47 protein-coding genes, 8 tRNA genes and 5 pseudogenes (1 of these 60 cut by a window edge) are annotated in these 56,161 nt (G+C 72.9%); 23 read left to right on the top strand and 37 right to left on the bottom strand.

Features of this window, described 5'->3' with window-relative positions:
- Together ABD946_RS00935 and ABD946_RS00930 are read right to left on the bottom strand one after the other, a co-directional pair.
- Window positions 1–314, bottom strand: the 5' portion of a protein-coding gene (locus ABD946_RS00935) for a DUF948 domain-containing protein (protein WP_345279035.1). The gene continues 166 nt to the left of window position 1, outside the view; 314 of the gene's 480 nt are visible here — the first part of the coding sequence; the start codon lies at window positions 312–314; its stop codon lies off the left edge, out of view.
- A 252-nt stretch (window positions 315–566) separates the two neighbouring features.
- The gene (locus tag ABD946_RS00930; RefSeq protein WP_345279033.1) at window positions 567–1,829 is read right to left on the bottom strand and encodes a hypothetical protein; all 1,263 of its coding nucleotides are present in this window, start codon (window positions 1,827–1,829) and stop codon (window positions 567–569) included.
- Between the two features lie 178 nt (window positions 1,830–2,007).
- Here ABD946_RS00930 and ABD946_RS00925 point away from each other — a divergent pair, with 178 nt between their 5' ends.
- A complete protein-coding gene (locus tag ABD946_RS00925; RefSeq protein ID WP_345279031.1) occupies window positions 2,008–2,715 on the top strand; it encodes a hypothetical protein in 708 nt (235 codons plus the stop codon).
- Here ABD946_RS00925 and rpsD read toward each other — a convergent pair.
- The 3 genes from rpsD to ppk2 form a co-directional block, all read right to left on the bottom strand.
- Window positions 2,703–3,317, bottom strand: coding sequence for a 30S ribosomal protein S4 (gene rpsD / locus ABD946_RS00920; RefSeq protein ID WP_345279029.1), 615 nt, complete (start codon window positions 3,315–3,317; stop codon window positions 2,703–2,705). The genes ABD946_RS00925 and rpsD overlap by 13 nt on opposite strands.
- Before the next feature lie 312 nt (window positions 3,318–3,629).
- On the bottom strand, window positions 3,630–4,979 hold the full coding sequence (locus ABD946_RS00915; protein ID WP_345279027.1) for a replication-associated recombination protein A: 1,350 nt from the start codon (window positions 4,977–4,979) through the stop codon (window positions 3,630–3,632).
- Between the two features lie 31 nt (window positions 4,980–5,010).
- A complete protein-coding gene (ppk2, locus tag ABD946_RS00910) occupies window positions 5,011–5,835 on the bottom strand; it encodes a polyphosphate kinase 2 (protein WP_345279025.1) in 825 nt (274 codons plus the stop codon).
- Window positions 5,836–6,067: 232 nt separating this feature from the next.
- Between ppk2 and ABD946_RS00905 the strand changes: the two genes are divergently transcribed.
- Genes ABD946_RS00905 through ABD946_RS00895 form a run of 3 tightly spaced genes read left to right on the top strand, consistent with a single transcriptional unit; the run spans window position 6,068 to window position 7,513 of the window.
- Entirely contained in the window at window positions 6,068–6,961 is an 894-nt protein-coding gene (locus ABD946_RS00905) for a LysR family transcriptional regulator (protein ID WP_345279023.1), read from the top strand.
- Between the two features lie 49 nt (window positions 6,962–7,010).
- On the top strand, window positions 7,011–7,265 hold the full coding sequence (locus ABD946_RS00900) for a type II toxin-antitoxin system Phd/YefM family antitoxin (RefSeq protein WP_345279022.1): 255 nt from the start codon (window positions 7,011–7,013) through the stop codon (window positions 7,263–7,265).
- Window positions 7,262–7,513, top strand: coding sequence for a type II toxin-antitoxin system RelE family toxin (locus ABD946_RS00895; protein ID WP_345279020.1), 252 nt, complete (start codon window positions 7,262–7,264; stop codon window positions 7,511–7,513). The genes ABD946_RS00900 and ABD946_RS00895 overlap by 4 nt, the downstream gene beginning before the upstream one ends.
- A 19-nt stretch (window positions 7,514–7,532) precedes the next feature.
- Here the strand turns inward: ABD946_RS00895 and ABD946_RS00890 are convergent, their stop codons facing one another.
- The gene (locus ABD946_RS00890; RefSeq protein WP_345279018.1) at window positions 7,533–10,589 is read right to left on the bottom strand and encodes an AfsR/SARP family transcriptional regulator; all 3,057 of its coding nucleotides are present in this window, start codon (window positions 10,587–10,589) and stop codon (window positions 7,533–7,535) included.
- A 118-nt stretch (window positions 10,590–10,707) separates the two neighbouring features.
- On the opposite strand from ABD946_RS00890, the gene ABD946_RS00885 reads away from it, so the two are divergent.
- The 3 genes and pseudogenes from ABD946_RS00885 to ABD946_RS00875 all read left to right on the top strand — a co-directional run.
- On the top strand, window positions 10,708–11,820 hold the full coding sequence (locus ABD946_RS00885; protein WP_345279016.1) for an alkene reductase: 1,113 nt from the start codon (window positions 10,708–10,710) through the stop codon (window positions 11,818–11,820).
- A 64-nt stretch (window positions 11,821–11,884) separates the two neighbouring features.
- On the top strand, window positions 11,885–12,859 hold the full coding sequence (locus tag ABD946_RS00880) for a hypothetical protein (protein WP_345279014.1): 975 nt from the start codon (window positions 11,885–11,887) through the stop codon (window positions 12,857–12,859).
- A gap of 198 nt (window positions 12,860–13,057) precedes the next feature.
- A pseudogene (locus tag ABD946_RS00875) lies at window positions 13,058–13,915 on the top strand (MFS transporter); the annotation flags it as partial.
- A gap of 184 nt (window positions 13,916–14,099) precedes the next feature.
- Here ABD946_RS00875 and ABD946_RS00870 read toward each other — a convergent pair.
- The 4 genes from ABD946_RS00870 to ABD946_RS00855 all read right to left on the bottom strand — a co-directional run bounded on the left by ABD946_RS00870 (window position 14,100) and on the right by ABD946_RS00855 (window position 18,480).
- A complete protein-coding gene (locus ABD946_RS00870) occupies window positions 14,100–14,609 on the bottom strand; it encodes a GNAT family N-acetyltransferase (protein WP_345279012.1) in 510 nt (169 codons plus the stop codon).
- Between the two features lie 93 nt (window positions 14,610–14,702).
- Window positions 14,703–16,499 carry an aspartate--tRNA ligase gene (aspS, locus tag ABD946_RS00865; protein ID WP_345279010.1) on the bottom strand — a complete coding sequence of 599 codons (1,797 nt, stop codon included), beginning with the start codon at window positions 16,497–16,499 and terminating at the stop codon, window positions 14,703–14,705.
- Window positions 16,496–17,761 carry a histidine--tRNA ligase gene (gene hisS / locus ABD946_RS00860; protein ID WP_345279008.1) on the bottom strand — a complete coding sequence of 422 codons (1,266 nt, stop codon included), beginning with the start codon at window positions 17,759–17,761 and terminating at the stop codon, window positions 16,496–16,498. Before hisS ends, aspS begins: the two co-directional genes overlap by 4 nt.
- Before the next feature lie 11 nt (window positions 17,762–17,772).
- Window positions 17,773–18,480, bottom strand: coding sequence for an MBL fold metallo-hydrolase (locus tag ABD946_RS00855; RefSeq protein WP_345279006.1), 708 nt, complete (start codon window positions 18,478–18,480; stop codon window positions 17,773–17,775).
- Window positions 18,481–18,702: 222 nt separating this feature from the next.
- Between ABD946_RS00855 and ABD946_RS00850 the strand changes: the two genes are divergently transcribed.
- Both ABD946_RS00850 and ABD946_RS00845 read left to right on the top strand, forming a co-directional pair.
- Window positions 18,703–19,503: a peptidylprolyl isomerase gene (locus tag ABD946_RS00850; RefSeq protein WP_345279004.1), complete on the top strand. Its 801-nt coding sequence runs from the start codon at window positions 18,703–18,705 to the stop codon at window positions 19,501–19,503.
- A 247-nt stretch (window positions 19,504–19,750) separates the two neighbouring features.
- Entirely contained in the window at window positions 19,751–20,980 is a 1,230-nt protein-coding gene (locus ABD946_RS00845) for a DUF349 domain-containing protein (RefSeq protein ID WP_345279002.1), read from the top strand.
- Window positions 20,981–21,049: 69 nt separating this feature from the next.
- On the opposite strand, the pseudogene ABD946_RS00840 reads toward ABD946_RS00845, so the two are convergent.
- The 16 genes and pseudogenes from ABD946_RS00840 to pgsA all read right to left on the bottom strand — a co-directional run bounded on the left by ABD946_RS00840 (window position 21,050) and on the right by pgsA (window position 36,425).
- Window positions 21,050–23,341: pseudogene (locus ABD946_RS00840) on the bottom strand (RelA/SpoT family protein).
- A 224-nt stretch (window positions 23,342–23,565) separates the two neighbouring features.
- The gene (locus tag ABD946_RS00835) at window positions 23,566–24,117 is read right to left on the bottom strand and encodes an adenine phosphoribosyltransferase (RefSeq protein ID WP_345279000.1); all 552 of its coding nucleotides are present in this window, start codon (window positions 24,115–24,117) and stop codon (window positions 23,566–23,568) included.
- 14 nt (window positions 24,118–24,131) lie between these two features.
- Window positions 24,132–25,250 carry a protein translocase subunit SecF gene (gene secF / locus ABD946_RS00830; RefSeq protein ID WP_345278998.1) on the bottom strand — a complete coding sequence of 373 codons (1,119 nt, stop codon included), beginning with the start codon at window positions 25,248–25,250 and terminating at the stop codon, window positions 24,132–24,134.
- Between the two features lie 4 nt (window positions 25,251–25,254).
- Entirely contained in the window at window positions 25,255–27,030 is a 1,776-nt protein-coding gene (secD, locus tag ABD946_RS00825; protein WP_380150340.1) for a protein translocase subunit SecD, read from the bottom strand.
- A 141-nt stretch (window positions 27,031–27,171) separates the two neighbouring features.
- Window positions 27,172–27,567: a preprotein translocase subunit YajC gene (gene yajC / locus ABD946_RS00820; RefSeq protein WP_345278996.1), complete on the bottom strand. Its 396-nt coding sequence runs from the start codon at window positions 27,565–27,567 to the stop codon at window positions 27,172–27,174.
- Window positions 27,568–27,775: 208 nt separating this feature from the next.
- Entirely contained in the window at window positions 27,776–28,876 is a 1,101-nt protein-coding gene (ruvB, locus tag ABD946_RS00815; RefSeq protein WP_345278994.1) for a Holliday junction branch migration DNA helicase RuvB, read from the bottom strand.
- Window positions 28,877–28,904: 28 nt separating this feature from the next.
- Window positions 28,905–29,516, bottom strand: coding sequence for a Holliday junction branch migration protein RuvA (gene ruvA / locus ABD946_RS00810; protein ID WP_345279073.1), 612 nt, complete (start codon window positions 29,514–29,516; stop codon window positions 28,905–28,907).
- Window positions 29,517–29,537: 21 nt separating this feature from the next.
- Window positions 29,538–30,068: pseudogene (ruvC, locus tag ABD946_RS00805) on the bottom strand (crossover junction endodeoxyribonuclease RuvC); the annotation flags it as partial.
- 120 nt (window positions 30,069–30,188) lie between these two features.
- Window positions 30,189–30,947 carry a YebC/PmpR family DNA-binding transcriptional regulator gene (locus ABD946_RS00800; protein WP_345278992.1) on the bottom strand — a complete coding sequence of 253 codons (759 nt, stop codon included), beginning with the start codon at window positions 30,945–30,947 and terminating at the stop codon, window positions 30,189–30,191.
- A 65-nt stretch (window positions 30,948–31,012) separates the two neighbouring features.
- On the bottom strand, window positions 31,013–31,621 hold the full coding sequence (pdxT, locus tag ABD946_RS00795) for a pyridoxal 5'-phosphate synthase glutaminase subunit PdxT (protein ID WP_345278990.1): 609 nt from the start codon (window positions 31,619–31,621) through the stop codon (window positions 31,013–31,015).
- 84 nt (window positions 31,622–31,705) lie between these two features.
- Entirely contained in the window at window positions 31,706–32,617 is a 912-nt protein-coding gene (pdxS, locus tag ABD946_RS00790; protein WP_345278988.1) for a pyridoxal 5'-phosphate synthase lyase subunit PdxS, read from the bottom strand.
- Between the two features lie 153 nt (window positions 32,618–32,770).
- Window positions 32,771–33,316, bottom strand: coding sequence for a hypothetical protein (locus tag ABD946_RS00785; RefSeq protein WP_345278987.1), 546 nt, complete (start codon window positions 33,314–33,316; stop codon window positions 32,771–32,773).
- Between the two features lie 11 nt (window positions 33,317–33,327).
- A complete protein-coding gene (locus ABD946_RS00780; RefSeq protein ID WP_345278985.1) occupies window positions 33,328–33,678 on the bottom strand; it encodes a 5-carboxymethyl-2-hydroxymuconate Delta-isomerase in 351 nt (116 codons plus the stop codon).
- A 25-nt stretch (window positions 33,679–33,703) separates the two neighbouring features.
- Window positions 33,704–34,876, bottom strand: coding sequence for a glycosyltransferase family 4 protein (locus ABD946_RS00775; RefSeq protein ID WP_345278983.1), 1,173 nt, complete (start codon window positions 34,874–34,876; stop codon window positions 33,704–33,706).
- Window positions 34,873–35,772: a phosphatidylinositol mannoside acyltransferase gene (locus tag ABD946_RS00770; protein WP_345279071.1), complete on the bottom strand. Its 900-nt coding sequence runs from the start codon at window positions 35,770–35,772 to the stop codon at window positions 34,873–34,875. The genes ABD946_RS00775 and ABD946_RS00770 overlap by 4 nt, the downstream gene beginning before the upstream one ends.
- A gap of 2 nt (window positions 35,773–35,774) precedes the next feature.
- A complete protein-coding gene (gene pgsA / locus ABD946_RS00765; RefSeq protein ID WP_345279070.1) occupies window positions 35,775–36,425 on the bottom strand; it encodes a phosphatidylinositol phosphate synthase in 651 nt (216 codons plus the stop codon).
- Window positions 36,426–36,628: 203 nt separating this feature from the next.
- Between pgsA and ABD946_RS00760 the strand changes: the two genes are divergently transcribed.
- Window positions 36,629–38,608, top strand: a complete 1,980-nt coding sequence (locus ABD946_RS00760; protein WP_345278981.1) for an elongation factor G — start codon at window positions 36,629–36,631, stop codon at window positions 38,606–38,608.
- A 157-nt stretch (window positions 38,609–38,765) separates the two neighbouring features.
- On the opposite strand, the gene ABD946_RS00755 is transcribed toward ABD946_RS00760, so the two are convergent.
- Window positions 38,766–39,191, bottom strand: coding sequence for a thiol-disulfide oxidoreductase DCC family protein (locus ABD946_RS00755; RefSeq protein ID WP_345278979.1), 426 nt, complete (start codon window positions 39,189–39,191; stop codon window positions 38,766–38,768).
- 174 nt (window positions 39,192–39,365) lie between these two features.
- Between ABD946_RS00755 and ABD946_RS00750 the strand changes: the two genes are divergently transcribed.
- Window positions 39,366–41,009, top strand: coding sequence for a hypothetical protein (locus ABD946_RS00750; RefSeq protein WP_345278978.1), 1,644 nt, complete (start codon window positions 39,366–39,368; stop codon window positions 41,007–41,009).
- A 61-nt stretch (window positions 41,010–41,070) separates the two neighbouring features.
- On the opposite strand, the gene ABD946_RS00745 is transcribed toward ABD946_RS00750, so the two are convergent.
- Both ABD946_RS00745 and thrS read right to left on the bottom strand, forming a co-directional pair.
- Window positions 41,071–41,631, bottom strand: a complete 561-nt coding sequence (locus ABD946_RS00745) for an HIT family protein (protein ID WP_345278976.1) — start codon at window positions 41,629–41,631, stop codon at window positions 41,071–41,073.
- Between the two features lie 76 nt (window positions 41,632–41,707).
- On the bottom strand, window positions 41,708–43,687 hold the full coding sequence (gene thrS, locus ABD946_RS00740; RefSeq protein WP_345278974.1) for a threonine--tRNA ligase: 1,980 nt from the start codon (window positions 43,685–43,687) through the stop codon (window positions 41,708–41,710).
- Window positions 43,688–43,919: 232 nt separating this feature from the next.
- Here thrS and ABD946_RS00735 point away from each other — a divergent pair, with 232 nt between their 5' ends.
- Window positions 43,920–44,693: an exonuclease domain-containing protein gene (locus ABD946_RS00735; protein WP_345278972.1), complete on the top strand. Its 774-nt coding sequence runs from the start codon at window positions 43,920–43,922 to the stop codon at window positions 44,691–44,693.
- Window positions 44,694–44,768: 75 nt separating this feature from the next.
- Here the strand turns inward: ABD946_RS00735 and ABD946_RS00730 are convergent.
- From ABD946_RS00730 to ABD946_RS00720, 3 genes are all read right to left on the bottom strand, one after another.
- Window positions 44,769–44,840, bottom strand: a tRNA-Val gene (locus tag ABD946_RS00730).
- Between the two features lie 192 nt (window positions 44,841–45,032).
- Window positions 45,033–45,104: transfer RNA gene (locus tag ABD946_RS00725), tRNA-Val, on the bottom strand.
- Between the two features lie 96 nt (window positions 45,105–45,200).
- On the bottom strand, window positions 45,201–45,632 hold the full coding sequence (locus ABD946_RS00720) for a TIGR02611 family protein (protein ID WP_345278970.1): 432 nt from the start codon (window positions 45,630–45,632) through the stop codon (window positions 45,201–45,203).
- A 195-nt stretch (window positions 45,633–45,827) separates the two neighbouring features.
- On the opposite strand from ABD946_RS00720, the gene ABD946_RS00715 reads away from it, so the two are divergent.
- The 3 genes from ABD946_RS00715 to ABD946_RS00705 all read left to right on the top strand — a co-directional run bounded on the left by ABD946_RS00715 (window position 45,828) and on the right by ABD946_RS00705 (window position 47,677).
- Window positions 45,828–46,241, top strand: coding sequence for an SsgA family sporulation/cell division regulator (locus ABD946_RS00715; protein WP_030056266.1), 414 nt, complete (start codon window positions 45,828–45,830; stop codon window positions 46,239–46,241).
- A 258-nt stretch (window positions 46,242–46,499) separates the two neighbouring features.
- Window positions 46,500–47,069, top strand: a complete 570-nt coding sequence (locus ABD946_RS00710; protein ID WP_345278968.1) for a CGNR zinc finger domain-containing protein — start codon at window positions 46,500–46,502, stop codon at window positions 47,067–47,069.
- 101 nt (window positions 47,070–47,170) lie between these two features.
- Window positions 47,171–47,677 carry a DsbA family protein gene (locus ABD946_RS00705; protein WP_345278966.1) on the top strand — a complete coding sequence of 169 codons (507 nt, stop codon included), beginning with the start codon at window positions 47,171–47,173 and terminating at the stop codon, window positions 47,675–47,677.
- 7 nt (window positions 47,678–47,684) lie between these two features.
- Here ABD946_RS00705 and ABD946_RS00700 read toward each other — a convergent pair whose 3' ends face one another.
- The 3 genes from ABD946_RS00700 to ABD946_RS00690 are packed head-to-tail and all read right to left on the bottom strand — an operon-like array spanning window position 47,685 to window position 50,431.
- Window positions 47,685–48,527, bottom strand: coding sequence for a GNAT family N-acetyltransferase (locus ABD946_RS00700; RefSeq protein WP_345278964.1), 843 nt, complete (start codon window positions 48,525–48,527; stop codon window positions 47,685–47,687).
- A gap of 46 nt (window positions 48,528–48,573) precedes the next feature.
- Complete coding sequence (locus ABD946_RS00695) at window positions 48,574–49,389, bottom strand: aminotransferase class IV (protein WP_345278962.1); 816 nt, start codon at window positions 49,387–49,389, stop codon at window positions 48,574–48,576.
- 28 nt (window positions 49,390–49,417) lie between these two features.
- Entirely contained in the window at window positions 49,418–50,431 is a 1,014-nt protein-coding gene (locus ABD946_RS00690; RefSeq protein ID WP_345278960.1) for a chorismate-binding protein, read from the bottom strand.
- A gap of 292 nt (window positions 50,432–50,723) precedes the next feature.
- Between ABD946_RS00690 and ABD946_RS00685 the strand changes: the two genes are divergently transcribed.
- From ABD946_RS00685 to ABD946_RS00660, 6 genes are all read left to right on the top strand, one after another.
- Window positions 50,724–50,796: transfer RNA gene (locus ABD946_RS00685), tRNA-Gly, on the top strand.
- A 39-nt stretch (window positions 50,797–50,835) separates the two neighbouring features.
- A tRNA-Cys gene (locus ABD946_RS00680) sits at window positions 50,836–50,909 on the top strand.
- A gap of 33 nt (window positions 50,910–50,942) precedes the next feature.
- Window positions 50,943–51,014, top strand: a tRNA-Val gene (locus tag ABD946_RS00675).
- Window positions 51,015–51,055: 41 nt separating this feature from the next.
- A tRNA-Val gene (locus ABD946_RS00670) sits at window positions 51,056–51,127 on the top strand.
- A 21-nt stretch (window positions 51,128–51,148) separates the two neighbouring features.
- Window positions 51,149–51,220: transfer RNA gene (locus ABD946_RS00665), tRNA-Val, on the top strand.
- Between the two features lie 21 nt (window positions 51,221–51,241).
- Window positions 51,242–51,316, top strand: a tRNA-Val gene (locus ABD946_RS00660).
- A 266-nt stretch (window positions 51,317–51,582) separates the two neighbouring features.
- On the opposite strand, the gene ABD946_RS00655 is transcribed toward ABD946_RS00660, so the two are convergent.
- Window positions 51,583–51,786: a hypothetical protein gene (locus ABD946_RS00655; protein ID WP_345278959.1), complete on the bottom strand. Its 204-nt coding sequence runs from the start codon at window positions 51,784–51,786 to the stop codon at window positions 51,583–51,585.
- Window positions 51,787–52,196: 410 nt separating this feature from the next.
- Between ABD946_RS00655 and ABD946_RS00650 the strand changes: the two are divergent.
- A pseudogene (locus ABD946_RS00650) lies at window positions 52,197–53,471 on the top strand (serine/threonine-protein kinase); the annotation flags it as partial.
- Between the two features lie 900 nt (window positions 53,472–54,371).
- Window positions 54,372–55,199: pseudogene (locus ABD946_RS00645) on the top strand (PP2C family protein-serine/threonine phosphatase); the annotation flags it as partial.
- Window positions 55,200–55,421: 222 nt separating this feature from the next.
- Here the strand turns inward: ABD946_RS00645 and ABD946_RS00640 are convergent.
- On the bottom strand, window positions 55,422–56,102 hold the full coding sequence (locus ABD946_RS00640) for an ATP-binding cassette domain-containing protein (protein ID WP_345279069.1): 681 nt from the start codon (window positions 56,100–56,102) through the stop codon (window positions 55,422–55,424).
- Between the last annotated feature and the right edge of the window lie 59 nt (window positions 56,103–56,161).

The following is a 56,161-nucleotide window of genomic DNA, read 5'->3' as shown; positions in this document are numbered from 1 at the left end:
TAGGAGAAGGCGGCCATCTTGACCAGCGGGCCGCCGAGGGTGGCGGCCACGGTGGAGGAGAGGGCGTTGGCGTTGGCGGCGGCGTCCTGCACGTTGGCGGTGATCTCGTCCACCCGCTCCAGCTGCTCGTTGGCGCTGCGCACGGCGGTGCCCGCGTCGGTCAGCAGCGGCACGGCCTGCTCGGTGACGGCGGCGACCAGCACGGTCGCCTCCCGGAGCACCTTGGAGAGCCGTACCAGGACGACCGCCAGCAGGGTGACCAGGACCGCCCAGAACACGGCCACCAACAGGCCGGCCAGCTCTCCCACGGACACCTTGTGCGCTCCCTCGCCGTCATCCCCACACTTCAGGGTTGAACCCTACCGCGATTCGGCAAGGAGATTACGTGCGGCACCCGGCTCGACCTGGGGGCCGCGGCGGCGCTGCCTCCCCCGGCGGGGCAGGACGGCCGGCCCGGCCCCGGCCGAGGCGGCCCTCGTAACCCCCCGCCCCGCCACCTCGTTGACGGGGTGGTCCGCAGGGTGCGGGCCCTTGCAGGCCACGGGGGCGGCTCAGTGTGCAGTGACTCACCCGGCCACCGGCTGCCCGCCGAGCTGACCAGCTTCGTCGGCCGGGAGGCCGAACTGGCGGATCTGGACGAGCTGTTGACGGCTGGTCGGCTGGTGACGGTGACCGGCCCCGGCGGGGTCGGCAAGACCAGGCTGGCCCTGCGCGCCGCGGCCGGGGCGGCCCGGCGGTACGCCGACGGGGTGCGGCTGGTGGAGCTGGCCGGGGTGCGCGGCCCGCACCTGCTGGGCCACGCGGTGCTGGAGGCGCTGCGACTGCCCGACTCCACCACCCGGCAGCCGGAGGAGGTGCTGGTCGAGCAACTGGCCGACCGGGAGCTGCTGCTGGTGCTGGACGGCTGCGAACACCTGGTGGAGTCCTGCGCCGCACTGGCCGCCGCGCTGCTGCGGGCCGCCCCCGGGCTGCGGGTGCTGACCACCGGCCGGGAGGTGCTCGGGATCGCGGGCGAACACCTCCACCCCCTGGCGCCGCTGCCGGTGTCGGCGGAGCCGGGCCGGGTCCCGGCGGCGGTGCGGCTGTTCGCCGACCGGGCCGCCGCCGTGCTGCCGGGCTTCGAGCTGACCGAGCGCAACCTGGCCGAGGCCACCCGGCTCTGCCGCCGGCTGGACGGCATCCCGCTCGCGGTGGAGCTGGCCGCCGGGCGGCTGCGGGCGCTCTCGGTGGAGCAGATCACCGACCGGCTGGACGACCGCTTCCGGCTGCTGGTCGGCGGTTCGCGCAGCGGCCCGGAGCGGCACCGCACGCTGCGCACCACGATCGGCTGGAGTCATGAGCTCTGCACGCCGCAGGAACGTTTGCTCTGGGCCCGGCTCTCGGTCTTCACCGGCGGCTTCGACCTGGAGGCGGTCGAGTACGTGTGCGCGGGCGAGGGCCTGGCCGCCGAGGAACTCCTCGACCTGGTGGGCGAGTTGATCACCAAGTCGGTGCTGCTGCGGGAGCAGGGCCCGCTCGGCGCCCGCTACCGGCTGCTGGACACCCTGCGCGAGTACGGCGCCGGCTGGCTGCGGGCGAGCGGCGAGGAGCAGCGCCTGCGCCGGCGCCACCGGGACTGGTACCTCGGGGTGGCCACCTGGGGCGAGGTCGAGTGGTTCGGCCCGCGGCAGCCGGAGACCGCCGAGCGGACCAGACTGGCCCACTCCAACCTGCGCGCCGCGCTGGAGTTCAGCCTGGCCGAGCCGGGCGAGGAGCAGCTGGCCCTGCTGCTGGCCGGCACCCTCTGGTACTACTGGGTCGGCTCCGGCCACCTGGGCGAGGGCCGGCACTGGCTGGACCGCGCGCTGGCGCTGGCCCCCGAGCCGACCGAGGCCCGGGCCAAGGCCCTCTGGGTGACGGGCTACCTGGCCACCCTCCAGGGCGACCTGCACCGGGCCCGCCCCGCCCTGGCCGAGTGCCACCGGCAGGCCGTGGAGACCGGGGGACGACCGGGCGCTCGCCTACGCGGTGCACCGGCAGGGCTGCGCGGCCCTGATCGGCGACGAACTCGCGCGCGCCACCGAGCTGTTCGAAGAGGCGCTCTGGCACTACGAGGCGATCGGCGAGCTGAACAGCAACGTGCTGATGGCGATGTTCGAGCTCGGCGTGGCGCACCTCTTCCAGGGCGAGACCGAGCGCGGCACCATCTGGCTGGAGAAGGTCCGGGAGGTCTGCGAGGAGCACGGCGAGCAGTGGGCCTACGCCTACGGCCGCTACGCGATGGCGTACGCGGCCTGGCTCTCCGGCGAGCTGCGCCCGGCCCGCGCGCACGCCCGCGAGTGCGTGCGGCTGAACCACCTCTTCCAGGACCTGCTCGGCGTGGTGCTGGCGCTGGACGTGCTGGCGGTGCTGGAGACCGAGGGCCCGGACCCGGACCTGTACGAGGCGGCGGTGCTGCTCGGCGCGGCGCACCGGACCTGGCGGGCGGTCGGCAAGCCGTTCTGCGGCTCGACCACCTTCAACACCCCGCACCGCACCGGCCTGGAGCGGGCCAGGAGCGGTCTGACGGAGCAGGAGTTCGCCGAGGCCTTCGAGCTGGGCGTGGCCCTGGACCTGGACCGGGCGGCGGCCCGGGTGGCCTCAGGCCGTGCCGTGCGGGTGCCCCGGAACGGGCCGAGCCCCGCAGCCGGAAGGCTGCGGGGCTCGGCTCTGCCTGCGGCAGGTCAGCGCGAGTAGTACTCGACGACCAGCTGCTCGTCGCAGATCACGGGGACCTCACGACGCTGCGGGGCGCGGTCCAGGCGGAAGGCCAGGGCGCGGAGGTTGACCTCGAGGTACTTCGGGGTCTGGCCCTCGCCCGCGTTGCCACCCTCACGGGCGACGACGAACGGGGTCTTCTCCTTGCTACGGTCACGCACGGTGACGACGTAGCCCGGCTTCAGCTGGAACGACGGCTTGTTGACCTTGCCACCGTTGACCTCGATGTGGCCGTGGACGACCATCTGACGGGCCTGGTAGATCGTGCGGGCGATGCCCGAACGCAGGACCAGCGAGTCCAGACGGGTCTCCAGCAGGGCGACGAGCGCCTCACCGGTCTTGCCCTCGACCTTCTTCGCGTTCTCGAACGCGCGGGCCATCTGCTTCTCGCTCAGGTCGTACTGGGCGCGCAGACGCTGCTTCTCGGTCAGACGGACCTTGTAGTCAGAGTTCTGCTTGCGGCCACGGCCGTGCTGGCCGGGCGGGTACGGGCGGGCCTCGAAGTACTTGACGGACTTCGGGGTCAGCGGGATACCCAGCGCACGGGCAATCTTGACCTTGGGACGCTTCTGGTTCGCCATGGAACCATTACCTCTTTCAGTTGCGAATACGGCTTCACCAGGTGTTGACGGAGGTTGCTCCTCGCGACCCGGAGAAAAACCGCCCGCATGACGGACGATCAGCCGCTCTCCGCAGCCGGGCACTACTGTGCTTGCACACGTTCGGCCCACCGCCGTGAGGTGGTGGGCTGCACGCGACACCGAAATCGGTGCGCAACGCTCCAGGAAGTCCGTGGAGGACTTCACGGCCATCGCCCCGCTGGTGCGGCCGGTCGGTCAGCCGAAGCTCACCGCCGGGCCCGGGACAAGGCACTCCGGGCAACTATACAGGCGTCACGACTCTCCCCTGAGCCGGCCCCTGGTCCACTCCACGGTGTCCGCGTACCGGGCCTCGCCGCCGCGCCTGGTCGGCTTGTAGTACTCCTTGCCGTGGACCGCGTCCGGCGCGTACTGCTGGCGGGCGATGCCCTCGGGCCGGTCGTGCGGGTACTGGTAGCCCTGGGCGTGGCCCAGCTTGGCCGCCCCCTTGTAGTGGCCGTCGCGCAGATGCGGCGGCACCGCCCCGGTCAGGCCGGCCCGGACGTCGGCGAGGGCGGCGTCGATCGCCAGGTAAGCCGCGTTGGACTTGGGGGCCAGGGCCAGCGCGATGGCCGCCTGGCTGAGGATGATCCGGGCCTCCGGGAAGCCGATCAGGGCCACCGCCTGGGCCGCCGCCACCGCCGTCTGCAGGGCGGTGGGATCGGCCAGGCCGACGTCCTCGCTGGCCGAGATCATCAGCCGCCGGGCGATGAACCGCGGGTCCTCGCCGGCCTCGATCATCCGGGCCAGGTAGTGCAGGGTGGCGTCCACGTCGCTGCCCCGGATCGACTTGATCAGGGCGCTGGCCACGTCGTAGTGCTGGTCGCCGTCCTTGTCGTAGCGGACGGCCGCCTGGTTCACCGCCGTCTCGGTGGTGGCCAGGGTGATCTCCGCCTCGCCCTTCTCCAGCGCCGCCCCGGCCGCCGCCTCCAGGGTGGTGAGCGCCCGCCGGGCGTCCCCGCCGGCGAGGCGCACCAGGTGGTCCTCGGCCTCCTGACCGAGCGTCACCTCACCGCCCAGGCCGCGCTCGTCCTCCACCGCGCGGCGCAGCAGGGCCCGGACGTCCTCGTCGGTCAGCGACTCCAGGGTGAGCAGCAGCGAGCGGGAGAGCAGCGGGGAGATCACCGAGAAGTACGGGTTCTCGGTGGTGGCGGCGATCAGGGTGACCCAGCGGTTCTCCACCGCCGGGAGCAGCGAGTCCTGCTGGGCCTTGGAGAAGCGGTGGATCTCGTCCAGGAAGAGCACCGTCTCCCGGCCGGACATGCCGACGGCGCGACGGGCGCCGTCGATCACCGCGCGGACCTCCTTGACCCCGGCGGTGATCGCCGAGAGCTCCACGAAGCGGCCCTCCACCGCCTGGCTGATCACGTGCGCCAGGGTGGTCTTGCCGGTGCCGGGCGGACCCCAGAGGATCACCGAGCTGGTCGCCGCCGGGCCGCGCGAGTTGGCCACCAGCCGGCGCAGCGGGGAGCCGTCCTTGAGCAGCTGCCGCTGCCCGGCCACCTCGTCGATGGTGCGCGGGCGCATCCGCACGGCGAGCGGGGCCCGCCCGGGCTCCTGGGCCTGGCGTTCCTCGGCGGCTGCGGTGAAGAGGTCCGGTTCCACGCTGTGAAGCGTATGCCAGAGCGCCGACGCTTCAGTCGGCCAGCTTCGCGGCGTGGTCGGGCACGTACTTCTGCAGGTCGCGCGGGGGCCGCTGGTAGCCGTGGCCCGGCGGACGGGCCGGCAGGTGCACGGAGGGCGGGCTGACCTCGTGGTACGGGACGGTGGACAGCAGGTGGGCGATCATGTTGATCCGGGCCCGGCGCTTGTCGTCGCTCTCCACCACGTGCCAGGGGGACTCGGGGATGTCGGTGTAGACGAACATCTCGTCCTTGGCCCGGGAGTACTCCTCCCACCGGGAGATCGACTCGGTGTCCATCGGCGACAGCTTCCAGCGCCGCATCGGGTCCTCCAGCCGGTCCCGGAAGCGCTTCTCCTGCTCGGTGTCGCTGACCGAGAACCAGTACTTGCGCAGCATGATCCCGGCCTCGATCAGCATCCGCTCGAAGGTCGGGCACTGGTGCAGGAACTGCCAGTACTCCTCCGGCGTGCAGAAGCCCATCACCTTCTCCACCCCGGCCCGGTTGTACCAGCTCCGGTCGAACAGCACGATCTCCCCGGCGGCCGGCAGCTGCTCCACGTACCGCTGGAAGTACCACTGGCTGCGCTGGCGCTCGGTCGGCGCCGGGAGTGCGGCGATCCGCGCCACCCGGGGGTTGAGGTACTCGGTGACCCGCTTGATCGCGCCGCCCTTGCCGGCCGCGTCCCGGCCCTCGAAGACCACCACCAGCCGGACGCCCTCGGCCCGCACCCACTCCTGGAGCTTGACCAGCTCGCCCTGGAGCCGGAGCAGCTCGCGCTCGTACGGCTTCTTCGGGAGCCTCGTCGTGCTGCTCGGCTTGGGGGACTTCGACGCCATCCGGCCCTCCGCTCACGGGTGCTGATGGGCACTCACGTTACGGCGGATCAGGCCCGGTCGCAGGTCGGCCGCGCACTGCGTGCGAACTCCGGGCGAACTGCGTGGGAACGGCGCGGGGCGCCCGGGACCGACCGTCCCCTGTGCTGCCGGTACCGGACCCCCCGCGACGGGTGGCCCACTCTGCCCCAGCCCCGGCGGGCCGGTCCAATTCCCGGTTCCATAACCTGACGGCATGGACATCGACACCCGGCTGCTCCGCTCCTTCGCGGCGGTCCACGAGGAGCGCCAGCTCACGGCCGCCGCCGCCCGGCTGCTGGTGTCCCAGCCCGCCCTCACCAAGCAGGTCCGCCAGCTGGAGACCCTGCTCGGCGTCCAGCTCTTCGAACGCACCCGGACCGGCGTGACCCCCACTCCGGCCGCCGACGAACTGGCCCGCCGGGTCCCCGCCCTGCTGGCCGGCTGGGACGGCGCCGTCCGCGCCGTCCGCCAGGCGGCCACCGAGGCCGAGGGAGTGCTCCGGGTCGGCTTCGAGGGGGCCACCGTCAACCTGATGAGCCTGGCCACCATGGCCGACTTCGAACGGCGGATGCCCGGCTGGCAGGCCCGGATGCGACAGAACAACTGGTTCGACGTCACCTCCGGCCTGGCGAGCGGCGAGATCGACCTCGCCCTCTGGCACGCCCCCGCCGACCTCTCCCCCGAGTTCGCCGGCGAACGCCTCGCCACCTCCCCCCGGCTCGCGGTCCTCCCCGTCTCCCACCCCCTGGCCGGCCGCACGACCATCGACGCCACCGAGCTCTTCGACGACCCCTTCGTCGCCATCCCCGCCGAGGCCGGCTTCTGGCGCGACTACTGGCTCGGCTGCCCCGAACGCGGCGGCCGCCCGGCCCGGATCGGCGCCGTCGTCCACAACGCCGACGAATGGCTCGCCGCCGTCGCCTGCGGCCAGGGCATCGGCTTCGCCCCCTCGGCCATGAGCCGCCTCGCCTCCCGCCCCGATGTGGTCTACCGCGAGGTCACCGGCCTCTCCCCCAGCCACGTCGGCCTCTACTGGCTCCGCGACCGCCCGCTCACCGCGGCGATGGCCGCCTTCATCGAGAGCTGCCGCAGCACCTTCGAGCTGTAGGAACCGGCTTTCAGGCGCCATGAAGGCGCGTGAAGTGTACAGTTCTGTCATGAGCGATACGCTGCCGATCACCGAAGCGCGGGCCAAGTTCGGCTCGCTGGTACGCCGGGCCTCGCACAGCCGCGAGCGGATCATCATCACCGACCACGGCCAGCCCGCCGCCGTCCTCATCAACCCCCAGGAACTCGCCGACCTCGAGGACGCCCTCGCGCTGGCCCAGTACCGCGCCCGCCAAGCCGCCGGCACCGTCGTGACCGTCGCCCACGACGACGTCCGCGCCCAGCTCGGCCTGGAGCGCGGGTGACCCACCGCATCACCTGGGACGAGCACGCGATCAACGCCGCGGCCCGCTTCCTCAAGGACGACCCGGACGGCCTGCGCCAGGTCATGGACGCCGTCGACCTCCTGGCCGACGATCCCCGGCCGACCGGCTCCACCGCATACGGCTCACCCGACCTGCGCCGCATGCACGTCGGCCGCTACCGGGTCATGTACGAGATCGCCGACAGCACCGTGACGATCGTGATCGTCAACCTCGGCCGCGTGGCCTGACCTCCCTACCGCGGCCTGCTCACGAGGTGACGGCGGCGGTGATCCGGTCGACGTCGCCGCGTTCCGCGGGCGGGAGCGGGCCGCCGTTCGCCCGGCGGAGGGCGTCCGCCTCGGCCAGCAGGCGGGCGGCCTCGGCCGGGTCGGCGGCGAGGACGGCGGCTCCGGCCAGGCCCTCCAGGGAGAGTGCAACGGCTCGCTGATCGCCCAACTCCCTCGCGTACGACAGGCCTTGGCGGTGCAAGTCCGCTGCCTCGGCCGCCTGGCCGCGCAGCTCGGCGATGAAGCCGAGCTCGACGTGGAGGAGGTGCTTCCCGGCGAGGGACGACGGGTAGTCGTCGAGCATCGTGCGCAGGTGGCGCTCGGCCTCGTCCAGCTCGCCCGCTCGCCGAGCCCCCAGCGCCAGCCCCATCAGGGCGAACACCTCGCCGTACAGGTAGCCCTGGGCCACCGCCGCCTGGCGGGCGCGCTCGTGCAGCTCGCGGGCCCGGTCCCAGTCACCGGCCAGCAGGGCCAGCCGGCCCAGGCCGCCGAGCCGGGCGGAGACCTCGGCGGCCAGGCCGAGCCCCTCGGCGAAGGCCAGGCCCTCGGTCTGGAGCGTGGCCGCGGCGGTGTGGTCCCCGGCGATCTCGGCCAGTGCGGCGAGCACCGGGACGGTCTGCAACTCGCCCCAGCCGTCGCCCAGCTGACGGAAGGCCAGGGCGGCCGCCCGGCCGTCCCGCCCGGCTGCCTCCAGGTCGCCTGCCACCAGGGCGGTGACGGCCAGCAGGGCGCGGGCGGCGGCCGTGCCCCAGGCGTCGTCCGCCGCCTCGCAGAGCTCCAGGGCCCGGCCGGCGACCTCCCGTGCGGTCACCGGGTCGCCGGCGTGGTGCAGGCCGTAGCCGTGCAGCCAGAGCGCCCGCCCGTGCCGTCCCGGGTCGGGCGTCACCCCAACCGGCCCCTCCCCGCCGGGTTTCTGGTGACCCGTCAGCATCGCGAACGCGCCGTACTGGAGCCGGAGTTCGACCTCCCCCGGGGCCCCGGGCGGCAGCCGGTCGAGGACGGTGGCGAGGGTGGTGCGGGCCTCGTGCAGGCGGCCGCGCAGCAGCCACCACGGGGCGAGCGCGGCGGCCTGCCGGGCGGCGCCGGACGGGTCCGCACGGTGGAGTGCGGCGTGCAGGTTGGCGGCGTCGGCGTCCAGCCGGGCCAGCCACTCGCGCTGGTGCGGGCCGCGCAGTGCGGGTTCGGCCCGGACCGCCAGGTCGGCGTAGTGACGGGCGTGGCGGTCAGCCGTGGGGCCCAACTCCCCCGCCTCGTGCAGGCGTTCGCGCGCGTAGGCGGCCACCGATTCGAGCAGGTGGTAGCGCGGGCCGTCGGCTCCGTGCACCGCGTCGACCAGCGAGCGGTCCACCAGCCGGCCGACCAGGTCGAGGACCTCCCACTCGGGTGTGCCGTCCGCCGCGCAGACCGCCTCGGCGGCCGCCAAGGTGCACCCCGCCACGGGGACGGAGAGCCGTCTCAGCACGGCGCGTTCGGACTCGGTGAGCAGGTCCCAGCTCCAGTCGATCACCGCGCGCAGGGTCTGCTGCCGAGCCGGCAGCCCGCGCTGCCCGGAGGCCAGCAGCCGGAACCGGTCGCCCAGCCGGTCCGCCAACTCCCGTACGCCCATGGACCGGACCCGGGTCGCGGCCAGCTCCAGGGCGAGCGGCAGGCCGTCCAGGCGGCCGCAGATCAGCTCCACGGCCTCCCTGGTCCGGGTGTCCTGCGGGCTCGCTCCGAAGCCCGGGGCGGCAGCGGCGGCGCGCTCCGTGAACAGCCTTGCGGCGTCGGCGGGTTCGAGCGGGGTGACGGGGTGGAGGGTCTCCTCCGGGAGGCGCAGCGACTCCCGGCTGGTGGCCAGTACCCGCAGGCCGGGCGCCACCGCCAACAGCTCGGCGACCAGCGCGGCGGCCGCGTCGATCACGTGCTCGCAGTTGTCCAGGACCAGCAGCGTCCGCCGCCCCCGCAGCGCGGCGGCCAGCGAGGCGGCGGCCGAGTCGGGCGCCAGCGGCATCGCGGCCTGCTGGACGCCGAGGGCGGCGGCCACCGGCTGGGCCAGGTCGGCCGTGCCGACGGGCAGCGGGCCGAGCTCCACCAGCCGGACGTCCTCCCGCGGATCCTCCGACAGCCGGTGGGCGAGGGCCAGCGCGAGCCGGGTCTTGCCCACCCCGCCGGGGCCGGTGAGCGTCACCAGCCGCTCACCGCGCACCAGTCGGAGGAGCCGCTCCAGCGCCGGGCCACGCCCGACCAGCCCCGTCCGCGGCACCGGCAGCACCGCCGCACCGACACCCGTCGGCACGGCCGCCCCACCACCGAGCTCCGCCGGTGCTGGCAGCAGCGCCGGGTCCTGCCGCAGGATCGCCGCGTGCAGGGCCGTCAGCTCCGGTCCCGGATCGATGCCCAACTCCTCGGCCAGCAGCGCCCGCAGCTCCCCGTACGCGGCGAGCGCCTCCCCCTGCCGCCCCGCCCGGTACAGCGCCCGCAGCTGCACCGCGCGCAGCCGCTCCCGCAGCGGGTGACGGTCCACCAGTTCGGCGAGCCCGCCCACCAGCAGCGGATCGCCCGCCGCCAGCCGGGCCTCGGCCCGCTCCTCCTCCGCCGACAGCCGCTCCTCCGCGAGCCGCTGCACCGCCGCCCGGGCGAACTCCTCGTCGCCGAAGTCGGCGTACGGCTCGCCGCGCCACAGCTCCAGCGCCGCACCCAGGGCCGCTGACCGCTCCCCGGGGTCCACCATCAGCCGCGCCCCGGCCGTCCGGGTGCGGAAGGCGCCCGCATCGAGCTCGCCCTCCGCCAACTCCAGCCGGTACCCGGCCGGTTGGTGGGTGACCCGATCACGCCCGATCGCCCGGCGCAGCTGGGAGACCTTGGCCTGGAGGGCGTTGGCGGGGTTGCCCGGCAGGGCGTCGCCCCAGAGGGCGTCCACCAGCCGGTCGGTCGGCACGGCCCGTCCCCCGTGGACCAGCAGCACCGCCAGCAGCGTCCGCACCTTGGCCTCGGGGACCGGCACCACCGCACCGTCCGCGTCCCACACCGCCAGCGGACCGAGCACCCCGTACCTCATGCGGCCCACCCTACACAGCCAAGATCATCAGCCCGCCGTCAGCGGACCGTCAGTGCTCCCGAAGCGAGTTGAGCGATCGTCAGGCCAACGGAACGAGAGACCTCCCGAGGAGCCAGCCATGACCAGCACCGACCTCTTCCAGCCCGCCCGTCTCGGCGCGCTCCGCCTCGCCAACCGCCTGGTGATGGCCCCGATGACCCGCAACCGGGCCGACTCGCAGGGCGTCCCGACCGAGCTGATGGCCACCTACTACGCCCAGCGCGCCACCGCCGGCCTGATCATCGCCGAGGCCGCCACCCCCAACCCGGTCGGCGCCACCTACCCCGACATCCCGGCCATCCACGACGAGACCCACGTCGCCGGCTGGCGGCGCGTCACCGAGGCCGTCCGGGCCGAGGGCGGGCAGATGTACCTGCAGCTCCAGCACGGCGGCCGGGTCGGCCACCCGGAGACCACCGGGCTGCACCCGCTCGCGCCCTCCCCCGTCCCGCTGCCCGGCACGATCTTCACCCCGTCCGGGCACCAGGAGACCGTGGTGCCGCGGGAGATGACGGAGCAGGACGTCCGCGACACCGTCGCCGACTTCGCCGCAGCCGCGCGCCGCGCCGTGGAGGCGGGCTTCGCCGGGGTCGAGGTGCACTCCGCCAACGGCTACCTGCTGCACCAGTTCCTCTCCTCGCACACCAACCGCCGCACCGACGGCTACGGCGGCTCCGTCGCGAACCGGATCCGCTTCACCGTCGAGGTGGTGCGCGCGGTCGCCGAGGCCATCGGCCCGGAGCGGGTCGGCGTCCGGATCGCCCCCGGCGTGACCGCCAACGGCATGGCGGAGGACGACGTCGAGGAGGTCTACCCGGCCCTGGTCGAGGCGCTGGCCGGGCTCGGCGGCCTCTCCTACCTGCACGTGGTCTTCGCCGATCCGGAGCAGCCGCTCTTCCACGCCCTGCGCCGCGCCTGGCCGGGCACCCTGATCGCCAACCCGGTGCTCCCCTGGCCCGGCCCGCTCCCGGTGGACGGCGGCCGCGCCGCCGGCGAGCGGCTGCTCGCCGCGGGCGCCGACCTGATCGCGCTCGGCCGCGCCTTCCTGGCCAACCCCGACCTGGTCGCCCGGCTGCGCACCGGCGCACCGCTGAACCCGATCCGGGACGCCCACCTGATGTACGTCGGCGGGGCGACGGGCTACACCGACTACCCCGCGCTGGAGCCGGCCGGGACCGGGGCGGGACGCTGAACCCTCACGGCCGGGACGGCGGGACGGCCAGGGTGGGTGCATCCGACCCTGACGGAGGATCACCATGGCCACCGCCCCGCCCACCCGGAACGACCACGGCCAGGACGTGGACCCGCACGACCTGGACCTGGTCGCCTTCCGCTCCGACCCCACCCGGCGGGCCCGCGACTCGCTGTTGGCCGTCAACGCCGGGATGCGCAGCGCCTACGCGACCCTGAAGGCCGACCTCACCCCGCACCTCGGCCCGGTGATCGTGGTGGAGAACGACTCCCGGGGCGGCCGCTACACCCTGATCCACCGGGGCGAGCGGGAGAGCCTGCACCCGGTGGCCGAGGAGTTCGAACTCGCCAAGTCCATCGCGCACGTCCCGCTCGGCGTCTTCTCCGTCCTCGCCCCGTACCTGAGCGGACCGACCGGGGCGGCCGGCTGGGCCGGGCCGCTGCGGGAGTTCGCCGGGACGCTCGGCACGGCCCGCCGCCTCCTCGAAGCGGCGCGGCTGCCGCAGGAGTTGGAGGCCTCCTCGCGGCGGATCCTGGACGCGGCCGTGGAGTTCGCGGAGACCTCCACGGCCCGGGGCGGCTTCACCGTCGAGTCCTTCACCGAGTTCACCGGCTCCGTGTACGCCGACATCCGCACCAACATGGCGCACGCCGCCCGGGCCCAGATCGCCGGGGTCGGCCGCCTGATGCGGCGCTGGCGGCAGCGGGTCGGCGAGCGGGAGTGGCCGGACCTCTACGTGGTGGTGCTCTCGATCTGGACCACCGCCGTGCTCAACCAGAACAGCATCGTCATCCGGCGCTTCCTCGACCCGGCCCGGGCCGACGACCACCTGCTCGACATCACCACCGCCCAGCTCCCGGCCGACCCGGTGGCCACCGCGCTGGACAACCTGGCCCGGATCGTCCAGGACAACGTCGCCGCCGAACTGGTCTTCCCGGTCGACCAGGAGGTGGCCGACGCCCTCAAGGGCCAGGAGGACCTGCTCTCGGAGACCATCCTGGAGCAGCTCTCCTGCCCCTACCGGGGCCGGGCCGCGTGAGTCGGCGGGCGGCCGTCGGGCTGGTCCTGCTGGCCGCCGACCTGCGGGCCGCCTTCACCGCACTCCCCCCGCTTCTGCCGGCCCTCGGCCTCGGCGGGGCCGCCGCGAGCGCCCTCACCACCCTGCCCGTGCTCTGCCTGGCCCTGGTCGCCCCCGTTCGCCGCGCCGCTCGCCCGCCGCCTCGGCAGCTCCGCGACGGTGGCCGCCGCCCTGGCGCTGCTGACGGCGGGTCAACTCCTCCGGGGCCTCCCCGCCACCGCCGCCCTGTTCGCCGGCACCGCCCTGGCGGGCGCGGGCATCGCGGTCGGCAACGTCCTGCTCCCCGCCGTGGTCAAGCAGCGGTTCCCCGGCCGGACCGGCCCCGCCACCGGCCTGGCCATGGCCGCGATGTCCGGCACCGCCGCCCTCGCCGCCGCGCTGGCCGTCCCCCTGGCCCGCACCACCGGCCCGCACGCGGCCCTCGCCCTCTGGGCCGTGCCGTCCCTCGCGGCCGCCCTGCTCTGGAGGCGGGGGCACGAGGCAGCCGGGCCGCCTCGGGGGCGCGGGGAACCGCGCGCTGCGGAGGGCTCGGACCTGTCTGCCGGGTACGGGCGCTCACCTGCACGTGAATCTCCGTACCCGGCACGCGGGTCGTGTTCTTCCGCAGCGCGCGGTTCCTCGCGCCCCCGGGGCGCTGCCCTGCTGCGCGAGCCGCTCGCCCTGGCCGTCGCCGGCTTCCTCGGGCTGGTCTCGCTGATGTTCTACGTCCTGACCGCCTGGCTCCCCACCCTGATGCGGGATCAGGGGCACGGCGCCGCCGAGGCCGGGGCGATGCTCTCGGTCTTCCTGCTGGTCGGCATCCCGCTGGGGTTCGCCGCTCCGGTGCTCGCCGCCCGGCTGCCGGACCAACGCCCGCTGGCCGCTGCCGTCTCCGCCGCCACCGCCCTCGGACTGGCCGGGCTGCTGCTGGCACCGCAGGCGGCCTGGCTCTGGGTGGTGCTGCTCGGGGTGGCCAACGGCATCGGGTTCCCGCTATCCGTCACCCTGCTGGGCCTGCGCACCCCGGACCCGGCCACCGCCGCCCGGCTCTCCGGACTGGCCCAGACGGCGGGCTACGGGCTGGCCGCCCTCGGCCCGCTGACGGTGGGTCTGCTGCACACCGCCACCGGCGGCTGGACGGCACCGCTGCTCCTGCTGCTGGCGCTCGTCCTGCCGGAAGCGGCCCTCGGTCTGGCCGCCTCCCGTCGAGGCCTACTCACGCTCAGAACGAGCCGAACGGCTCCGGGTAGCGGCAGTGCCCGCTCGGCGTGGAGCCGTTGGCCCCCGGCAGGCGGAGCGCCTGGAAGTACTCGGCGGGCACCTCGAAGGGCCCGGTCACCGCGTGCTCGGCGGCCGGCGTGAAGCCGAACTGCCCGTAGTAGGACGGATCCCCGAGCACCACGACCAGCTGCTCGCCCGCCGCCGCCGCGGCCTCCAGCACGGCCCGCACCAGCAGCTGCCCGACCCCCTGCCGCTGCCACTCGGGCGCGACCGCCACCGGGGCGAGCGCCAGTGCCTCACCGCCGCCGACCTCCAGCCGGGTCAGCAGGGCGTGGCCGACCACCAGGTCCCGCTCGTCCACCGCGACCACCGAGAGCTCCGGCAGCCAGGCGTGGTCGCGGCGCAGCGCGTCGACCAGGTCGGCCTCGTCCGGGCCGGGGAACGCGGCCATGTGCACCCGTCTGGTCGCGGGCGCGTCCTCGGGGAGCTCGACTCTGGTGCTGACGGTCATCGGTGTTCCTTCCACGCCATTGTGGACGACGGAGCGGCCCCGGCAGTTGCGACGAGTCGCATCCACCGGGGCCACGATGTTACTGAAGCCTCGTCAGGACTCCTTCGGGGCCTCCGACTTGGCGGCCGCGGCCGTCTCCGACTTCGGCTTGGCGTCGACACCGGCCTCCCGGCGCTGGGCCGGGGTGATCGGGGTCGGGGCGCCGGTCAGCGGGTCGCCGCCGGTCGAGGTCTTCGGGAACGCGATGACGTCACGGATGGTGTCGTACCCGCCGAGGAGGGTGACGATGCGGTCCAGGCCGAAGGCGACGCCACCGTGCGGCGGCGGGCCGTAGTTGAAGGCGTCCAGCAGGAAGCCGAACTGCGACTGGGCCTCCTCCTCGCTGAGGCCGATCGCGTCGAACGCCCGCTTCTGCACGTCCCGCTGGTGGATACGGATCGAACCGCCGCCCAGCTCCGAGCCGTTGAGCACCAGGTCGTAGGCGTTGGAGAGCGCCGAGCCCGGGTCGGTGTCGAAGGTGGCCAGCGACTCGGCGGTCGGGGCGGTGAAGGGGTGGTGCACCGCGTGCCAGCCCTGGAACTCGCCCTTGTCGTCCTCGATCGGCTCGAACATCGGGAAGTCGACCACCCAGAGGAAGGCCCACTGCGACTCGTCGATGAGCTCGCAGCGGCGGCCGATCTCCAGACGGGCGGCGCCGAGCAGCTCCTGCGAGGCGGTCTTCTTGCCGGCCGCGAAGAACACCGCGTCGCCCGGCTTGGCGCCGGCCGCGGCGGCCAGGCCGGCCAGGTGCTCCTCGGAGAGGTTCTTGGCCACCGGGCCGCGCAGCTCGCCGGTCTCGGCGTCCACCAGCACGTAGGCCAGGCCGCGGGCGCCGCGCGCCTTGGCCCAGTCCTGCCAGGCGTCCAGCTGCTTGCGCGGCTGTGAGGCGCCACCGGGCATCACCACGGCGCCGACGTACGGGGCCTGGAAGACCCGGAACTCGGTGCCCGCGAAGTACTCGGTGAGGTCGGTGAGCTCCTGGCCGAAGCGCACGTCCGGCTTGTCCGAGCCGTAGCGGTTCATCGCGTCGGCGTAGGTCATCCGGGGCAGCGGGCTGGGCAGCTCGTAGCCGTGGACCTCGGACCAGATCCGGGAGACGACCTTCTCGCCGAGGGCCAGGATGTCCTCCTGGTCGACGAACGAGGCCTCGATGTCCAGCTGGGTGAACTCCGGCTGCCGGTCGGCGCGGAAGTCCTCGTCGCGGAAGCAGCGGGCGATCTGGTAGTACCGCTCCATGCCGGCCACCATCAGCAGCTGCTTGAACAGCTGCGGCGACTGCGGCAGGGCGTACCAGTGGCCCGGCTGCAGGCGGACGGGCACCAGGAAGTCGCGGGCGCCCTCGGGGGTGGAGCGGGTGAGGTACGGGGTCTCGATGTCGAGGAAGTCGTTCTCCTCCATCACCGTGCGGATGATGTGGTTGACCTTCGAGCGCAGCCGCAGCGCGCGGGCCGGGCCCTCGCGGCGCAGGTCCAGGTAGCGGTACCGGAGGCGGACCTCCTCGTTGACCGTGCCCGGCTCGTACTCGGCGACCTGGAAGGGCAGCGCGGCGGCCTCGGAGAGGACCTCCAGCGCGCCCACCACGACCTCGATCTTGCCGGTCGGGATCTCCGGGTTCTCGTTGCCCTCGGGGCGGACCCGGACCTCGCCGACGACCTTGACGCAGTACTCGGAGCGCAGGTCGCCGATGGCCTCCAGGTCACGGGCGACGATCTGCACGGTGCCGGAGGCGTCCCGGAGGTCGATGAAGGCGACGCCGCCGTGGTCGCGGCGGCGGGCGACCCAGCCGGCCAGGGTGACGGTGGTGCCGGCGTGCTCCGCGCGGAGCGTGCCCGCGTCGTGCGTGCGGATCACAGCTGCTTCTCCTTCAGGGTGGTGACGAGTGCTTCGAGGGCGACGGGGCTCTGCTCGCCGGAGGTCATGTCCTTCAACTGGACGACGCCCTCGGCGAGATCGCGGTCCCCGGCGACCAGGGCGAAGCGGGCGCCGCTACGGTCGGCGGACTTCATGGCGTTCTTGATGCTCTTGACGCCGAAGGCGAGGTCGGTGGCGATGCCGGCCCGGCGCAGCTCGGTGACCTTGCCGAACAGCACGGCCTTGGCCTCCTCGCCGAGCGCCACGGCGTACACCTCGGTGGTGACCGGCAGGTCGAGGGTCACGCCCTCCGCCTCCAGCGCCAGGTAGGTGCGGTCCACGCCCAGGCCCCAGCCGACCGAGGGCAGGGCCGGACCGCCGAGCATCTCCGACAGGCCGTCATAACGCCCGCCGCCGCCGATCGCGGACTGCGCCCCGAGGCCGAAGTGCACGAACTCGAAGGTGGTGCGGGTGTAGTAGTCCAGGCCGCGGACCAGCTTGGGGTCCTGCTCGTACGCCACCCCGGCGGCGGTCAGCAGCGCGCGGACCTGCTCGTCGTAGGACTTGCAGTCCTCGCAGAGGTAGTCGCGGAGCATCGGCGCGTCGGTGAGCTGGGCCTGCACCGACTCGCGCTTGTCGTCGAGCACCCGGAGCGGGTTGATCTCGGCGCGGCGGCGGGTCTCCTCGTCCAGGTCGAGCCCGGAGAGGAAGTCGACCAGCGCGGCGCGGTAGACCGGGCGGCACTGCCTGTCGCCCAGCGAGTTGACCAGCAGCTTGTAGTTCCGCAGGCCGAGCGCCTTGAAGGCGTCGTCCGCCAGGATCATCAACTCGGCGTCCAGCGCCGGGTCCTCGGCCCCGATCGCCTCGGCGCCGATCTGCGAGAACTGGCGGTAGCGGCCCTTCTGGGCCCGCTCGTAGCGGTAGAAGTTGCCCGAGTACCAGAGCTTCACCGGCAGGTTGCCCTGCTTGTGCAGGTTGGCCTGGAGGGCCGCGCGGACCACGGAGGCGGTGCCCTCGGGGCGCAGACCGAGCTCGTCGCCGCCCTTGGTGGTGAGGGTGTACATCTCCTTGGTGACGATGTCGGTGGACTCGCCGACGCCGCGGGAGAAGAGCTTGATGTCCTCGAAGACCGGGGTCTCGATGTAGCCGTACCCGGCCCGGCGCAGCGGGGCGCTCAGCTGGTCGCGGACGGCCAGGAACTCGGCGGAGTTGGTGCCCGGCAGCAGGTCGTAGGTGCCCTTGGGGGCGGTGAAGGTGCTCAACTTCTCTTCCGTCACATTCCTCGTCGCGGGAAGGCCGGAGCGCCGTGCGCTCCCGCCGCCTGCCTGAGGTAGGGGTTGGTCGCGCGCTCGCGGCCGATGGTGGTCTGGCCGCCGTGGCCGGAGAGGACCACGGTGGAGTCGTCGAGGGGCAGGCACACCCGGGCCAGCGAGCGCAGGATCGCCTCGCCGTCTCCCCCCGGGAGGTCGGTACGCCCTACCGAGCCGGCGAACAGCAGGTCACCCGAGAAGAGCACCGGTGGGATGTCTTCGCTCGAGGGCGTCCGGAAGGTCACCGACCCCTTGGTATGGCCGGGGGCGTGATCCACCGTCAGCTGGAGGCCGGCCAGGTCCAGGACCGCGCCGTCGGTCAACTCCCGCACGTCGTCCGGCTCGCCGACCGTGATCGAGCCCATGATCTGCTGCCCGAGCGCACGGCCGAGGCCGCGTGCCGGGTCGGTCATCATGTAGCGGTCCTCGGGGTGGATCCAGGCGGGCACGTTCCGCGCGCCGCAGACCGGCACCACCGAGGCGATGTGGTCGATGTGTCCGTGGGTGAGCAGCACGGCGACGGGCTTCAGCCGGTGCTCCCGGATCAGGTCCTCGACGCCCTGGGCGGCCTCGTGCCCGGGGTCGACGATCACGCACTCCTCACCGGCTGCCGGTGCGACCAGGTAGCAATTGGTGCCCCAGGCTCCGGCGGGAAATCCGGCGACGAACAACGTGTTTCCTCTCCATCGGGTAACGGACCATTACGAGTCATCCCGCAGCCTACCGGCGCCACCGCACGGGTTCCTAACCGGTTGTCGACGCAATCGTGACCTGTCGGCCCGCACGGCTGATCTCGTACTTACACACGAGGTCCCTACACTTGGCCGCCGACGGGTGCGATGATCCGTCCCTAGATACCGACCAAGACGTCCATTCCTCAGGAGACACGCCCGGTGGTCACCAGCGAACAGCGGCGGCGGCAGCTCGCCCGCGAGAAGTACGAGCGCCAGGCGGAGCGCCGGGCCGAGGCCCAGAAGAAGGCCCGTCAGCGCAACGCGATCGTCGGCGGCTCGCTGGCCGTCGTGCTGATCGCCGCCGGCGGCGCCTGGGCCGGCGGCCTCTTCGACTCGGACCCGAAGAAGGAGCCCTCGGCGCAGGCCGCGCCGACCGCTCCCGCGCCCACCCCGGTGGACGTCAAGGGCTGCACCGCCCCGGCCGAGGGCAAGCCCAACGGCAAGCAGTGGAAGACCGAGCCGGCCATGTCGCTGGACGCCAAGGCCGCCTACACCGCCGTGCTGAAGACCAGCTGCGGCGACGTGACGGTCTCCCTGGACGCCGCCAAGGCCCCCAAGACGGTCAACTCCTTCGCCTTCCTGGCGGGCGAGCAGTACTTCGACCACGTGAAGTGCCACCGCCTCACCACCGAGGGCATCTACGTGCTCCAGTGCGGTGACCCGACCGGCACCGGCTCCGGCGGCCCGGGCTACCAGTTCCCGGACGAGAACCTCACCGGCGCCACCTACCCGGCCGGCACCCTGGCGATGGCCAACGCGGGCCCGGGCACCAACGGCAGCCAGTTCTTCCTGGTCTACAAGGACACCCAACTGCCCCCGAACTACACGCCGTTCGGCAAGATCACCGGCGGTCTGGACGTGCTCACCAACATCGCCGCCGGCGGTGTGAAGGGCGGTGGGGGCGACGGCGCCCCCAATGCCAACGTGGTGCTCAACGCGGTGACCACCACCAAGTCCTGAGCCCCGACGGCGCCGCGCCCGGCCACCGGGCGCGGCGCCGTGACGATCCGCCCGGCCCGGATTACGGACAACGCCGGTGCTGGTCGCCTATCTTGCTTCTTGTATAGGGTGCCCTGACCGTCGGCCGTCACCCTCGGCACCGAACCCCGACGGCCCGGACGGCGGACTCCATCGGTCCGCCGCACATCAACTGTGGACGACGTACCGCCCCCGGAAGGGGTGCGGCGTCATGTGGAGGAGGCGCGCTGTGAGCAGCGACCCGTGGGGCCGTGTCGACGAGCAGGGGACCGTCTACGTCAGGACCGCCGATGGCGAGCGCGTCGTCGGCTCCTGGCAGGCGGGCTCCCCCGAGGAGGCCCTCGCCTACTTCGAGCGCAAGTACCAGGGCCTGTCGGCCGAGATCGGGCTGCTGGAGCACCGGGTCCGCAAGACCGACCTGGCCGCCAAGGACGCCCAGACCGCCCTCGACCACCTGCGCGAGCAGGTCACCGAGGCGCACGCGGTCGGCGACCTGGCCGCGCTCGCCCAGCGCCTGGAGACCCTGGCCGGTGAGGTCGAGACCCGCCAGACCGAGCGCAAGGCGGCCCGGGCCAAGGCCCAGGAGGAGACCCGCGCGGCCAAGGAGAAGCTGGTCGCCGAGGCCGAGCAGCTGGCCGAGTCCACCCAGTGGCGCGAGGCCGGGGACCGGCTGCGCGCGCTGGTGGACAACTGGAAGGCGCTGCCCCGGCTGGACCGCAAGAGCGACGACGAGCTGTGGCACCGCTTCTCGCACGCCCGCTCGGTCTTCTCCAAGCACCGCAAGGCGCACTTCGCCACCCTGGACGCCGAGCGCGACCAGGCCAAGGCGGTCAAGGAGCGCCTGGTGGCCGAGGCCGAGGCGCTCTCCAGCTCGACCGAGTGGGGCGACACCGCCGCCGCCTACCGGGACCTGATGGCCCGTTGGAAGGCCGCCGGCCGCGCCCAGCGGGACGCGGAGGAGGAGCTGTGGGCACGCTTCCGGGGCGCCCAGGACGTGTTCTTCCAGGCGCGCTCCTCGGTCTTCAGCGAGCGTGACGCCGAGCAGGGCGAGAACCAGAAGCTCAAGGAGGCCCTGCTGGTCGAGGCCGAGGCGATCCTGCCGGTCACCGACCTCAAGGCCGCCAAGGCCGCGCTGCGCGAGGTCTCCGAGCGCTGGGAGGCCATCGGCCACGTCCCGCGCGACGCCAAGCCCCGCCTGGACGCCCGGCTGAACACGGTCGAGCGGGCGGTCCGCGAGGCCGAGGACGCCGAGTGGCAGCGCTCCAACCCGGAGGCCAAGGCCCGTGCCACCGGCATGACCGCCCTGCTCCAGGCCGCCGTGGACAAGCTGCAGGCCGACCTGGACAAGGCCCGCGCCGCCGGGAACGCGTCCAAGGTCGCCAAGCTGGAGAACGAGCTGGCGGGCCGTCAGGCCCTGCTCGACCAGGCCCAGAAGAGCCTGGAGGAGTTCAGCGGCTGATCCTCCGCCGACCGCACGTCAGAAGGGCCCCACCGCCTCGGCGGTGGGGCCCTTCCGTCGTTCCGGTGCCTACCGGCGGGCCGAGGTGACCCGGTAGACGTCGTACACGCCCTCGACCCCGCGGACCGCCTTGAGCACGTGCCCGAGGTGCTTCGGGTCGCCCATCTCGAAGGTGAAGCGGCTCATCGCCACCCGGTCCCGGGAGGTCTGCACCGCCGCCGACAGGATGTTGACGTGCTGGTCGGAGAGCACCCGGGTGACGTCCGAGAGCAGGCGGGAGCGGTCCAGCGCCTCCACCTGGATGGCCACCAGGAAGACCGAGGACTGGGTCGCGGCCCACTCGACCTCGATCATCCGCTCCGGCTGCTGGGAGAGCGCCTCGACGTTGACGCAGTCCGCCCGGTGCACCGAGACGCCGTTGCCCCGGGTGACGAAGCCGACGATCGGGTCGCCCGGCACCGGCGTGCAGCAGCGGGACAGCTTGACCCAGACGTCGTCCACGCCCTTGACGATGACCCCGGGGTCACCCTTGGCCCGGCGCCGGGTGGCCCGGTTCTGATGGGCCGTCGGGGTGGCGGTCTCGGCCAGGTCGTCGGTCGCGCCCTCCTCGCCGCCGAGCGCCTGAACCAGCTTCTGGACGATGTTCTGCGCCGCGACGTGGCCCTCGCCGATCGCCGCGTAGAACGAGGAGATGTCCGGGTAGCGCATCTCGTGCGCCAGGGTGACCAGCGAGTCGCCGGTCAGGATCCGCTGGATCGGCAGGCCCTGCTTGCGCATCGCCCGGACGATCGCCTCCTGCCCTGCTCGATCGCCTCCTCACGGCGTTCCTTGGAGAACCAGGCCTTGATCTTGTTCCGGGCGCGCGGCGACTTGACGAAGCCCAGCCAGTCCCGGGACGGGCCCGCGTTCTCCGCCTTGGAGGTGAAGACCTCCACGGTGTCGCCGTTCTCCAGCGTCGACTCCAGCGGCACCAGCCGGCCGTTGACCCGTGCTCCTATGCAGCGGTAGCCGACCTCGGTGTGCACCGCGAAGGCGAAGTCCACCGGGGTGGCCCCGGCGGGCAGCGCTATCACGTCACCCTTGGGGGTGAAGACGAAGGTCTCGTTGTTGGAGAGGTCGAAGCGCAGCGACTCCAGGAACTCGCTCGGGTCCTCGGTCTCCTTCTGCCAGTCCAGCAGCTGCCGCAGCCAGGCCATCTCGTTGACGGCCCCGGCCTTGTCGTCCTTGCGGACCTGGGTCGGCGTGTCGGTGGCGCACCTTGGAGGCGCCGGCCACCGCGCGCTGCTTGTACTTCCAGTGCGCGGCGATGCCGTACTCCGCGCGGCGGTGCATGTCGAAGGTGCGGATCTGCAGCTCGACCGGCTTGCCGCCCGGACCGATCACCGTGGTGTGCAGCGACTGGTACATGTTGAACTTCGGCATCGCGATGTAGTCCTTGAACCGGCCGGGGACCGGGTTCCACCGCGCGTGGATGGTGCCGAGCGCCGCGTAGCAGTCGCGGACGGTGTCCACCAGGACCCGGATGCCGACCAGGTCGTAGATCTCGGCGAAGTCGCGGCCGCGCACGATCATCTTCTGGTAGACCGAGTAGTAGTGCTTCGGACGGCCCGTCACCTGCGCGGTGATCCGGGCGCTCCGCAGGTCGCCCTGGACCTGGTCGATCACGGTGGCCAGGTACTCGTCCCGCTTGGGGGCGCGCTCGGCCACCAGACGCACGATCTCGTCGTACATCTTGGGGTAGAGGATCGCGAAGGCGAGGTCCTCCAGCTCCCACTTGATGGTGTTCATGCCCAGCCGGTGCGCCAGCGGGGCGTAGATCTCCAGCGTCTCGCGGGCCTTCTTCTCCTGCTTCTCCCGCTTGAGGTACCGCATGGTCCGCATGTTGTGCAGCCGGTCGGCCAGCTTGATCACCAGGACCCGGGGGTCCTTGGCCATCGCGACCACCATCTTGCGGACGGTCTCGGCCTGCGCGGCCTCGCCGAACTTCACGCGGTCCAGCTTGGTGACGCCGTCCACCAGCAGGGCCACCGAGTCGCCGAAGTCCCGGCGCAGGGTCTCGAGGCCGTAGTCGGTGTCCTCGACGGTGTCGTGCAGCAGACCCGCCATCAGGGTGGGCGCGTCCATCCCGAGTTCGGCCAGGATGGTGGCCACGGCCAGCGGGTGGGTGATGTACGGGTCGCCGCTCTTGCGCTTCTGACCGCGGTGCCACTTCTCCGCCACCGCGTAGGCGCGCTCGATGTCGCGCAGCAGGGCCGGGTCGGCCTTCGGGTCCTGGGCCCGGATGGTCCGGAACAGCGGCTCCAGCACCGGGTTGAGCACGGTGGAGCGCTGACCGCCGAGGCGGGCGAGGCGGGCCCGCATGCCGCCGGTGGCCGAGGGCTTGGGCGTGGCGGGCGCCGGGGGCACAACCTCGTCGGGCAAGGACGACTCCTCGTGGTGCGGTTGGGGTTTCATGGTACCGAGTGGTTAAACCTTTGGGGGCGCGGGGAACTGCGCTGCCAACCATGCACCTCCGTAGAGGGCTGGTCGCGCCCCGCGGCGGAGCCGCAGATGTCAGTTCCCCGCGCCCCCGGTATGACCAGTTCTCAGACCGTGACGAGCGTCTCGAGCGGAGCCCCGTTCAGGTGCGGCGCCAGCCGCTCGCGGCCCGGCAGGAAGCTCAGCTCCATCAGGACCACCACGCCGGCCAGCTCGGCCCCGGCCTGCTGGACCAGGTCGAGCGAGGCCGCGATGGTCCCGCCGGTGGCCAGCACGTCGTCGACGACCAGCACCTTCTCGCCCGGCGCGAAGGCGTCGCACTGCACCTCGAGGGTGGCCGACCCGTACTCCAGGTCGTACGACTTGGCGAACACCTCGCCGGGCAGCTTGCCCTTCTTGCGGATCGGCACGAAGCCGAGCCCGGCCGCGTACGCCGCCGGGGCGGCGAGCACGAACCCCCGTGCCTCCAGACCGACCACCTTCGTCGCCCCGAGCTCCGCCGCCCGGGCGGCCAGCGCCCGGGTGAGGGCGCCGAACGCCTCGGCGTCGGCCAGCAGCGGCGCGATGTCCTTGAACAGCACGCCCGGCTTGGGGTAGTCGGGGACGTCCTTGATCCGGCTGTTGAGCAGCTCGGCCAGGGCGGGGTCGGGAGAGGTCACGGGGGTCCTTGTCGTCAGTGCTTGCCGGACGGACGTCCCCGGGTGCGGGACTTGCTGACCGGCTGGTTGCGCTGTCCGACCATACCCGCTGAGTCGTCGTCACCCTCGTTGGCCGACAGCTCCTCGCCGGCCTCCTCGACGGTGGGGTTCTCCGCGGTGGCCTTGGCGTCGGCCGCCCGGCGGGCGGCGACCTTCTTGGCCAGCGCGCGCATCTCGGGGGTGGCCTCCTTGAGCTGCGCGTAGAGCGGGGTCGCGACGCAGATCGAGGAGTAGGCACCGGCCGCGAGGCCGATGAACAGGGCCAGCGAGATGTCGTTCAGGGTGCCGGCGCCCAGGATGCCGCCGCCGATGAAGAGCAGCGCGGCGACCGGGAGGAGCGCCACCACGGTGGTGTTGATCGAGCGGACCAGGGTCTGGTTCAGACCGGCGTTGGCCGCCTCGCTGAAGGTGACCTTGTTCTGCCGGGTGATGCCCTTGGCGTTCTCCTTCACGGTGTCGAAGACGACGACCGTGTCGTAGAGCGAGTAGCCGAGGATGGTGAGGAAGCCGATCACGGTGCCCGGGGTGACCTCGAAGCCGACCAGGGCGTAGACGCCGATGGTGATCAGGAGGTCGTGGATCAGGGCGACCAGGGCGGCGATGGCCATCCGCCACTCGAAGGCGATGGCCAGGTACACGGTGACCAGCACCATGAAGATGACCAGGCCGAGCAGCGCCTTCTTGGAGATCTCCTCGCCCCAGCTGGGGCCGATCACCTGGGCGTTGATCTCGTTGGCCGGGACGGCCAGGTCCTTGGAGAGCTCGGCGATGAAGGTCTCCGCCGGGATCTGCTCCTCGGCCGAGATCTGGATCTTGACCGCGCCCTTGTCGGTGGACTGCACCAGGGCCTTGGTGTCGTGCAGGATCGAGTCGGCCGCGGACTGGGCCTGGGAGACCGTCAGACCCGGCTTGGTGACCGTGTAGACCGAGCCGCCCTCGAACTCGATGCCGAGCTTGAGGCCCATGGCCAGGCCGATGCCGGCCACCAGGACGATGACGGCGGAGATGCTGTACCAGAGCTTGCGCCGGCCGACGAAGTCGAAGCTGACCTCGCCCTGGTAGAGACGGTGACCGAGGTTGCTGAAGCGTGACATCGCGTCAGACCTCCTTGGCGGCAGTGGCGGAGGTGCGGCGACGACCGCGCACCGGAGGACGGGCGCCCAGGCGCTTCGGGTCCAGGCCGGACCAGGGGTGACCCTCGGCGAAGAACTTGGTGCGGGCGAGCAGGGTGATCAGCGGCTTGGTGAAGAAGAAGATCACCACGACGTCCAGGGCGGTGGTCAGACCGAGGGTGAAGGCGAAGCCCTGCACCTTGCCGACCGAGACGAAGTAGAGCACCGCGGCACAGAGGAAGGAGACGAAGTCCGAGACCAGGATGGTGCGCCGGGCCCGCGGCCAGGCGCGCTGGACGGCCGGGCGCAGCGGGGCGCCCTCGCGGACCTCGTCGCGGATGCGCTCGAAGTACACGATGAAGGAGTCCGCCGTGATGCCGATCGCGACGATGGCGCCGCAGACGGCCGGCAGGTTGAGCGCGAAGCCGATGCCCGCGCCGAGCAGCGACATGATCGCGTAGGTCAGCGCGGCCGAGACCAGCAGACCGGCGATCGAGACCAGGCCGAGGCCGCGGTAGTAGACCAGCGAGTAGAGCACCACGAGGACCATGCCGATGGCGCCGGCGATCAGACCGGCCGTCAGCTGGTCGCCGCCGAGCTGCGGGGAGACCGTGGTGACGTCGCTCATCTGGAAGGTCAGCGGCAGCGCGCCGAAGGAGAGCACGTCGGCCAGGGCCTTGGCCTCCTGCTGGGTGAAGCTGCCGGAGATCACGGCCGAGCCGCCGGGGATGGCCTGCTGGACGTACGGGTGGGAGACCACCTTGCCGTCGAGGACCACGGCGAACTGGTTGGCCGGCGGGGCCTGGGTGGCCAGCTGACCGGTGATCGCGGCGAAGGCGTCCGAGCCGGCGCTGTTGAACTGGAGCTGGACCTGCCAGCCGGCACCCTGCTGGGTGTCGTACACGGCGGTGGCCTTGGAGATGCTGTCACCGTTCACGGCCACCGGGCCGAGCGCGAACTTGTACCAGATGCCCTGCTCGGCGTCGTAGGAGCAGGCGACCGCGTTCTTGGTCGGCTCGCTCTGGTAGTCCAGGCGCTTGGACGGGTCGGAGCAGTCCAGCGCGGCGAACTGCTGCTGCAGCTCGGCCGGGACGGTGCCCTGGGTGAGGGCGGCCGAGAGGTCGGCGGCGCTCGGGGCGCTCGGCGCGCTCGGCGCGGCGCTCGGGGTGCCGGACGCGTTCGGCGTGGCCGAGGCGGAGGCGGTCGGGTCGGCCTTCAGCGCGTCGGTGACGGCGCGGCCGGCCTTGCTCCCGGACGGGCTCGGCGTGGCCGAGGGCGCGCCGGCGGAGGCGCCGGCGTTCGGGGAGGCGGAGGCCGACGGGCTGCCCGAGGCGCTCGGGGTGGCCGAGGGCTGCGGAAGGGAGCCGGTGGGCGCGAGCGCCAGCACCGGGCGGAAGTAGAGCTTGGCGGTCTGACCGACGTCCTTGATCGCCTTCTCGTTGCCACCATCCTTGTTCGGGATGTTGACGATGATGGTGTCCGAGCCCTGGGTCTGGACCTCGGCCTCGGAGACACCGAAGGCGTTCACGCGCTTCTGGATGATGTTGACCGCGGTGTCCATGTTGGACTTGTTGATCGCGGCGGGGTCATCCGACTTGGCGGTCAGCGTGATGCTGGTACCACCGGCGAGGTCGATCCCGAGACGCGGCGTGGTGTGGCCCGTCCCGAACATGAGGGCGACCAGTCCGACGGTGACGACCAGGATGAAGGCCAGTGCCCGTCCCGGGTAACCGTCGCGCGGGCGCGACTTGGGTGTTGCCACCTTGCTCGTTTCTCCCTGTCCATGCCGCCGCCCACCGGACCCTGTCCGGTAGGTGGCGGATAGGGGGAGGGTGGCCTGACGGCCCGTGAGGTCCTGTGTGCGCGCGGCGAGTTGCCGCTCGATCGGGGAAGCCCGACCGTACTACTTGCTCTTCGGGGCCTCGTCGTCGGCACCTCCGTTGTCCGAGTCGTCCGACTTGTCGAAGCTGACCGGCTTCTCGTCGGCCTCGGCCGCCTCGTCCTGCGGCTCCTCGTCGGCCGGGCGGCCGTTGATGATCGCGTCGTACTCCTGCGGCTCCAGCACCGCGGCGATCGCGCCCTTGGTGAAGTGGGCGACCACGCCGGGGGCGAGCTCCAGCTCGACGGTCTCCTCATTGACCGACTTGACCAGGGCGTACATCCCCCCGATGGTGCGGACGCCGGCGCCCGGCTCGAGGCCGGAACGCATCTGCTGCGCCTGCTCCTGCCGCTTCTTGTTCGACCGGAACATCATGAACAGAACGGCGATCATGATCAGAGGGAGGATGAGCGTTTCCACAGCCTGTGTCCTTGTCCAGGCCGCCTACGGTGCGACGGCCATCGGCATTGGGTCGGCCCGTCGGGTGAGAGGGGCGGTCCGGCGGAGTCTAAGCGACCTCCGCTGATCGGACAACGCCAAGCATGTCATCCTGCCGCCGTTGGTGGCGACCTCCACCAGGAACGGTTTGCTCACGATCTTTGTCGGATCCCCACGAGCCGACCGCCCCTCAGCGCTCCGCCGCACCGAACAGGTCGCCCTGCCCGGGCACCGGCCCGCGGGCCCCCTGCTGCGGCGGCGTCATCCCCAGGTGGTGCCAGGCCGCGGCGGTGGCGATCCGGCCGCGCGGGGTGCGGGCCAACAGGCCCTCCCGCACCAGGAAGGGCTCGGCCACCTCCTCCACCGTCTCGGCCTCCTCCCCCACCGCGACGGCCAGCGTGGACAGGCCCACCGGGCCGCCGCCGAAGAGCCGCAGCAGCGCGTCCAGCACCGCCCGGTCCAAGCGGTCCAGACCACGTGCGTCGACCTCGTAGACGTCCAGCGCCTTGGCCGCGATCTCCTGGCTCACCAGGCCGTCGTGCCGCACCTGGGCGAAGTCCCGCACCCGGCGCAGCAGGCGGTTCGCGATCCGGGGCGTGCCGCGCGAGCGCCCGGCGATCTCGGCCGCGGCCGCCCCGTCGATCTCCACGTCCAGCAGCGCGGCCGAGCGCCGCACCACCCGCTCCAGCTCGCTCGGGGCGTAGAACTCCATGTGCCCGGTGAAGCCGAAGCGGTCCCGCAGCGGCGGGGGCAGCAGGCCGGCCCGGGTGGTGGCGCCGACCAGCGTGAAGGGCGGCAGCTCCAGCGGGATCGCGGTGGCGCCCGGGCCCTTGCCGACGATCACGTCGACGCGGAAGTCCTCCATCGCCAGGTAGAGCATCTCCTCGGCCGGGCGGGACATCCGGTGGATCTCGTCCAGGAACAGCACCTCGCCCTCGGTGAGCGAGGAGAGGATCGCCGCGAGGTCGCCCGCGTGCTGGATGGCGGGGCCCGAGGTGATCCGGATCGGCGCGCCCAGCTCGGCCGCGATGATCATCGACAGGGTGGTCTTGCCCAGCCCGGGCGGGCCGCTGAGCAGCACGTGGTCCGGGGCGGTACCGCGCTGACGGGCCGCCTGGAGCACCAGTGAGAGCTGCTCGCGGACCCGCTCCTGGCCGATGAACTCGTCCAGGAGCTTGGGCCGCAGCGCCGCCTCCACCGCCTGGTCCTCACCGTCGGCGGCGGCGGCCACCACGCGGTCGGCGGGGTCGGAGTCGTACGGGCTCATCGGGGCGGGCTCCTGACGGTCCATCAGCGGATTCGGTCTCGGCGGTGCGGTCTCAGCGGGTGCGGTTGAGGGTGCGCAGGGCGGCCTTCAGCAGGGCACCGACGTCGGTGGTGGTCTGCTCCTCGGCCTCCGGGGTGACGGCGGTGACCGCCTCGTCGGCCTCCCGGGCCGCGTAGCCCAGGCCGACCAGCGCGGCGTGCAGCTGCTCGCTCCACGGGGCGGGCCCGGCGGCCAGCGGCTTCTGCGCGGGGACGGCCCCGCTCGGCGCGCCGAGCTTGTCCTTGTACTCCAGCAGCAGCTTCTGGGCCAGCTTGGGCCCGATCCGGGGGACGGCGGTGAGGGACTTGGCGTCCCCCTGGGCGACGATCCGGCGCAGCTCGTCGGGGGTGAAGACGGCCAGCATGCCGAGCGCCATGGTGGCGGCGACCCCGCTGGCGGTGAGCAGCACCTCGAAGGTGGCGCGCTCGTCCTCGTCGGCGAAGCCGTAGAGGGTGAGCGAGTCCTCCTTGACGATCAGTGCGGTGGTGAGCCGGGCGGGCTCGCCGATCCGCAGCGTGCCGAGGGTGCGGGGCGTGCACTTGACCAGCATGCCGACCCCGCCGACCTCGACGACCGCGCTGCCGGCGGTGACGGCGGCGACCGGGCCCTGGACGAAGGCGATCATCGGCGGTACTCCCTGGTGGTGCGCGGACGGGGGGGCGGTCTGCTTGGCGGTGGCGACCGCGGCGGCCAGCCGGTTGGTGGTGGCGCCGCGCCAGATGTGACAGATCGCCAGCGCCAGCGCGTCGGCGGCGTCGGCGGGCTTGGGCGGCTCGGCGAGCCGCAGCAGCCTGGTCACCATGGCGGTGACCTGGGCCTTGTCGGCCCGGCCGGAGCCGGTGACGGCGGCCTTGACCTCGCTCGGGGTGTGCAGGGTGACGGGGATGCCGCGCCGGGTGGCGCAGAGCATCGCGACCGCACTGGCCTGCGCGGTGCCCATCACGGTGCGCACGTTGTGCTGGGCGAACACCCGCTCCACGGCGACGAGTTCGGGCCGGTGCTCGTCGAGCCAGGCCTCGATGCCCTGCTCGACCCGGAGCAGCCTGGGCCCGATCTCCTCCTCGGCGGGGGTGCGGATCACCCCGACCCCGACCATGGTGAGCGGCCGCCCGGGCGTGCCGTCGACCACCCCGACCCCGCACCTGGTCAGCCCAGGGTCCACACCCAGCACCCGCACTCTGCCCCGCCTCCGTACGCTCCGACCTGCGAAGGCTACCGCCCTGGTCCGACAGCCGGACCAACGACACCGGCCCGGCGGTCCTGGAGGACCGCCGGGCCGGTGTCACGCACCGTCAGCTCACTCGGCGTCGAGCTGCGCGCCGACCTCGTCGCTGATCTCGAAGTTGGCGAAGACGTTCTGCACGTCGTCGCTGTCCTCGAGGGCGTCGATCAGCTTGAAGATCTTGCGGGCGCCGTCCACGTCCAGCGGGACCTGGAGGTCCGCGACGAAGTTGGCGTCGGCCGAGTCGTAGTCGATCCCGGCGTCCACCAGCGCGGTGCGGACGGCGACCATGTCGGTGGCCGCGCTGAGCACCTCGAAGGTGTCACCGAGGTCGGTGACCTCCTCGGCGCCGACCTCCAGGACGATCTCCATGACCCGGTCCTCGTCGACCCCGTCCGCCTTGGGGACGATCACGACGCCCTTGCGGTTGAAGAGGTAGGAGACCGAACCCGGGTCGGCCATGTTGCCGCCGTTGCGGGTCATCGCGACGCGCACGTCGGAGGCCGCGCGGTTGCGGTTGTCGGTGAGGCACTCGATCAGGACCGCCACGCCGTTCGGGCCGTAGCCCTCGTACATGATGGTCGAGTAGTCGGCCCCGCCGGCCTCGGCGCCCGAGCCGCGCTTGACGGCGCGGTTGATGTTGTCGATCGGGACGGAGCTCTTCTTCGCCTTCTGGATGGCGTCGTAGAGCGTCGGGTTGCCCGCCGGGTCGCCGCCACCGGTGCGGGCCGCCACCTCGATGTTCTTGATCATCTTGGCGAAGAGCTTCCCGCGCTTGGCGTCGATGACCGCCTTCTTGTGCTTGGTGGTAGCCCACTTAGAGTGGCCGGACATCGCCAGCTCCTTTACGTCGCCAAAGGGAAATGAACAGAAGGGATCTTACCGGTGCCGCGCTCCGGTCAGTGCGCAGCGTCCTCCACCATGCGCACGAAGTACTCGTGCACCCGGTGGTCGCCGGTGAGCTCGGGGTGGAACGAGGTGGCCAGCAGGTTCCCCTGACGGACCGCCACGATCCGGCTGTCCGGGCCGTCGGCCGCCGGCAGCTCGGCCAGCACCCGGACCCCGGCGCCGACCTCCTCGACCCAGGGGGCACGGATGAAGACGCCGTGCACCGGCTGCTCCATGCCCTCGAAGGCGATGCCGGACTCGAAGGACTCGTTCTGCCGGCCGAAGGCGTTGCGGCGGACCGTCATGTCGATCCCGCCGACGGTCTCCTGGTCGTCCCGGCCGTCCAGGATCTTGTCGGCCAGCATGATCATGCCTGCGCAGGTGCCGTAGACCGGCATGCCGGCCCGGACGCGCTCGCGCAGCGGGTCCATCAGGCCGAACAGCAGGGCCAGCTTGGACATCGTGGTGGACTCCCCGCCGGGGATCACCAGCGCGTCCACCTCGGCCAGCTCCTCCGGCCGGCGGACCTCGCGGGCGATGGCGTCGGCCGAGGCCAGCGCGATCAGGTGCTCGCGGACGTCGCCCTGGAGTGCCAGGACGCCGATGACGGGGGTGCTCACGGTGTTACCTCATTCGGGAAGATCGTTGGACGTGCGGCGGCCCGCCGCGCGATCAAGGCTGCGCGGCGGGCCGACCGGACGTGATTACCAGCCGCGGTTGGCGTACCGCTCGGCCTCGGGCAGGGTGTCGCAGTTGATGCCGACCATGGCCTCGCCCAGGTTGCGGGAGGCGTCCGCGATGACCTTCGGGTCGTCGAAGAAGGTGGTCGCCTTCACGATGGCGGCGGCGCGCTTGGCCGGGTCGCCGGACTTGAAGATGCCCGAGCCGACGAAGACGCCCTCGGCACCGAGCTGACGCATCAGCGCGGCGTCGGCCGGGGTGGCCACGCCACCGGCGGAGAACAGCACGACCGGCAGCTTGCCGAGCTCGGCGACCTCCTTGACCAGCTCGTACGGAGCGCGCAGCTCCTTGGCGGCGGCGTACAGCTCGTTGTTGTCGAAGCCGCGCAGCTTGGCGATCTCGTTCTTGATCTGGCGCAGGTGGCGGACGGCCTCGACCACGTTGCCGGTGCCGGCCTCGCCCTTGGAGCGGATCATGGCCGCGCCCTCGGCGATGCGGCGCAGCGCCTCGCCCAGGTTGGTGGCGCCGCAGACGAAGGGGGTGGTGAAGGCGAACTTGTCGGAGTGGTTGACCTCGTCGGCCGGGGTCAGCACCTCGGACTCGTCGATGTAGTCGACGCCGAGCGACTGCAGGACCTGGGCCTCGACGAAGTGGCCGATCCGGGACTTGGCCATGACCGGGATGGAGACCGCGGCGATGATCTCCTCGATCATGTTCGGGTCGGACATCCGGGCCACGCCGCCGTCCTTGCGGATGTCGGCGGGGACGCGCTCGAGGGCCATGACGGCCACCGCACCGGCGTCCTCGGCGATCTTGGCCTGCTCGGCGTTGACCACGTCCATGATCACACCGCCCTTGAGCTGCTCGGCCATGCCGCGCTTCACGCGGGCGGTGCCGATCTGCGGCTGGTCAGCGGTGATGGGGGTGGTGGACACGTGTGACCTCACTCGAAGATGTACCAGTGCTATCGCCCTATCGTAGGCCCGAAGCAGGTGGGGACCATGCACCACCAAGGCCAGAAGGTCCTCGGGCTTACGACAAAGCGGCTTACGACAGAAGTCTGAACGACCCTCAGGTGCCCAAGGCTCTCAGGCCGGGGCGCCCTGCGGGGTGAGCGCGAGCGGCGGTTCGTCGTCCATCTCGAAGGCCAGCGGGAAGGGCGCCCGCCCCGCCAGCCGGAAGTACCGGACCAGCCGGTGCTCACGCACCGCCCGGGCCGCCCGCACCGCGTCGTTGTGGAAGCGCCGGGCCATCGGCACCCGGCGCACCGCGGCCGTCAGGTCCTTCAGCGCCTCCGCCCCGCCAGGCGCCGCAGCCAGCGCGGCCAGCTGCTCGGGCTCGGCGAAGACCGCCCGCAGCGCCAGGCTGAGCTCGCTCTCGGCCACCTCGCGGTGGTCGTCCTCGGCCTGGCGCGCGGCGTGCGCGGCCTCCAGCAGCAGGATCGAGGCGGCCGGGTCGAGCAGCGAGGAGGTGGCCAGCTCCATCGCCACCGAGGCCCGGCGCAGCAGCTGCGCGTCCAGCGAGGCGCGCGCCGCGTCGATCCGGGCGTGCAGCCGGTCCAGCCGCCCCGCCGTCCAACTGAGGTACACGCCGAACAGCACGACCGCCACCGCGGCCCAGATCCAGTTGCTCACGGGCAGGTACGCTACCGCGCCGGGTGGTGCTCGAACCGGTAGGTCTCCCGGTCCAGCTCGGTGATCTGCACGCCGAGCGCGGCCGGCACCGTGACGTGCGCCCGCAGCAGCTCCAGCACCCGGCGGCTCAGCTCGGCCCGCAGCTCGGTGGAGCGCCCGGCCAGCACCTTCACCTCGACCAGCACCAGCGCCTCGTCCGACGCACCGTCACCGACCAGCACCCGCCCGGCCTCGCGGACCACCGTCTTGCAGGCGGCGGTGTCGGTGTCGATCACCTCCGGGATCACCCGGTGCAGCTCGCCCGCGAGCCCCGCCCAGTCCACGTCCAGCCCCGCCGAGTGGTCGATCAGCACCTGCGGCATCGTCACTCCCCCATCTGTCGTTCCGTCAGTCCCGGGCCAGGCCGAGGCGCTCGCGCCAGCCGCCGCGGGTGTCCTCGGCCACCTCCGGCATGCCGTCGGTGACCGTCTCGTACACCGCGAGGATGTCCGCCCCCACGGTCGACCAGTCGAAGCGGCGCACGTGCCGGGAGGCCGCCTCGCGCAGCTCGGCCAGCCGCTCCGGGTCGGCCAGCAGCCGCACCGCCGCGTCGGCCAGCGCGCCGGCGTCCTCGACCGGGAAGAGCTCCCCGGCACCGCCGCCGTCCAGCACCTGCTTGAAGGCGTCCAGGTCGGAGGCGAGCACCGGCGCGGCCGCCGACATCGCCTCGACCAGGATGATGCCGAAGCTCTCGCCGCCGGTGTTGGGCGCCACGTACAGGTCCACGCTGCGCAGCAGCCGGGCCTTCTCCTCGTCGCTGACCATGCCGAGGAACTCCACGTGCCGGCGCACCTCGGGGGTCAGCCCCTCGGCGGCCTCCTCCTCGTCGCCCTTGCCGGCCACCAGCAGCCGCACGCCCGGGCGCTCGGCCAGGATCTTCGGCAGCGCGGCCAGCAGGGTGGGCAGGCCCTTGCGCGGCTCGTTGATCCGGCCGATGAAGCCGATGGTGGGCGCGGCCACCGTGCCGGTCCAGCGCGGGTCCGGCTCGGCACCGGCGAAGAAGCCGACGTCCACCCCGTTGGGGATCACCACCGCGTCGCCGCCCAGGTGCTCGACCAGGGTCCGGCGGGCGTACTCGCTGACCGCGATCCGGGCGCTCATCTTCTCCAGCCCGGGCTGGAGGATCGGCGAGGCCGCGATCATCGCCCGCGAGCGCGGGTTGGAGGTGTGGAAGGTGCCGACCATCGGCCCGGAGGCGGACCAGGCGGCCAGCATCGACAGGCTCGGCGAGGCCGGCTCGTGCACGTGCAGGATGTCGAAGTGGCCGTCGTTCAGCCACCGCCGCACCCGGGCGGCGGAGAGGATGCCGAAGCTGAGGCGCGCCACCGAGCCGTTGTACGGCACCGCGACGGCCCGCCCGGCCGAGACCACGTACGGCGGCAGCGCCGACTCGTCCTCGGCCGGGGCCAGCACCGAGACCTGGTGGCCGAGCGCGATCAGGTGCTCGGCCAGGTCGCGGATGTGGAACTGCACCCCGCCCGGCACGTCCCAGTCGTACGGGCAGACGATCCCGATCCTCACCGCTTGACCTCCAGGTCGGCCAGCCAGAAGCGCTGCAGCATGTGCCAGTCCTCCGGGTGCTCCCGGATGCCCTCGGCCCAGATGTCCGCCATCGCCTGGGTCATCGCCGAGGTCCGCTCCTTCTGGTCCCCCTCCTCGGGGGGCAGCACCTCGGGGTGGATCTCGCCGCGCATCACCGCGCCGTCGTACCAGAGCGTCACCGGGAAGAGCGCGGCCCCGGTGCGCAGGGCCAGGGCGGCCGGGCCGGCCGGCATCCTGGTGGTCTCGCCGAAGAAGTCCACCGGCAGGCCCGCCTCCGAGAGGTCGCGGTCGCCGACCAGGCAGACCAGCTTGCCGGAGCGCAGCCGCCGGGCCAGCGTCCCGATCACCGAGACCTGACCACCCGTCAGCGGCAGCACCTCCATGCCGAGCCCCTCGCGGTAGGCCACGAAGCGGTCGAACAGCGACTCCGGCTTGAGCCGCTCGGCCACGGTGGTGAACGGGTGCCCGCCGACCGCGGCCACCCAGGCCCCGGCCAGGTCCCAGTTGCCCATGTGCGGCAGGGCCACCACGGCGCCGCGCCCGGCGGCGAGCGCCTCGTCCAGCCGTTCCAGGCCCTTGACCCGGCAGTCCTCGGCGAGGCGCGCGGTGGAGTACACCGGCAGCCGGAAGGACTCCTTCCAGTACCGCAGGTAGGAGCGCATCCCGGCCCGGGACAGCGCCCGGATCCCGGCCTCGTCCAGCTCGGGCCGGACCCGGCGCAGATTGGCCTCCAGCCGCAGCACGCCCTTGCCCCGGCGCCGCCAGGTGAAGTCGGCCAGCTGGTCGAACAGTCCGCGCGCCAGCGGCTCGGGCAGGTGCTTGAGCGCCGCCCAGCCCAGCGCGTACGCCCCGTCGACCAGGCCCTCCTTGGTCATCTTCACGCCGTCGCCTCCGCCGCCGCGTCGGCCTCCCGCGACTCCCGACGCACCGTCAGCATCCGCTGGAACACCGTCACCAGGCTCCCCACGGCCACCACCCAGAGCGCCGTCGGCAGCAGCCACTCCAGGTACGGCACCCCGAAGGTGCCCAGCCCCGTCACCCCGGCCGCGACCAGCGTGATCACCAGCCGCTCCGCGCGCTCCACCAGCCCGTTGACGTTCACCGGGAAGCCCAGGCTCTCGCCCCGGGCCTTGGTGTACGAGACCACCTGACCGCTCGCCAGGCAGAACACCGCGACGGCGCACAGCACGTTGCTGTTCCCGTGCCCGGAGTACCAGAGCGCCAGCCCGCCGAAGATCGCCGCGTCGGCGACCCGGTCCAGCGTGGAGTCCAGGAAGGCGCCCCAGCGGCTGGAGGTGTTGGCCTGGCGGGCCATGTTCCCGTCCACCAGGTCGGAGAAGATGAAGAGGGTGATGGTGATGGTGCCCCAGAAGAACTCCCCGCGCGGGAAGAACACCAGCGCACCGGCGACCGAACCGGCCGTCCCGATCAGCGTCACGGCGTCCGGGCTGACGCCCCAGCGGAGCAGCATCGCGGCGAACGGCGTCAGGACACGTGTGAAGAAGGCACGTGCGTACTTGTTGAGCATGGCCTTCCGGACCGCCCCGATCTTCCGAAACCCACCCCCGCCCTCAGGGCGGCGGGCGGCCGAGCGGATCGGCCCGCCCGGCCGGACAATGGTATCCACGCCGCTCGCACCCCTCGCCGCCCCACGCCCGCGAGCGCCATCCGGCCCAACCGGCGGCCACCCAGGGCAGTTGACGGCACACCGACCGTGATCGCAGGTGCGCCATGACCGACCGGACCACCCCGCCCCCCGTACCGGTCGAAGATCCGGCCCGGCTGCGCAACGTCGTGCTCGTCGGCGCCGCAGGGGCCGGGAAGACCACCCTCGCCGAGGCCCTCGCCCTCACCGCCGGCGCCCTCACCCGGGCCGGCTCCGTGACCGAGGGCACCACCGCCTCGGACCACGAGGAGATCGAGCACCACCAGCAGCGCTCCGTCCAGCTCTCGCTGCTCCCCCTGGCCTGGCAGGGCCACAAGGTCAACCTGCTGGACACCCCCGGGTACGCCGACTTCGCCGGCCAGCGGCAGGCCGGGATGCACGCCGCCGAGGCCGCCGTCCTGGTGGTCTCCGCCACCGACCAGGTCGGCCCCGCCGTGCTCGCCCTCTGGCGCGAGTGCCGCGCCGCCGGCCTGCCCACCGCCGTCGCCCTCACCCACGTGCACGGCCCCGAGGCCGTGACGGCCTGTCAGGAGGCCTTCGGCGACGGCCACCCGGAGACCGTGCTGCCGCTCTTCCAGCCCCGCTTCGACGGCGGCCGCCTCACCGGCTCCGTCGACCTGCTCACCGGGAGGACCTACGGCGAGGCCCCCGCCGTCGACCAGGCCGCCCGCGGCGCCCTGGTGGAGGCCATCGCCGGTGAGGACGACGCCCTGCTGGAGCGCTGGGCCGCCGGCGAGGAGCTGGACCCGGCCTCGCTCACCGAGGCCCTGCGCCGCGAGGTCCGGGCCGACGCCGTCCACCCGCTGCTCTGCACCGCCGCCCCGCTCGGCGCCGCCGAACTGCTCGACCTGATCGTCACCGTGCTCCCCGCCCCCACCGAACGCACCGACGACCGCCCGCCCTGCGACCCGGACGCCCCCGTCACCGCCCAGGTCATCCAGACCGGCGAGGACCAGTACGTCGGCCGGCTCAGCCTGGCCCGGATCTGGTCCGGCACCCTGCGCCCCGACACCTCCCTCCACCTGGACGGCGGCCCCGAGGAGCGCGTCACCGCCCTCACCAGCCCCTTCGGCGCCCGCCAGCGGCCCGTCCCGCAGGCCCTGCCCGGCGACCTGGTCTGCCTGGCCAAGCTGGCCCGGGCCCGCACCGGCGACACCCTCGGCGGCCCCCCGCTCCCCGGCTGGCCCCGCCCCGAGGCCCTGCTGCCGGTGGCCGTCCGGGCCCACAGCAAGGCCGACGAGGACCGGCTCTCCCAGAGCCTCGCCAAACTCACCGCCCAGGACCCGGCCCTGCGCGTGGAACAGAACCCCGACACCCACCAACTGGTCCTCTGGTGCACCGGCGAGGCCCACCAGGCCGTGGTCCTCGACCGGCTACGCGGCCGCTTCGGCGTGCACGTGGACTCCGTCCCGTACGAGGTGGCCCTGCGCGAGACCTTCGCGGGCAGCAGCAGCGGGCACGGCCGGCACGTCAAGCAGTCGGGCGGCCACGGGCAGTTCGCGGTCTGCGACCTGACGGTGGATCCGCTGCCCGGCGAGGAGGTCGAGTTCGTCGACCACGTGGTCGGCGGGGCCGTACCGCGCAACTTCATCCCCTCGGTGGAGAAGGGCGTCCGGGCGCAGCTGGCCCACGGCCTGCGCGGCGACCACCCGGTGGTCGGCGTCCGGGTCACCCTCACCGACGGCAAGGCGCACTCCGTCGACTCCTCGGACGCCGCCTTCCAGACCGCCGCCGCCCTCGCCCTCAAGGAGGCCGCGGAGCACGGCACCGTGCAGCTGCTCGAACCGGTGGACGAAGTCCGGGTCCTGCTCCCCGACGAGTACCAGGGTGCGGTCCTCGGCGACCTCTCCGCCCGTCGCGGCCACGTCCTCGGCACCGAGCCCGGCGGCCCCGGCCTCAGCCTGGTCCGCGCCGAAGTCCCCGAACTGGAGCTCAGCCGCTACCCCATCGACCTCCGCTCCCTCTCCCACGGCACCGGCACCTTCTCCCGCACCTACCTCCGCCACGCTCCCATGCCGCCCGCCCTGGCTTCCCAGTACGCCTGAGGAACTCGGTGATGCCGGGGGCGCGGGGAACTGTGCGAAGCGGAAGGCGGCCCAGTGTTAGATCGGGGCAGGTGAGCCAGTTGCACGTGCTGCCGTTCCCCCGCGCGCAGTTCCTCGCGCCCCTGGGTCGCTGCAACTGAACGTCGCGCTCGTCGCGTCAGCGGCGCGGCAGGGCACACGCCGGCGTCCCGCCCGGGAGGCTGTGGCGGTGGGCCGACACCCAGCGGTAGACCGCCGCCGCGAGCGGGCGGACCGGGGCGAGCGTCAAGGCCGCTCCCAGGTAGGCCCAGGCGCCGCCGGACCGCATCAGCAGCCGCGCCGCGGCCTGTGCCCCGCCGTACACGTCCCCGGCCGGCGTCACCCAGAGGATCTCCCGCTCGGCCCGCTCCCGGCTGACCAGCCCGCGCCCGCCCGCACGGGCGTCCAGCGCCTCCAGGTCCGCGAACTGGAACGGCACCCCCTCCCAGTTCGCCGAGGAGAGGCTCGCCCTCAGGTAGCGCTCGGCGAACTGCTCACTGCTGGTGCAGAACCCGCAGTCGCCGTCGTAGACCAGCACCGGATCGACCACCCGCGTCTCGCTCATGCCCCCGATCCTGCACCATCCGCCCGGCGGAGGATCGGCGCCGCTCGAAAGTGGGCACGATCACTCCACGCCCCGTCCGCACGACGGGAAGTGACGGCGGTTCAGACGATCAAGCACGCGGGGTGCCGGTCGCACGGTAACCTGCCGCTGACAAGGGGAGGAGGGGAGGCCGCCGTGACGAAGCTGGACATGACCCCGGGCGCGCAGATACCCCGTACGGACGTCGGACCACAGACTGCGGTCACCCAGCTGCTCTCGTCGGTGGCCTACCGCGACGGTGACGTCAAGGACCTGGAGAAGCTGCCCGGAGTCACCGTCAACGGGGGCAAGAACCTCCTGTTCCGGCCCAGCGTCGGCGAGGCCTACGCCAAGGCGATCATCGCCCGCACGCTCGGCGCCGGGCGGAACCCGCTGGTGCCCTCCTTCGGGACCGACACCCGGATGGTGGTCGAGCACTGCCTGGCCGCCGAGGAGCTGCGCAACGCGCGCGACCGGCAGCTCCAGGTGATCACGCTGCTCACCGGCGTGCTCTTCCTGCCCGGCACGCTGATCTGGCTCGCGGTCTTCTACGGCCGGATCTGGCTCAAGCGCAAGAGCCCGGCGAACCGCCACGGCGCCTACAACGCCCTGCTGGTGACGGCAGCCGTCGGCCTCGCCGTGCTGCTCGCGCTGCGCCCGCCGGTCGGCGGTCCGTTCGCGCTGTACTTCCGGGTGATGATGCTGGCCCCGGTGCTGGGCTGGTTCCTGGCCAAGCGCCTGGTGCTGCGCTCGACCATCGAGCTGCGCAACCGCTGGGGCGGCCTGGTCGAGGGCAGTGCGCTGGCCGCGACGGTGCCCAAGGCGGTGCCCCGGGACGACCTGGACAAGAAGGCCACCGACCTGCGCGCCTCGCTGGAGCGCCTGACGGTGGAGCAGGAGACCAACGTCCACCACTACGCCGGTGGCAAGGGCATCCTGGGCGCCGGGATGCGGTGGGGCGACTGGCAGGTGGTCGAGGAGCTGCGCCCGCTGGAGGGCCGGCCGGACTTCCGGGCCTTCCACCCGTGGGACCTCAGCCGGAAGATCACGGCCCGGATGAGCACCCTGACCCAGAGCGAGGTCGGCGGCGGGGCGATGCCGCACATGGCCGTCCAGCAGTGGCTGGTGGTGGACGTGCCCGAGGGCGCCGACGAGATCGGCCGCCCGTCCGGTCCGGACATGGACGGGTACCGGATGCGCGACTTCGCGCTCCAGACGATCGCCAACCGGCAGAGCCTCGGCACCGACAGCCGACACCGCACCACCGTCCAACTGGTGCTCCACAAGGGTCAGTTGGTCACCACCGTGGTGATCGGCGTGACGGTGATGAGCAACACCCTGCGGGTCTCCGTCTCCGGCCACGCACTCGGGCCGCTGAACGGGCTGTTCGGCGCCAAGCCGAAGCCCAAGGAGATCAAGGTCCCGAAGACCGGCAAGTTCTGGGAGGAGCGCACCGTCGTCCTCCCGCTGGTCGACAACGACGAGGTGGTCCGCCAGGCGGTCCGCGCCCCCTTCGTGAAGATCCCCTCGCTGCTGGCCTGGCTGGGCGGCGGGATCGGCCTGCCCGAGCCCTTCTCGCTCCGCGGGGCCTGGGCCGACCAGACCTGGACCAGCCGCTACAAGGCGGACGACGTCATCTTCAGCATCGCCCCGGTGGTCAACGCGGTGCTGGCCGCCACCGTCGAGTTCCTGGACGAGCACGACGTGGACTCCAGCCGCCTCGCAAACCGCGGCGGGATCCTCAAGTCCGAGATGCAGGGCAGCCGCCCGTTCAAGGCCGACCGCTACGACGCGGGCTGATCCACCGCACGTCAGAGGGGCGGTACCCGGTGGTTCCGGGTACCGCCCCTCTGACGTGCGCTCAGTCCTGCGGCCACACCTCGGCGAGCATCTTCCGGGTGTCGGCGAGCAGTTGGGGCAGCACCTTGGTGTGCCCCACCACCGGCATGAAGTTGGTGTCCCCGCCCCAGCGCGGCACCACGTGCTGGTGCAGGTGGGCGGCGATGCCGGCACCGGCCGCGGCGCCCTGGTTCATCCCGATGTTGAAGCCGTGCGCGCCGGAGGCGGTGCGCAGGGCCGTCATGGCGCGCTTGGTGTAGTCGGCCAGCTCGGCCGTCTCCTCCGCGTCCAGGTCGGTGTAGTCGGCCACGTGCCGGTACGGCACCACCATCAGGTGCCCGCCGTTGTACGGGTACAGGTTGAGCACCGCGAAGACCGCGCTCCCCCGGGCGATCACCAGCCCGTCCTCGTCGCTGAGCGAGGGGATCGAGCAGAACGGGCAACCGTCGTCCGGTGCGGGCCCGGTCGGCTTGTTCTCTCCCTGGATGTACGCCATCCGATGAGGCGTCCACAGGCGCCGGAATCCATCCGGTTCGCCCACACCCCGCTGCAGTTCCGGCTCACTCGTCATGCTGATCAGCATATTCGCCAGGACGCCCGGGGAAAGCAGTCCGGGGCGGACTCTCTCGAAGAGGGCCCGCCCCGGAGCGTACGAACCGTCAGACCTGGACCCGGCTGCGGACCGCCTCGACGATCTCGGCCACCGCCTCGGCGACCGGGACGCCGTTCTTCTGCTCGCCGTTGCGGTAGCGGAAGGAGACCGCGCCGGCCTCGACGTCGTCGTTGCCCGCGATCAGCATGAACGGGACCTTCGACTTCTGGGCGGTGCGGATCTTCTTCTGCATCCGGTCGTCCGAGGCGTCGACCTCGACCCGGATGCCCTGCTTCTTCAGCTCGGCGGCCACCTCGCGCAGGTACGGGATGTGCTCGTCGGTGATCGGGATGCCGACCACGGTGACCGGGGCCAGCCACGGCGGCATGGCGCCGGCGTAGTGCTCCAGCAGCACCGCGAAGAAGCGCTCGATCGAGCCGAACAGCGCACGGTGGATCATGACCGGGCGCTGGCGGTTGCCGTCCGAGCCCTGGAACTCCAGCTCGAAGCGCTGCGGCAGCTGGAAGTCGACCTGGATGGTGGACATCTGCCAGGTGCGACCGATCGCGTCCCGGGCCTGCACCGAGATCTTCGGGCCGTAGAACGCGGCGCCGGCCGGGTCGAGGACGAGCTCCAGGCCCTGCTTCTCGGCGGCGGCCCGCAGGGTCTCGGTGGCCTCCTCCCAGTCCTCGTCCGAGCCGATGAACTTCTCCGGGTCCTTGGTGGAGAGCTCCAGGTAGAAGTCGTTCAGGCCGTAGTCGCGCAGCAGGTCGAGCACGAAGGTCAGCAGCGAGTCGAGCTCGTCCGCCATCTGCTCGCGGGTGCAGTAGATGTGCGCGTCGTCCTGGGTGAAGCCGCGGGCCCGGGTCAGGCCGTGCACCACGCCGGACTTCTCGTAGCGGTAGACGGTGCCGAACTCGAAGAGCCGCAGCGGCAGTTCGCGGTAGGAGCGGCCGCGCGAGCGGTAGATCAGGTTGTGCATCGGGCAGTTCATCGGCTTCAGGTAGTAGTCGATGTCGCCGTCGAGCTTCATGGGCGGGTACATCCCGTCCGCGTACCAGTCGAGGTGACCGGAGAGCTCGAAGAGCGTGCCCTTGGTGGCGTGCGGGGAGTAGACGAACTCGTAGTCCGCCTCCTCGTGGCGCTTGCGCGAGTAGTCCTCCATGACCCGGCGCATGATGCCGCCCTTGGGGTGGAAGACGGCCAGGCCGGAGCCGATCTCCTCCGGGATGGAGAAGAGGTCCAGCTCGGCGCCGAGCTTGCGGTGGTCGCGCTTGGCGGCCTCCTCGAGGAAGTCGAGGTGCGCCTTGAGCTCGTCCTTGGTCGGCCAGGCGGTGCCGTAGATGCGCTGCAGCATCGGGTTCTTCTCGCTGCCGCGCCAGTAGGCGGCCGCGTTGCGCATCAGCTTGAAGGCCGGGATGTGACGGGTGCTCGGCAGGTGCGGGCCGCGGCAGAGGTCGCCCCAGCAGAGGTCGCCGGTCTTGGCGTCCACGTTGTCGTAGATGGTCAGCTCGGCGCCGCCCACCTCGACGTCGGCGCCCTCGCCGGCCGTCGCGGCCGAGCCCTTGAGCCCGATCAGCTCCAGCTTGTAGGGCTCCTTGGCCAGCTCCTCGGTGGCGGCCTCGTCGGTGACCACCCGGCGGGAGAACTTCTGCCCGCGCTTGATGATCTCCTGCATCTTCTTCTCGACGGCCTTCAGGTCGTCGGGGGTGAACGGCTTCTCGACGTCGAAGTCGTAGTAGAAGCCGTCCTTGACCGGCGGGCCGATCCCGAGCTTGGCCTCCGGGAAGAGCTGCTGCACGGCCTGCGCCATCACGTGCGCGGTGGAGTGCCGCAGGATGTCCAGGCCGTCCTTGCTGGAGATGACGACGGGCTCGACCTCGTCGCCCTCCTGGACCTGGTAGGCCAGGTCCTTGAGCGCACCGGCCACCCGGGCGGCGATCACGGCGCGGTCGTCGGCGAAGAGCTCGGCGGCCGTGGTGCCCGTGGTCACCACGCGCTCTTCCCGATCGGGTTCGCGGTTGATGATGATCCGGACGTCGGTCACCGGTCTCTCCTGACCTCTGTGTACCGCAGCACCGTGCTGCGCGAGTCCGATGGTACCGAGATCACGAGCCGCGCCGCGCACCGCTGCCCCCTCTCCGGACAGGTGTGCGCCCCTCGCTGGATTGAGGGGGCGTCAACTGCGGTATCACCTGGGCAGAACGCGGCCGTGCCCGGCGCGCCACTGGTCCTCGGTGGCGCGCCGGGCGCCGCCCGGTGGGGATCGGGGGCTCGTCATGCCGCACACCCAGCCCTGGTACCAGGGCCCGCTCGCCTCTTTCGACACCGAGACCACCGGCGTGGACGTCGAGACCGACCGCATCGTCTCGGCGGCGCTGGTGCTCCAGACCGCGCCCGGCGCTCCCGTCCGGACGCTCTCCTGGCTGGCCGACCCGGGGGTGCCCATCCCCGAGGGCGCGCAGGCCGTGCACGGCATCACCGACCAGCGGGCCCGCGACTTCGGCCGCCCGCCCCGGGTGGTGGTCGCCGAGATCGCCCGCGCGCTGGCCGAACAGGCCCACCGCCACGTGCCCTTGGTGGTGATGAACGCGCCCTACGACCTCACCCTGCTCGACCGCGAGTTGCGCCGGCACCGGGCCAGCACGCTCGCCGACAGCCTGGGCGGGAACGAACTGCTGGTGCTGGACCCGCGGGTGATGGACAAGTACGCCGACCGCTACCGCAAGGGCCGCCGCACCCTCACCGACCTGTGCGCGCACTACGGGGTCAGCCTCACCGGCGCCCACGACGCGGCGGCCGACGCCACCGCCGCGATGGACCTGACCCGCGCCCTGGGCCTGCGCTTCCGGGTGCCGCTGGGTTCGCTCACCCCGGCCGAGCTGCACCTGCGCCAGGCGGTCTGGCACGCGGCCCAGGCCCGGGGCCTGCAGAACTGGTTCGACCGCTCCGGCGCCGCGGAGCAGGTCGACTTCTCCTGGCCGCTCCGCCCGGCCCGCTGCGCCTGCGGCGGCCGGCCCTACCCCGAGCACGACTGCGGCGTCGCGGCCTGAGCCGGCCCCCGCAACGACGGCAACGGCAGAGGCCCTGACCGGCGAACTGCCGGTCAGGGCCTCTGTGTTACTCGGTGGGCGATACTGGGATCGAACCAGTGACCCCTTCGGTGTGAACGAAGTGCTCTCCCGCTGAGCTAATCGCCCGGGCAACGAGATGAACAGTAGCACCCCTCGGGCCCGACTGGCCAATTCCCTTCCGCGGGGCCCGAGCGGACGGTCCCCCAGTTCCCGTCCCCGGCACGGAGACTGACGCGGAATCAGACCGCGCGGTGGAACTCCCCGGAAACGACGGAAGACCCCGGCCAATTAATTGGCCGGGGTCTTCCCGCATTCCGGTGGGCGATACTGGGATCGAACCAGTGACCCCTTCGGTGTGAACGAAGTGCTCTCCCGCTGAGCTAATCGCCCGGGTGCAGGGAAAACATTACCGCATCCGGAGGGGTGCTCCGAACACCCCTCCGCGCTCCCCCCGCGACCCCCGCTCCCCCGCGGCCGGCGCTCCGGTCAGTCGTTGATCTTCCACGGCATGACCAGCCCGTACCGCCACAAGTACCAGCCGCCCAGCCCGGCGATGATCACCAGGCCGATGCTCGTCAGGATGATGTTGCGGCGCCGGACCTTCGGGTCCAGTGCCTTCTGCGCCGCCTCGGTGACCTTGCGCTTGGTCCAGCGCAGCACCAGCTGCGCCCAGACGAACTCGGTCGCCCAGATGCCCATGCCCAGGAAGATGACCACCCAGCCCGGCCCGGGCAGCGGCAGCATCACCACACCGAGCGCGACCACCGCGAGGCCGACCAGGAAGACCGCCACCTGCCAGCTGAGGTGGAGCGGTCTGGAGCGCCGGATGAAGTGCGGCGCCTTGGACCCGAGGCCCTCGTCGGCCGCCGGGCCGGCCTTCGAGCCCTCGGGCTCGGGATTGTCGTTTCGTACAGCCATGCCGCGAAAACTACCGGAGCGCCCGCCCGGTTCCCGGGCCCCGGAGGCTCCGTAGCGATTCCGCAATGCGCCGGAAGGGGTACGACTCGGACCGGAATCGGGACAGACGGGTTTACACCGGGCTTTCAGGTGGGATGGTCCGTTCGCCGACGTGCGATTCCCCGAGCGCACACTGAGCGAAAGGCCCTGGCGCTTATGAACACCACGGTCAGCTGCGAGCTGCACCTGCGCCTCATCGTGTCCAGCGAGTCGTCACTGCCCGTCCCCGCGGGCCTGCGCTACGACACTGCCGACCCCTATGCCGTGCACGCGACCTTCCACACGGGTGCCGACGAGACCGTGGAGTGGGTGTTCGCCCGCGACCTCCTCGCGGAGGGGCTGCACCGACCCACGGGCACCGGCGACGTCCGGGTGTGGCCCTCGCGGAGCCACGGTCAGGGGGTGGTCTGCATCGCCCTGAGTTCTCCGGAAGGAGAAGCCCTGCTGGAAGCCCCGGCTCGAGCGCTCGAGTCCTTCCTCAAGCGCACCGACGCCGCCGTGCCACCCGGCACCGAACACCGTCACTTCGACCTCGACCGGGAGCTGTCCCACATCCTCGCCGAGAGCTGACCGCCGCACCGGCAGGTCCGCTCCCGCCACCGCGTCCGTCCTACTCGGGGGCACGGTCGCACGCTCAACCGCCCACGGGCGGTCCGTCAGGGCCGGGCCCCGGCACGCTCCCACCGGAGCGCGCCGGGGCCCTCGCCCTTTCCCGGCGGGACCGGGCGGGACCGGCCGGCGAGGCCCGTGGTGACGGCCCGTGCCGGTAGAGTCGCGGGAACGACCGACGCGGGGCCCACGAAGCCCCCGCCGCGCGAGGAGCCTCACGTGCTGATCACCCATGACACCGAATGCGCGCTGGGCATTCTGGTCGAGCTGCTCAACACCTCCCCCGACGCCTGCGGCAGCGAACAGCTCCCCGACCTGGCGGCGCTGCACTCGTTCGTGGCCCGCCGCGAGATCAGCGAGGTCGACTCGCTCACCCCGGACGACCTCACCGCGGTGCGGTCGCTCCGCGGCCGGCTGCGCGAGGTCTTCTCGGCCGGCTCCACCGACGAGGCCGCCGAGCTGGTCAACGCGGTGGTCGCGGCCGCCGGCACCACCCCCCGGCTGGTCAACCACGACCACCACGGCTGGCACATCCACTACTTCGCCCCGCACGCCGCGATCGGCGACCACCTGGCGGCCGAGCTCGGGATGGCGCTGGCCTTCATCGTGATGGCCGGCGAGCGCGAGCGGCTGCGCCGCTGCGAGGCGCCGGACTGCGCCCGGGTCTTCGTCGACCTCTCCCGCAACCGCTCCCGCCGCTACTGTGACAGCCGCACCTGCGGCAACCGCCTGCACGTCGCCGCCTACCGCGCCCGCCAGCGCTCCGCCGAGGCGGTCCCCGCCGGCTGACGGCCCCGCCCTCCCGGTCCTCCTGCTCCGACCCGCTCCGCGAGCCACGGTCAGGCGGGCGGTGAGGGGGTCGGCGGGCGAAGGGTGGAAGACTTGGCCCCATGACCGATGCTCCCCTCCCGCGGCTCGAGTTCTGGGCCGACCTCCAGTGCCCCGACTGCCGCACCGCCCTGACCGACCTCGACGCCCTGCGCGAGCAGTACGGCGAGGCCCTCACCGTCGAGCTCCGGCACTTCCCGCTGGAGAAGAACAAGCACGCCTACGCCGCCGCCCAGGCCGCCGAGGAGGCGCTCGCCCAGGGCCGGGGCCGGGAGTTCACCGAGGCGCTGCTGGAGCGCTGCGAGGAGCTGGCCAAGGCCAAGAACGGCGAGGCGTTCCTGGTCGCGCTGGCCGGTGAACTCGGGCTGGACGCCGAGGAGATGGACGTGGCGCTGATCGACGGGCGGCACACCCTGGTGGTGGACGCCGACCAGGCCGAGGGCAAGGCGATCGGCGTCACCGGTACCCCGACGTACCTGATCGCCGGTCAGCGCCTGGACGGCGGCAAGAGCCAGGAGGGGCTGCGCGAGCGGATCGTCGAGATCCTGGACGCGGCGGCGAAGGGCTGACCCTCCCTCAGAGCAGCGGCTTGCCGAACACCCGGCGGGTGAGCCGGTAGCCCAGCGACTCGTAGAGCCGGATGGCCACCGCGTTGGAGCTGAACACGTTGAGCCCGAGGTCGGCCACTCCGGCCGCCAGGCACTCCCGCTCGGCGAGCCGCATCAGGGTGCGGCCGTGGCCCTCGCCGCGGCGCCCCTCGTCCACCTCCACCGTCATCACCCAGGCCAGCGGCGAACCGTCCGGCAGGGTGCTCTGGCGCAGCGTCACCCAGAGCGAGCCCAGCACGGTGCCCTGCGCGTCCAGCAGTTCGCGCAGGGCCGTGCCGGGGGTGGCGTGGCCTTGGAGGAGCAGTCGCCGGTGGTCGGTGTCGGCCTTCTCCCGGGCCTGCGGCTCGGCCAGGCCGGAGCCGGTGAGGTGGCTGACGTAGCCCTCCTTGGCCTGGGTGAGCCAGGCCTCGAAGCGGTCCGGGCCGATCGGACGGACCGTCAGGCCCGCCGGGAGCTCCGGGGCGCGGCCGAGGTGCTTGGCCATGTTCCGCATCCGCTCGGTGTACCCGAGCAGCCGGGCCAGCCCGAGGGCGGCCTCGTTGCCGGCCGGGACGGTGACGTCCACCCGGCTGCAGCCCCAGCCGCGCAGCACCTCCTCGGCGGCCAGCGAACCCACCGTGGCCCGACCCCGCCGCAGACCCTCGGTGACCTCCAACTCCGAGACGGTGCCCCAGCGTTGCTCGCCGTACGGGGTGGCCGTGGTGCGCAGCGAACCGACCGGGCGACCGTTGACGCAGATCAGCCAGCGCCGGGTGCGGCCGCCGTCGGGACGGATTTCCTCGGGGTGCTCGGGGCGCAGGGTGGTGGTCATGGGGTGTGCATTCCCCGTCCCGCCCCGGCTGATCCGCGCCGGGGAATCACGGGTCGAGGTCGTCCGCGGCGCGCTCGGTGAACTGGCGCATGGCCTTGAGGGTGACCGGTCCGGGCCCGGCCAGCTCGCGGTCGTCGATCCGGGTGACGGCCTGCACGTCGCGCAGGGTGGAGGTGAGGAAGACCTCCTCGGCCTCGGCCAGCACCTCGAACGGGAGGTCGGCCTCCTCGGCGCCGGCCCAGTCGACGACCAGCTGCCGGGTGATGCCGGCCAGGCAGCCGGAGGCGAGCGGCGGGGTGAGCAGCCGGCCGCCGAGCACCACGAAGATGTTGGAGCCGGTGCCCTCGCAGAGCCGGCCGGCGGTGTTGGCGAAGATCGCCTCGGAGGCGCCGGCCCGGTGGGCGGCGGCCAGGGCGACCACGTTCTCGCCGTAGGAGGTGGTCTTGAGCCCGGTGAGCGCGCCGTGCTCGTTGCGCCGCCACGGGACGGTCTTCACCGCGGTGGTGTCCGGGCGGGGCTTGGCGGTGCCGACCGCGATCACCAGGGTGGGCGGGGCATCGCCGCGCTCGGAGCCGAGCGGGGCCGTGCCGCCGGTGTAGGTGATCCGCAGCCGGCCGAGCTCCATCGGGTTGGCGGCCAGCACCTGGCGCACGCCCTCGCGGACCACCGCGTGGTCCGGGGCGGGCAGGCCGAGGCCCTCGGCGGAGCGGCTGAGCCGGTCGAGGTGGCGGGTGAGCGCGAAGGCCGCGCCGTCCACCGCCTTGGCCGTCTCGAAGACGCCGTCGCCCACGGTCAGCCCGTGGTCGAGCACGGAGACGGTGGCGCTGCTCTCGTCGACCAGGCGGTCGTTGACCCAGATCATCAGGTGTCGCTCCTAGGGGCCCGCACTGCTACTCGGTGCCCGAGGCTATCGCGACCAGGCGGGCCGCCTTGAGCTCGGTCTCGTCCCACTCCCGCTCCGGGTCGGAGCCCCAGGTGATGCCGGCGCCGGTGCCGAAGTGCAGCACCGGGCGGTCCGCCTCGCTCCGGTCGATCCAGAACGTCCGGATGCCGACGGCGAGTTCGGCCTCGCCCCGGTCGGCGTCCACCCAGCCGACGGCGCCGCAGTAGGGGCCGCGCGGGGCGGTCTCCAGGGCCTCGATGATCCGCAGCGCACTGCTCTTGGGAGCCCCGGTGACGGAGCCGGGCGGGAAGGTGGCCCCGAACAGCTCGGCCCAGCCGGCCCCTTCGCGCAGCTCGCCCTCCACGGTGGAGACCAGGTGCACCAGGCCGGGGTGCTTCTCCACCACGCAGAGGTCGGGCACGGTGACGCTGCCGGTGGCGCAGACCCGGCCGAGGTCGTTGCGGACCAGGTCCACGATCATCACGTTCTCGGCGTGGTCCTTCTCCAGCAGGTCGTGCTCGGTGCGGCCGGTGCCCTTGATCGGGCCGGAGGAGACGGTGCGGCCCCGGCGGCGCAGGTAGAGCTCGGGCGAGGCGGTGGCGATCTCGACCCCGTGGCCGGGCAGGCGGATCGTTCCGGCATGGGGCGCGGGGTTGCCGTGCGCGAGCAGTCCGGTGAGCGCGTCGATGTCGCTGCGCTCCGGGTCGGGCAGCGGCGCGGTCATCACCCGGCAGAGGTTGGCCTGGTAGACCTCGCCGGCCGCGATGTGCTCGCGGATCCGGCGCACGCCCGCGGTGTAGGCGTCCCGGTCGAGCGAGCTGTGCCAGCTGCCGGGGTCGGGCCCGAGCCAGCCGTCGGTGCGCGGCGGGGCCGGGTCGGGACGGACGGAGTCGAAGCGCGCGCAGGTGAGGCGCCCCTCGAAGTCGTACGCCACCGCCCAGTACCCCTCGCTCTCGAGGGCGGCCGGGTCGGAGGTGACGTCGCGCAGGCCGGTCGCCAGCCGGCCGGCGAACCTCGCCATGGGGGTCGGGCTGATGCGGGGGGGTGGTGCGGCCGGACACGGTGCTCCTGCGCGGTGAGGGTGGTGCGGGGGTGCTTCGAAGTGTAGGTCGGAGGGGGTGCCCGACGTCGGGTCGCGAGGGCCCGGCGGCGGGCCCGGTGACCTGACGAGGTGCCAGCTCGCGGGGGTCGCGGAGGGCACCCCGTCGGCACGCTGCGGGAACGGAATTTGAGCTGGCCCAGGAATCCGCTAAAGTTCAACACGTCGCCGGGAAACGGAGCCGCAGGAAAGCGGTGAAGGGCCTCGAAGACAGGCGGACGTGGCTCAGTTGGTAGAGCATCACCTTGCCAAGGTGAGGGTCGCGAGTTCGAATCTCGTCGTCCGCTCGACGGAGAACGGTGTAAGATCGTTCCCTGTTGTTGCCTGGTGGAGTGGCCGAGAGGCGAGGCAACGGCCTGCAAAGCCGTGTACACGGGTTCAAATCCCGTCTCCACCTCCATGAGGTGCCCCTGGTTCGCCGGGGGCCCTCCCCGCGCGATTAGCTCAGCGGGAGAGCACTACCTTGACACGGTAGGGGTCACTGGTTCAATCCCAGTATCGCGCACGTCGGTCCCCTCGGGACCTGCCCGTAGGACGCCCCATCAGGCGCGATTAGCTCAGCGGGAGAGCACTACCTTGACACGGTAGGGGTCACTGGTTCAATCCCAGTATCGCGCACTTGCAGTACCGCCTCACCAGGCGCGATTAGCTCAGCGGGAGAGCACTACCTTGACACGGTAGGGGTCACTGGTTCAATCCCAGTATCGCGCACTTGCAGTACCGCCTCACCAGGCGCGATTAGCTCAGCGGGAGAGCACTACCTTGACACGGTAGGGGTCACTGGTTCAATCCCAGTATCGCGCACCACACAGCCAAGGGCCGTGATCCGGACAGGATCACGGCCCTTGGCGTTGCCGGGGGTTGACGGACCGTCAGGGCGTGGGCGCCGGCACGGATGCGCGCGGGCGGCGGCACGGATGCGGCAGGGGCCGGGTACGTGCCGCCCTCACCGACGACTCGTACCCGGCCCCTGCTCCGTGCGCCGGAGTTGCTGCCCGCACCGCCCGCCCGCCCGTCCGCGTGCGCCCGGCGGTGCCGGCTCCGGCTGTGGCGCCTGCCCTCTCCCCAGAAGGTCAGCGCCCGATCAGTTCGGCGACGGCCCTGGTCTGGGTCGCCAGTTGGTCCCAGCCGCCGAAGAGCACCAGCAGGGCGACCGCGACGGGGAGCACCATCGCCACGGCCACCAGCGGGTGCCGGGTGGCCTGCTCGGAGGAGCGGGCGGAAGCCGGGCGGAGCCCGAGGCGACGACGGCCCGCCTCGTTGAGCTGGACGGCCATGGTGGGTGCTCCTGCCTTCTTCGTGAAGTCGCTGGTCTGCTGGAAAGTCGGTCGCGGTGGGCGGTTCACCTCGGGGGACGAGCCGGGCCGCCCACCGCTGACTCAAAGGTATGGCGCGGCACCGACGCGGACGTCATGCCCGCGTACCGTTCGGTGGGCCTCCCGGAGGATGACGCCCCTCCCCCTCAGGTACTACTGGAGGCGGAGAAGGGGCCCGGCCGAACCCCGGGGGAACCCTGAGGGGCACCCCCGAGAGGGGCGTCCGGGGGAGATCGGACAATCCGACCGGCCGGCTGGTGTTGCGTATCAGCACACCGCAGCGCGGAGTCCGTAAGCTGTGCCGGAGCAGGATTCTGACGGTGCCCCACCCGACGGGGTCTCAACCACCGGACTGACGGGAAGAACTGACGATGGCGATGATGCGGCTGAGGCGTGAGGACCCCCGCATCGTCGGCCCGTACCGCCTGCACCGTCGGCTCGGGGCCGGCGGGATGGGCGTGGTCTACCTCGGTTCGGACCGCAAGGGGCAGCGGGTCGCGCTCAAGCTGATCCGGGCCGAGCTGGCCGAGGACGCCGAGTTCCGCACCCGCTTCGCCCGGGAGATCGCGGCCGCCTCGAAGATCCGCGGCACCTGCACGGCCCGGGTGGTCGGCTCCGACATCGAGGCCGACCGGCCCTGGCTGGCGACCGCGTACGTGCCGGGGCCCTCGCTGTACAAGCGGGTCGGCGAGGAGGGGCCGCTGCCCTGGCCGGAGGTGGCCCGGATCGGGGCCGCGCTGGCCGACGGGCTGGTGAAGGTGCACGAGGCCGGGGTGGTGCACCGCGACCTCAAGCCCTCCAACATCCTGCTCTCGCCCAAGGGTCCGAGGATCATCGACTTCGGCATCGCCTGGTCGCGCGGCGCCTCCACGCTCACCCACGTCGGCACCGCCGTCGGCTCCCCCGGCTTCCTGGCACCCGAGCAGGTCCGCGGCGCCGCGGTGACGCCGGCCACCGACGTGTTCGCCTTCGGGGCCACGCTGGCCTACGCGCTCACCGGGGACTCGCCGTTCGGCTCCGGCGCCTCCTCCGAGGTGATGCTCTACCGGGTGGTGCACGAGGAGCCCGACCTGTCCGCCGTGCCGCCGCAGTTGGCGCCGCTGGTGCGGGCCTGCCTGGCCAAGGAGCCGGCCGAGCGGCCCGGCGCGGCCGCGCTGCACGAGCGGCTCACCGAGCTGGCCGCCCGGGGCGCCGCGGCCGGCCGCCGGGCCGTCGCTCCCCCGCCGCCGCCCGGGCGGGCCCCCGTCCCGCAGCGGCCTGCGGCCCCGGCACGGCCCGCCGCGTACCAGCCCGGGACGCACCAGCCCGCCACCGTGCCGATGCCGCCCGGCATGACGGCCGAGGCGCTGAGGGAGCGTCAGGGCGAGCGGGCGGGCGTCCACCCGTCGGGGTCGGTGCACGCCGCCGACCGGACCACCGTGCGGCACGGCGAGCAGCCGGGCTCGCGGCCCGCCGGTGCCAGGCCCGCAGCGGCCCGGGAGCGGACCACGCCGCCCGGCGGCCGTCCGGTCCCGCCCGGCCCGCGCTCCGGCCAGCCCCGGCGCGACCGGCAGCACACCCCCGCGCCCGGCCGTCCCGGCGGCCCCGGGGAGGCGCGGCGGCGGCTGATGCGGCAGCGGCTGGTGGTCTTCGTGACCGTCACCGTCGGGGTGGCGCTGGCCATCGCCGCCGCCCAGGGCTGCGAGAACCGCTCCGACCAGGGCCTGCGCTCCCCGCACTCGCCGGCCGCCTCCGCTCCCGCCTCCGGGGCCTCTGGCACGCCGGTCTCCGTCTCCATCGACGGGGTGCAGCCCTCCGCACCGTTCGCGGCGGTGGCCAAGGGCCCCTCCGGCGACGCCGGGCTGGCGCCCGCGGGCGGAGCCCTGCCCGCCGTGGACTGGGCCAACCGCAGCTACGCCGACCCGTCCGGCGGGGCCGCGATCCGCCTGCGGGACGGCCGTTCGGCCGCCGAGGGCGGCCCGCAGGTCTCGCTGAGCGCCGTCGTCCCGGCCCGCTACCACGGAGCCCCGGCGGCCCTGGTGGTGCTGCGCCGGGCGGAGGGCTCCGCCCCGGCCGACCTGGTCCAGCTCTACGGCTTCAGCGCGGACACCCCCGTCCTGCTCGCCGCCCGCACCTCGGTGGCCGACCCGCAGGCCGCCGCCACCTGGCGGGTCGAGCCGGGCGCCCTGATCCGGGAGGAGCGGGTCTCCGCGACGGGGGGCCGGGTCGACGACCCGTTACACGGTGCGCGGCGACGGGCAGTTGGAGGAGTCCTGGCCCGGCTCCGGCGTCACCGGCCCCCCCCGCCGGCCCCGCCCCGGCCGCAGCCGGCGCCCCGCCGTCGGCCTTCTCCCCCACCGCGACGCCCACCGGCAGCTGAGCCCGCGCTGAGTCCGGTCGGGTCCCGGCCGGTGTGGCGCGGTCCGGCGGGCCCGGGCCTCGATCATGCTCCCTTCCATGGCCACTTCCACCAAGGCCGCGCTCCGGTGAGCGCGGCGGACCCGGTCCCCCCGCACGACCGCACGCCGGCCGCGGCCCGGCTCGAAGCCTCGCCCAGCGCGCTCCCGATGGCGGTCATGCTGGGCGTGGGCCTGGTGGACGCCCTCACCGGTCCCGAGTACAACCTGCTCCCGGTGTACGCCGCCGGCCCGGCACTCGCCGCGGCCCGCGGGACCATCCGGCACGTCCTGGCCATGGGCACCGTCGCCGTCCTGCTGTGCCTGCTGTTCGCCGCGAAGGCCGACCGGTTTGGCGCCCTACGGATGTGGGTCGCGCTGTCCGCCATCGTCTACGTCACCCTGGCCGCCTGCTACGCGGCCTGGACCCGGATACAGACCGAGCGGCGGCTGGTGGACGTCCAGGAGGTCGCGAAGACCTTGGAGGACGTGCTCCTGACGCCCGTCCCGCCCGAGATCCGCCCGGTCCGGCTGGCCGTCTCCTACGTCTCGGCCGCCCGCGCGACCCGGGTGGGAGGGGACCTCTACGAGGCGCTGCCCTCGCCGCACGGCGTCCGCCTGGTGGTCGCCGACGTCCAGGGCAAGGGACTGGAGACCGTCCGCTGCGCCGCCGTGGTGCTGGCCGCGTTCCGGGAGTCGGCTCCGGGCCTCGCCGACCTCGGTGACGTCGGCCGGCGCATCGAGGCGGCGCTGGAGCGCCGGACCGACGGGCAGCGTTTCGTCACCGGCATCCTGGCCCAGATCGACCTCCAGGGGCTGGTCACCCTGTTCAACCACGGCCACCCCGCGCCCCTGCTGCTCCCGGCCGGCGGGGAGGACGAGCTGGTCGAACCGTCCGAGACGGTGCCGCCGTTCGGGCTGGCCGCCCTGACGGGCGGCGGACAGCAGGACAGCGTCACGCGGTTGACACTCCGTCAGGGCGACCGGCTGCTGCTCTACACCGACGGCCTGAGCGAGGCCCGCGACCGGGAGGGCCGGTTCTACCCCGTGCGCGAACGGGGCGGGCCGCTGCTGCGCGGCTGCGCCCCCCGAGGAGGCGCTGCGGCGACTGCGGGCGGACGTGGCCGCCTTCACGGGCGCTCCGCCCGACGACGACTCCGCGCTGCTCCTGCTGGAGTTCGTCCCGCCGTCCTGACCCGCCGTCCGGCGAACCGCCCCGTCTCAGTGGGCGGCCGCCAGGAGGGAGCGGGTGTAGTCGGTGTGCGGGGCGGCGAAGAGCTCGTCGCGCGGAGACTGTTCGACCAGGCGGCCGTGGTGCATGACGGCGATGCGGTCGCAGAAGTGGCGGACCACGGCGAGGTCGTGGGAGACGAAGAGGAAGGCGACGTCGAGGCGCTCGCGCAGTTCGGCGAGCAGGTTGAGGACCTGGGCCTGGACGGAGACGTCGAGGGCGGAGACCGGTTCGTCGGCGATGATCAGGCGCGGGCCGGGGGCCAGGGCCCGGGCGATGCCGATGCGTTGGCGCTGGCCGCCGGAGAACTCGTGCGGGTGGCGGTCGAGGTGGGCGGCGGAGAGGCCGACCTGTTCGAGGAGTTCGGCGGCGCGCTCGCGGCGTTCGGGGGCGGTGAGGGCGGTGTGCAGGCGCAGCGGGGTGTCCAGGGTCTGGGCGACCGTGCGGCGGGGGTTGAGGGAGGCGTACGGGTCCTGGAAGACCAGCTGGACCTCGCGGGCCAGGCGGCGGCGCAGGGCGCGGTCGGGGCGGGTGGCGTCCTGTCCGTCGTAGCGGATCGTGCCGCCGGTGGGGCGTTGGAGGCCGGCCAGCACCCGGGAGGTGGTGGACTTGCCCGAGCCGGACTCGCCGACCAGGCCGAGGCTCTCGCCCGGGGCGATCCGCAGGCTCAACCCCTCGACGGCGCGGAAGGGCTCGGCCGTGCGGAAGGGGTGACGGCCGCGGCCCGGGA

It is taken from the genome of Kitasatospora albolonga, assembly GCF_039535905.1.
Classification (GTDB): Bacteria; Actinomycetota; Actinomycetes; order Streptomycetales; family Streptomycetaceae; genus Kitasatospora; species Kitasatospora albolonga.
The sequence above is the reverse complement of the archived record's forward strand: the minus strand, read 5'-3'. Positions and strand labels throughout refer to the sequence as shown.

Bases quoted from the DNA above. Each gene is read 5' to 3' on its own strand.
- rpsD (WP_345279029.1), bottom strand. From the start codon at position 3,317: ATGGCGAACCAGAAGCGTCCCAAGGTCAAGATTGCCCGTGCGCTGGGT.
- ppk2 (WP_345279025.1), bottom strand. From the start codon at position 5,835: ATGGCGTCGAAGTCCCCCAAGCCGAGCAGCACGACGAGGCTCCCGAAG.
- ABD946_RS00905 (WP_345279023.1), top strand. From the start codon at position 6,068: ATGGACATCGACACCCGGCTGCTCCGCTCCTTCGCGGCGGTCCACGAG.
- ABD946_RS00900 (WP_345279022.1), top strand. From the start codon at position 7,011: ATGAGCGATACGCTGCCGATCACCGAAGCGCGGGCCAAGTTCGGCTCG.
- ABD946_RS00890 (WP_345279018.1), bottom strand. From the start codon at position 10,589: ATGAGGTACGGGGTGCTCGGTCCGCTGGCGGTGTGGGACGCGGACGGT.
- ABD946_RS00885 (WP_345279016.1), top strand. From the start codon at position 10,708: ATGACCAGCACCGACCTCTTCCAGCCCGCCCGTCTCGGCGCGCTCCGC.
- ABD946_RS00880 (WP_345279014.1), top strand. From the start codon at position 11,885: ATGGCCACCGCCCCGCCCACCCGGAACGACCACGGCCAGGACGTGGAC.
- ABD946_RS00870 (WP_345279012.1), bottom strand. From the start codon at position 14,609: ATGACCGTCAGCACCAGAGTCGAGCTCCCCGAGGACGCGCCCGCGACC.
- secF (WP_345278998.1), bottom strand. From the start codon at position 25,250: ATGTCACGCTTCAGCAACCTCGGTCACCGTCTCTACCAGGGCGAGGTC.
- ruvB (WP_345278994.1), bottom strand. From the start codon at position 28,876: ATGGACCGTCAGGAGCCCGCCCCGATGAGCCCGTACGACTCCGACCCC.
- ruvA (WP_345279073.1), bottom strand. From the start codon at position 29,516: ATGATCGCCTTCGTCCAGGGCCCGGTCGCCGCCGTCACCGCCGGCAGC.
- ABD946_RS00800 (WP_345278992.1), bottom strand. From the start codon at position 30,947: ATGTCCGGCCACTCTAAGTGGGCTACCACCAAGCACAAGAAGGCGGTC.
- ABD946_RS00780 (WP_345278985.1), bottom strand. From the start codon at position 33,678: ATGCCGCAGGTGCTGATCGACCACTCGGCGGGGCTGGACGTGGACTGG.
- ABD946_RS00770 (WP_345279071.1), bottom strand. From the start codon at position 35,772: ATGACCAAGGAGGGCCTGGTCGACGGGGCGTACGCGCTGGGCTGGGCG.
- pgsA (WP_345279070.1), bottom strand. From the start codon at position 36,425: ATGCTCAACAAGTACGCACGTGCCTTCTTCACACGTGTCCTGACGCCG.
- ABD946_RS00760 (WP_345278981.1), top strand. From the start codon at position 36,629: ATGACCGACCGGACCACCCCGCCCCCCGTACCGGTCGAAGATCCGGCC.
- ABD946_RS00755 (WP_345278979.1), bottom strand. From the start codon at position 39,191: ATGAGCGAGACGCGGGTGGTCGATCCGGTGCTGGTCTACGACGGCGAC.
- ABD946_RS00745 (WP_345278976.1), bottom strand. From the start codon at position 41,631: ATGCTGATCAGCATGACGAGTGAGCCGGAACTGCAGCGGGGTGTGGGC.
- ABD946_RS00735 (WP_345278972.1), top strand. From the start codon at position 43,920: ATGCCGCACACCCAGCCCTGGTACCAGGGCCCGCTCGCCTCTTTCGAC.
- ABD946_RS00720 (WP_345278970.1), bottom strand. From the start codon at position 45,632: ATGGCTGTACGAAACGACAATCCCGAGCCCGAGGGCTCGAAGGCCGGC.
- ABD946_RS00715 (WP_030056266.1), top strand. From the start codon at position 45,828: ATGAACACCACGGTCAGCTGCGAGCTGCACCTGCGCCTCATCGTGTCC.
- ABD946_RS00705 (WP_345278966.1), top strand. From the start codon at position 47,171: ATGACCGATGCTCCCCTCCCGCGGCTCGAGTTCTGGGCCGACCTCCAG.
- ABD946_RS00700 (WP_345278964.1), bottom strand. From the start codon at position 48,527: ATGACCACCACCCTGCGCCCCGAGCACCCCGAGGAAATCCGTCCCGAC.
- ABD946_RS00695 (WP_345278962.1), bottom strand. From the start codon at position 49,389: ATGATCTGGGTCAACGACCGCCTGGTCGACGAGAGCAGCGCCACCGTC.
- ABD946_RS00690 (WP_345278960.1), bottom strand. From the start codon at position 50,431: ATGGCGAGGTTCGCCGGCCGGCTGGCGACCGGCCTGCGCGACGTCACC.
- ABD946_RS00655 (WP_345278959.1), bottom strand. From the start codon at position 51,786: ATGGCCGTCCAGCTCAACGAGGCGGGCCGTCGTCGCCTCGGGCTCCGC.